Raw genomic sequence first — 57,671 nt, forward strand, 5'->3', positions numbered from 1 at the left:
GTTCTTCCTCCTCTGGTGCATCTATTATTCAAAGCGCCATTTCTGATCGTTTTCTTTTAGCCGTTCTACTTTTGTCGGTTTCCATCCCTTATTACTGACCCAGGACAAATAAACTCGGTACACCTCTGATTCATCCTGACTGGACACAGTGGCAAGCACCTCCTGTTCACCATTCCTGGAAATATACCACATGACAAAAGCATTCACATTTAAATCTGTAGCTGCCACAACCGCTTGACGCATTTCCTTTCTGTCCTGTGAACCTTCGTCATAGTTGATGGTATGGGGCTCGGTCTGTTCAGTACCAACTGGTTCCCAATTACCGGTATAAGCCTCGATAACGTTATCGTCAGAGGACTCCACTTTCCTGGTGGTGACATCATCTTCGGAATCAGCATTTGCTGCAGTGTCTTCTTCGTTCTCTGGAGTGGCGTCCTCCCTATTGTCTTCATTATTCGTCGGCTTGTCCACGCCGCTGCTTTCCGAATCGGTATGATCATCGGATGCCTGCGTATGATCCGCATTATCATTATTTTGTTCCGTTTCATCTTCTGACGATGCAGTCTGACCACCATCTTCAGGGTCCGCTTTGTCCGCCTTATCGTCACCGCCAAAAATAAGGAGAAGCACCAGTGCAATTAACAGCACACTCCCGAGCACAATGAAAATGGATAACGATTTCGTATTCTTTCTTCTCTTGTCATATTTATTGACTCTTGATAAATGATCGTAATCAGACACTGTTGAAACCCTCCTATCTTATCTTCTATTATAGTATCATATTTTTTCAGCAATGTTATATGCCATTAGAAGCAGATTTGCGGAATATAATTTTTTCTTATACGCTGCGGGGAGTGCTTCACCGAAAAAACTTGCAACACGACGAGAACCAAGTATTCTGCCGTAGTGAATTCAAGCACTCATCTATCATTAGAACTGGAGAAAGTGTCACGAAAGAGAATTTTCAGTGTGTCGCAGTTTATATCAATTGCTAAGTAAGGGTTTCATTCTCTAAATAGCAACATCTTTTAGAAAACCGTCTTTTTATAAAGTCACCCATCATGACATTACAAAAAAAGAGAAGCCGGTCAGCCTCTCTTGATCCTGCTATATACTTACGGCCCTGGGTGGCATCCATACGCTATTCGACATTCTCAATGCGCACAAACAGGTCACCGCCGGGGGTTGTCACAGAAACTTCCGCTCCTATTTCCTGACCAAGCAGACTTTTGGCCATTGGAGAATCATTAGATATTTTTCCCTCAAACGGATCAGCTTCAGCGCTGCCGACAATGGTATATGATTCGGTATCGCCGTCAGGCAGTTCTTTAAATGTCACCGTCTTACCAAGCGAAACAAGATCCGGGTTCTGGTTATCATTTTCAATTATAACAGCATTACGGATCATCTGTTCTACTTGGGATATACGCGATTCTACAAAAGCCTGTTCATCTTTGGCAGCATCATATTCCGAGTTCTCAGAAAGGTCTCCGAAACTGCGGGCAACCTTGATTCGCTCCACCACTTCCTGTCTCCGTTCCGTTTTTAATTGGTGCAATTCCTCTTCTAGCTTTTCTTTCCCCTCTTGTGTCATATAAAAACTTTTCTCTGTAGCCATATTCCATACACTCCTTTTATCTTTCAGTAAATGACTTCCTTACCATAATCATGCTAGTTTTTTATCCTAAATTGTGCTCGAAACTACTATGGCAGATTCTGTTTCCATTTTCAATACTTTTCGTTCAATTTGGACAAGATCCGGAATTAAAGACAACAGCTCTTCCTGTTCAACTCGGATCGGATTTACGTTATGTTCGCCTGGTTCCGGGACAGAATTTTTTCCACCTTCGTTGCCATAATATCAATCGCAACATGGTTTTGGCCGCCTTCCGGTATAATAATGTCTGCATAGCGTTTGGTTGGTTCCACAAACTGGAGGTGCATCGGCCGGACTATCGTTTCATATTGATCAATAACCGAATCAAGCGTTCGTCCTCGCTCCTTGATATCCCGCATGAGCCTGCGGATGATGCGGATATCAGAATCTGTATCAACAAAGACTTTAATATCCATCAGATCAACGAGACGCGGATCTTCCAATATCAAAATCCCTTCAAGGATGATGACTTCTTTTGGTTCTACGGTGATAACCTCATTCGACCTGGTATGCATTTTATAGTCGTATACAGGTTTTTGAACCGGCTGATGATTTAAGAGATGATGAACGTGTTCCACCAGCAAATCATTGTCAAATGCCAAAGGGTGATCATAATTCGTATTTAATCGTTCTTCAAATGGCAAATGACTTTGGTCTTTATAATAATAATCCTGTTCAATAACAAGGATTGTTTTGTCCTGAAAGCGCTGGCAGATGGAGCGTGTTACCGTCGTCTTTCCGCTCCCGCTTCCGCCCGCCACGCCGATAACAACTGGTTTTTCAGGCATGAATAGGGACTCCTTTCACTTTATTTTATTACTGATCGCTATTCCATCCCCGATGGGTACAATCGTTGTTGTAAAATCCGGGTGTTTGATAAGCCAGTCGTTATACTCCCGTATCTTGCCGGCAATTTTCTCATATCTGGGGTGCTGTTTATCTGCACCCGCCACGAATCCTTTAAATAATACATTATCCGTCAGTACAAAGCCATCAGTTGACAATAACGGTACCGAAAGCTCAAAAAACTCTTTATATGTCCCCTTGGCGGCATCAATCAATACCATATCAAATGTGTTTCCTGTCATCTTGGGGAGTTCTTCCACCGCATCACCCAGGATGACGTCAATGGTACCCTGTTTCCCTATTTCCTGAATATTCTCCACTGCTTGGCTGTACCGCTGCTCATCCCGCTCGATGGTGATGATCGAGGTATCAGGGCTGGCCTGGGACATGCGCAATGCTGAGTACCCGATAGCACTGCCGATTTCCAGTATCCGCTTCGGTTTTGCCATTCTGATCATTTGCATTACAAAATTCATCCCAAGCGGATCCATAATTGGAACCCGGTCCTTTTTTGCTTCCTGCTCCAGATCCCTCACCCACTCTTCCTCTTGGCTAAGCGAATCCATCAGATAATTTTTCAGCGTCTCATCCATCCTATCAGCCTCATTCTTAAGTAAAATTTCCAGACCGATGAACCGGGTACACGAAACATCCCGGATTTGCCTGGTCGACAGCAGACCATCAGCTGTTCGTCATGTTCAGGCCAAATCAATCAATATATTTTGCTTTTAGCTGTTTGTGTTTCTCTACCGTTTCAGCATAATGAATATTACCTTTATCATCGTGCAGGAAGTATTTATAGTCTGTATCTTCCGGATTGATCGCTGCCTTCAATGAAGATTTGGCAAAGTTGGATATTGGTCCTACCGGAAGCGTGTCCACATGGTACGTATTATAAGGGGATTCCACTTCCAGGTCTTCCAAAAGGACTTTATCTTTATGCTTTCCAAGTGCATAGAGAACAGTCGGATCTGTCTGAAGCGGCATGCCTTCTTCCAACCGGTTATAAAATACCCCGGCGATTTTCTTTCGCTGTTTTTCTGAACTGGCTTCATTCTCCACGATTGAAGCCATCGTCAGCGCCTCATGGACACTCATATCCTGCGAAGCAATTTCGTCCAAAAGTGGTGTGACGACCTCGGCTGTTTTTTCAAGCATCTTCGTAACGACTTTTTCAACGCTTGGCTCCTTGCTGTAAAACTCATAGGTCGCCGCAAATAAATAACCTTCCAGTGGTGTCCTTATTTCCGGGTCCAAAATATCATTGGACAAGATGTCAGGATACGTATTTATAAGTGTTTCCATATATTGCGGATCATTTACTTTATTTAAAAATGCCTCCTTGCTGAAAGGCAGTTCAGCAGCATAAATGGCTGCCATCTCATCTATTGTCTTCCCCTCTGGAATCGTGACACTGTATAGCGGTTCTTCCAGCACTTTCCCGCTCTCCAAAGCTTCCGTCAATTCGTTTATTTCCATGGAAGGTGAAAGAGTATATTCGCCAGCTTGAAATTCGGACTCATTTTTGAACTTTATATAGAAACGAAAAATCGTACTATCCTTAATAAGTCCGTTTTCTTCAAGAATAGCTGCAATTTCGGATGTAGAGGAACCCATAGGAATCTCGACCGTTACTTCTTTGTCGCTATCGGGATCAACAGGCTGCAATGCCGATTTTATGTACAGAAATCCTGATATGCCGCCGATAATAAAAATGAGAACAAGTGAAATAATGATGACGGCAGCAATTCGCCGTACCATCCTGGCATCTTCCCTGCGTGCTGTCAGGTTATCCTTATAATCACCTGACGTTTTCTTTTTGGACATGCGGCTTCCCTCCTTCACCGGGTATATTATACTAAAAATGAGCATGATTCGCTACACAAAATGCGGATGCTCATGTTTTCGGGCCGCATGCAGCCAAAAACAATTGTAGAAACCGGTGTATTGGCATTCTTCCCGGGCAATCCCGGCTTATGAAAGGAAAAAGCTGATATCCCACCAGGATACCAGCCCATGAACCAAATCTGTTACTGGTCATCATCGTCCTCGTCAACCAGGGTGTTGAGCATTTCCTCCACCATTTCCCATTCTTCTTCTGATTCAATCGGGAATAAGGAAATATCATCATCGTCTTTTTCCTGTTCCTCATAGCGAAATGCATACACTTCGACTTCTTCGTTTTCCTGTTGATCAACTGGAACCACCGCAATGTATGAGTGTCCTGTCTTGTCGACATCAAATGTAAATAAGACTTCAAACAGATGCTCTTCGCCGTTCTCGTCCGGTATGATAATCCGTTCCTTTTCTTCCAGTGCCATTCCTACACTCCTTTTTGATTTTCCTGATCGAGATACCCCTGTAAAATCATCACAGCTGCCATTTTATCGATCACTTTTTTTCGTTTTTTTCTGCTCATGTCCGCCTCAAGCAGGACACGTTCCGCAGCAATCGTTGATAATCGTTCATCCCACAGGACTGAGGGAATACCGTGAACCTCTTCTACATGCCTCGCATAAGCCTCACATGCTTTTCCGCGTTCCCCGACTGTCCCATTCATGTTTTTTGGGAATCCAATAACAGCCTTCCCGATTTCGTGTTCGTCTATTATTTCTCGCAGTTCATTGTCTGCTGAGGAAATATCCTGCTCGTCCCATTTAATTGTTTTAATTCCCTGAGCTGTCCAGCCTAAGGCATCACTGACAGCCACTCCAATTGTTTTGGAGCCGACATCCAAACCAAGTGTTTTCATTTAATTCCCTTTCTGGTGCTCCTCGAGGTAAAATTTGACAAGTTCTTCAATGACCTCGTCCCGTTCCACTTTGCGCATCAGACTCCGTGCATCGTTATACCGCGGTATATATGCGGGGTCACCGGATAGTAAATAACCGACAATTTGATTATTCGGATTATAGCCTTTTTCCTTCAGTGCACCGTGAACGGTCAGCAAGATTTCTTTTATGTCCTGCTCATAGGGCTCCTCCGAAAAGTTAAACTTCATCGTTTTATCAATAGAACTCATCGTGACACCTCATTCCATGTTTTGCCTTTGCAAGCTATTTTAACATGTTTGCCAAATATATTATATGTTTTTCACTCAATTAAAAACAGATTGCCTAGTTTCCGGCCTTATTTTCAATATATTCCTTCGCAGCCTGGAGTGCATCGTTTATTTTGTCGGGGTTTTTACCGCCGGCCTGTGCCATATCCGGACGGCCCCCTCCACCACCGCCGCAGCGTTCAGCAGCCTGTTTTACCAAATGCCCTGCATGCAGGCCGCTTTCGGTCAAATCTGCCGTAATTCCGGCAGCAAGCTGAACTTTTTCATTCGCTTCCGCCGCCAATAAAATAACGCCTGAACCTAACTTTTGCTTCAATTCATCCACCATATTGCGAAGCTGGTTCATATCTTTCACATCGACCTTTTGGGCAAGCACAGTGACGTCATTTATCGTTTCTGCTTTTTCGGTTATGGACGATGCCTCCGCATTTGACAATTTTGCATTCAGTGATTCATTGGTTTTCTGCAGATCTTTTATCTCCTGGAACAAGCTTTCCACCCGCTCCGGAACTTTTGTATCATTTGTTTTTAATAGATGTGCAGCAGATTGAAGCACTTCCAGTTTTTCATTGACATACGTATACGCACGTTTGCTGGAAACGGCCTCAATCCTCCGGGAGCCAGCACCGATTCCAGATTCAGAAACGATTTTGAGCATGCCGATTTCGGCAGTATTCCCCACATGACAGCCACCACATAATTCAATACTGTAATCTCCAATTCCGACGACCCTGACAATGTCTCCATATTTTTCACCGAACAGTGCCATTGCTCCCATTTCTTTTGCCTCTTCCAATTTTTTATAGTCAACAGCAACAGGAATGGATGCCCAGATCTTTTCATTGACCAGCTGTTCAATCTGTTCCAGCTCATCCTCGTTAATCGAACTGAAATGGGTGAAATCGAAACGGAGCCGATCAGGTGTAACGAGGGATCCGGCCTGATTCACATGGTCCCCCAGTACATCTTTCAATGCCTGGTGTAAAAGGTGCGTGGCTGTATGATTTTTAACAATGGCTGTGCGGAAGGCCCGTTCAACTGTTGATTTCACAGTATCGCCTGTCCGGATTTCTCCTTCCTTGATGCGTACTTTGTGCACATGCTGACCGTGCGGAGCCTTCTGCACATCTTCCACATAAGCGGATGCATTGTCTGTGTACAGCCAGCCTGTATCAGCGATTTGTCCCCCGCTTTCTGCATAAAACGGCGTCTCTTGTAAAAATACAAGTACTTCATCACCTTCAGCAGCTGTTTCAGTAAAATCATTTCCGTTAATAATGACTTGAACAGTTGTGTCCGTCTCCAGCCTATCATAACCGACAAACGTGCTTTCCACCTCTACATCACGCAGCACGCCATCCTGTACCTGCATGGAATCGACTTGCTGCCGTGCGTTCCTGGCCCGTTCACGCTGTTTTTCCATTTCTTCTTCAAAACCTTGCTCATCAATGGTGAAACCGTGCTCTTTGACGTATTCTTCTGTAAGTTCTTTCGGAAAACCATACGTATCATACAGTCGGAACACTTCAGCACCCGGAAAAACATCACGGCCTGACTGCTGTTCCTTTTTAATAACTTTACCAAGAATTTCCAATCCGTCATTCAGTGTTTCGTGGAATCGCTCTTCTTCTGCCTTCACGACATTACCGATGTTATCGTGGCGTTTCTTAACCTCTGGGTAAAAGTCTTCCATGATGTCACCAACTACCGGTACAAGCCTGTACATGAACGGTTCATCAATTCCGAGCTGTTTTGCAAAACGGACAGCCCGGCGCAGCAGCCTGCGCAAGACATATCCTCTGCCCTCATTAGACGGCAAAGCCTTGTCACTGACAGCAAAGGTTACGGTGCGGATATGATCGGCAATCACTTTAAATGCTGTGTCGTCTTCGATCGATTCGCCATATTTTTTTCCCGAAATAGCTTCGGTTTCCCGGATAAGGGGCATAAATAAATCCGTTTCGAAATTGGTCTGCACATCCTGGATAACAGAAACCATTCGTTCCAGTCCCATTCCGGTATCTATATTTTTCTTTGGAAGTGGTGTATATGTGTCATCCGGATTGTGGTTAAATTGAGAAAACACCAGATTCCAGATTTCCAAATACCGTTCATTTTCTCCGCCAGGATATAGTTCAGGATCAGTTGGATCATTGCCATAGTCCTCACCGCGGTCATAAAAAATTTCCGTATTCGGTCCACTGGGTCCCTCACCGATATCCCAGAAATTTTCCTCCAGGCGGATAATCCTTTCTTTCGGAATCTGAATGTCATGAAGCCATATATCGTAGGCTTCATCATCTTCCGGGTGAACGGTCACAGACAACCGTTCCGGATCAAACCCGATCCAGTCAGCGCTTGTCAAAAACTCCCACGCCCATTCAATGGCCTCCTTTTTGAAATAATCCCCAATGGAGAAATTCCCTAGCATCTCAAAGAACGTATGATGCCTTGCGGTGAATCCGACATTTTCAATATCGTTTGTCCGGATTGATTTTTGAGCATTGACAAGGCGAGGGTTGTCAGGAATCACCCGGCCATCAAAGTATTTTTTTAACGTGGCTACACCACTGTTAATCCAGAGCAATGTCGGATCTTCGCGTGGTACGAGGGATGCACTGGGCTCCACCCGATGGCCTTTTTCCTTGAAAAAATCGAGAAACATTTGCCGTACTTGTGCTGATGTGAGCTGTTCCATTTTCTGACCTCCAAGCCTATTTTATCCAATTTTATAGTTATCTTACAGTACGTGTTCAAAAAGGAGGATAAAAAGGACCGAGAATTTCAAGGCGGCGAAGCTTTGAGTAGCGGAATGTATGCAATTTAATACATGAGCAACGGAAAAGCAAGCCAACGAAGAAATTCGATGCGTCATTTTTACCGGACTTTTTGAACAACCTCTTACACCATTAAAAAAATCCCCTCTCCAAATTTAATGTTAGAGACGAGATTTTTCCGCGGTACCACCCTAATTATGAATGGATTCCCATTCATCACTTCACATGCTAACGGTGTGAAACCGACGGGTATTAGCCGTACTCCAGTTTAGCTTCCATGACTCAACATCCGGGATTTCTCGCAGCCTATGGAAACCCCTCTCTGCGGGATGGAGGCACATGTACTCAGAACCTTCATCCATTTTAACCTATGAACGTTTTAAAAGTTTTTAATTTACACTTGTCGATATTATAGATAACCATGCAATAATTGTCAATTATACTGTCTGAACGACAGAATATGTGGAATAGCCATGTTTAGAACGGCTAGAACCGGGACAGCCAGAATCATCCCGGCCACCCCGCTTAATTGCCCACCCAGCAGCAATGCAAAAATAATGGCGATTGGGTGGATATTAATACTTTTTCCAACAATATACGGTGACAATAAGTTGCCATCGATAACCTGGATGACGAATATGCTAATGGCAACAACAATTGCCAACTTGCCGGATGTGGCTGCGGTAATCGCTATAGCCGGAATTGCACCAAGAATCGGGCCAAAATACGGGATAATATTGGTCAGCCCCATGATGATTGCCAGCAATAGGCCATACGGGATATCCAGTATACGGAAAACAGCAAAGGCCGCCAGACTGACAAACAGACAAACAACCAACTGTCCCCTGATATAATTGCCAAGCCCTTCATCAATCGCGTGACATAGGGCACTTGAGCGCTCATGGTATTTTGCCGGAATCCATTTCTTGACATAGTTTTTAATCGTATCAAAGTCCTTTAAGAAATAGAAAACAAGTACAGGGATAACGGTAATAATGACAATCATATCAACAATCTTCGTAAATCCCCTGACCATGCCGGCAATAAAATCCTCCAAATAGGCCTCGAATTCGGAGATAAGCTCATCCATATTGTCGTGGATATTCTCCGGCAAAAATGACGTGTATTCATAAAGACTGTAAACAAGATTACGGTACATTTCAATTAATTGCGGCAGTTGTTCCCGCAGATCACTTAACTGGTGGATGACAGCCGGGTAGACACGATAGATGAGATAAGCGCCTCCGCCAAAGAAAAGAAGGTAAATCATAAGGATAGCCAAGCTTTTCGGGATATTCCACTGATGCATCTTTTCCACTACAGGATACAAAAGATAGGCAATGAAAGCAGCAATCACAAAAGGGAGCAGCAAATGCCAAAGAAACGAGACAACGGCATCATACACAGGAAACAGCTTTACCAACAGGTAGAAAAACAAAAAGACAAGAATTCCTGCTGCCATCCAAAAAAGAAAATTCAATGGTCTGCTGTCTTTGAACATGTCCTGCACCCCCTCGTACAAGGTAAGGCCAAATGTATAAGAAGCATTACCATTAAATGGTTCGCTCGTCTTCCGTGAACAAGTCATCCAGTGAACTCAATGAACCATCCGCTTCAACCTCATGAATTGCCAATCTGTCATTAAACACGGACAACTCGATAAAACAGTTCCAGCAATAGAATTGCTGTGTGCCAATTTTTCCTATATCCTTTTCATTGCAATTCGGACATACCAGCATAGCAACATACTCCTTTTTATTGCATGTTCAAAAAGGAGGATAAAAAGGACCGAGAATTTCGAGGCGACGTAGTTTCGAGCATAAGGAAAGCTACCCAGAATCCGCATCGCACGCAGGAAAAGCGGTTTTCTTTTCCAAGGAACGGAGTGTATGTATTTAGATACATGAGTAGCAGAGAAACAAGTCAACGAAGAAATTCGATGTGTCATTTTTACCGGACTTTTTGAACCACTTTTTATTTTTCTATGATTGCCCGAATGCATAAAAATATACTAACTGGTTACATAAAATCATAAGGCGTTATCTCTTTTTCTGCTGTATCAGCTTTATCCTTGTGATCCGTATGGTGCAGCTGATCCAAAAGGCGCTCTTTCAATGTTGTATAGCGCTGATTCGAGTCAAGTGTCCGGATTCCGCGCAAAAAAGCTTCCTGATCTCCGCAAATGATCAGTGATTTTTTGCTGCGTGTGATGGCAGTGTACAACAGATTCTTCTTGAGCATCCGCCGATATGCCGGGATGACTGGCATGATAACTATAGGGAATTCGCTTCCTTGAGATTTATGAATGGAAATGCAATAGGCATGCATGATGTTAATGTAGTCTTTCCGTTCATAAACCACTTCTTTTCCCTCAAAGGAAACGACAAGCTGTTCTGTTTTATCAGCATTTTCATTTGCTTTAAAAATGGCGGCAACTTCACCGATGTCCCCATTGTAAATGCTGTCCTCGGGCTGATTAACAAGCTGCAGGACTTTATCCCCCACCCGGAAAACGGCGTCATTTGCTGTCACTTCCCGTTTTGACGGGGATTCCGGGTTTACAAGGTTCTGGAGGTGCTTATTGATGGTATTGATTCCCGCCTGTGATCGGTACATTGGTGCTAGCACCTGCATATCTTTCATATCGATGCCTTTTGATTCGGCCTTATGAAACACTTTAATAATAGCATCCAGCAGCTGTGATTCCCTGCAAGGAATAAAACTGAAGTCCTGATCATTCTGTAAATCTCCTGGCTCACATGCATCCTGTTTGATCAGGTGAGCTAATTCGATTATTTTAGAGCCTTCTTTTTGGCGATATACATCACTAAGGCTGACATAAGGTATCCGGCCGCTTTCAAGCAGATCTGCCAGAACCTGACCCGGACCCACAGATGGCAATTGGTCCTCATCACCGACTAAAAGCACCTGCATATCATCCGGAATTGCTTTGAACAGGCTGTTCGCAAGCCAAATATCCACCATGGAAAACTCATCAACAATCAGATATTTACCAGATAACGGTTCATGTTCATTTTTATCAAAGCCATTCCGTCCATCCCATCCCAAAAGCCGGTGAATGGTGACGGCGGGCAGCCCAGTTGATTCTGTCAGCCTTTTCGCTGCTCGTCCCGTGGGTGCTGCCAGTATAAATGGATAGTCTGCTTCTGAGTCATAGGCGTCGGGATCTGCCTCTATGTTATTGACGGCCGCATACGCGTTGAGAATTCCTTTAATAACGGTTGTTTTTCCGGTTCCAGGCCCCCCTGTTACAACCATTAGCCTTGCACTCAGTGCCTGTTTGATGGATTCAAACTGCTCCTTACCGTAACTGAGGGCTTCCTGTTCTTCAATATCACCAATAACTTTCATAAGCTCTGCAAGTGGAATATCATAGTCCACAAGTTGCGTCATCAGTCGGCTGACATGTGAAGCAAAACCATCCTCTGCATAATACAGCGATGGCAAATAGACATTGCCATCCTTCATGATCAGCTTTTTTTCCTGGTTTAGTCCTTCCAGCCGTTCAGCAACAACTTCTTTTGTCAGGGTTTCCGGTGTTTCATCCGAAACTGACAAAATTTCCATTGCCTGGGTTGTGCATGTCTGAATCGGCAAGTAGACATGACCACTCTGTATGTTCATTTGCAGCACATAGATACAGCCGGCGCCAATCCGGTTCGGATGTGTAAACGAAAGCCCGTTTTGCCGGGCGATTTGATCAGCTGTCTGAAAACCGAAACCATCAATATCATAGACCAGCTGGTACGGGTCATCCTGCAGCACCTCCATTGCTTCCTCTTTATACTGCCGATAGATTTTTTGTGCCAGCTTCAGCCCGATTCCGTATTTAGACAAGTAGACAGCAATATGCTCAAACCCCTGATTTTCCACGACAGTTCTGGACACAAGCTCTGCTTTATCTTTTTTCAGTCCCGGTACTTCTTTCAGTGAATCCGGGTTGTTTAATATCTTTGCGATTGCATTCGTGCCAAGATGGCTGACGATTTTTTCAGCGGTTTTTTTGCCGATTCCATGAAACAGGTCACTGGACAGATAGCTGATAAGCCCGTCTTTGGTATCCGGTATAAATGTTTGATAGGAGTTCACCTTATACTGCAGTCCGAATTTTGCATGCCGCTCAAACGTTCCATAAAATGAATAAACAGCGGATTCCTGCAGTTCCGAAAAGTAGCCTTTGATCACGATTTCTTTCTCCTGATAGTCTTCATTCGTTTCGTGTATCGTGATTTTGGCGATCGTGAAATCCTCCTGCTCATTCCGGAAAATCGTATACAGGAGCTCTCCCTTAATATACCCTTGACCACTATGGGATGGTTTGTCTGTTGTCATTGCAAACAACCTCGCTATCTCACTCACATATCGTCAGCGTTTATGGCATCTGTAATCTGTTTCTTGGCATTAGCTGCCAGAACGTGTTCCGGCTGTATCTCCAGTGCCTTTTCAAAATGGTCCAGCGCACCGGAAAGATCTTCCTCATATAGCGCAATAACCCCAAGATTATAGTAGGCATCACTATGCTTATCATTCATCTCCAACACTTTCTGAAAAACAGGCTTTGCATCTTCTATATGTTCACTTTGGGCAAGCGTCAGCCCGTACTGGAACAGATACTCCAGGTCATCCGGGTGCAATTCAGACGCCCGCATCAGATAAGGCAATGCCAGCTTAAACTGTTCCTGATGGACAAATGTCATCCCAAGCAGAAAATAGGCATCCGCCTCGTCTAGCCCAATGTCAACCGCCTGCCGGAAGTGCTTCTGTGCTTTTTGGTAATCCGATTTTTCATAATACAGGTTCCCCAGTCCGTAATGGGCAGTTGCCGCCTCTTCATCGAGTTCTAGTGCACGTTCATAAAAGCGCGCTGCCCGTTCCGTATCATTCATGTGCATGAGCAGATTGCCGAAATTAATATAACCAACCGGATCGTCCGGGTTTTCCTCTATAATCGAATGAAACAGTTCTGCAGCTTCCTCATACTTCTGTTCTTTCATCCGCTCAATCGCCTGCTGATTTTTATCCATCATTTCATTCCTTTCCATCCGTACATCATCCAACATAGGCCAGCTGCTGGCCATCTTTCAGCACTGTATCAATCGTTCCTCCGCCAAGGCAGACATCTCCGTCATAAAACACAACCGCTTGTCCGGGGGTAATGGCCCGCTGTGCTTCATGAAAGGTAACATGCACGTTCCCATCGTCCATCTGTGTGACAGTGACTGCACTGTCCTTCTGACGGTAACGGAATTTGGCCGTGCAGGTGATAGTCTCTTCCTTTCTATTGATCCAGTTAACATCAGATGCGATTAAACTGTCTGAGTACAGCTTTTCATTGTCAAATCCCTGACCGACATATAATACATTATCTTTCAGATTCTTGCCGACAACGAACCACGGGGCACCTGATCCGCCGATCCCAAGTCCCTGGCGCTGGCCGATGGTATAATACATCAAACCGTCATGTCGGCCTTTTTCAACCCCGTCCAAGGTTCTCATCGTACCGGGTTGTGCAGGTAGATATTCGCTCAGAAATTCCTTAAAATTCCTTTCTCCAATAAAACAGATACCTGTACTGTCTTTTTTAGCAGCAGTAACAAGGCCATGCTCCTCAGCAATGGCACGTACTTCCTTTTTCGTCATATGCCCGAGGGGGAACATGACTTTCTCCAGCACATCCTCTGTCAGCTGGTTCAGGAAATAAGTCTGATCCTTATTGTCATCCACACCGCGAAGCATTTCAACTGTTCCATTATTGTTCCGAACCTGTGCATAATGCCCTGTTGCTAAATAATCCGCTCCAAGTGACATCGCATGTTCCAGAAATGCTTTGAACTTAATTTCCTTGTTACACATGACATCCGGATTTGGCGTCCTTCCCGCTTTATATTCATCAAGGAAATACGTGAACACTTTATCCCAATATTGCTTTTCAAAATTTACGGCGAAATACGGAATGTCCAGCTGGTTACATACACGGACAACATCATCGTAATCCTCTGTTGCTGTACAGACGCCATTCTCATCTGTATCATCCCAGTTTTTCATGAAAATGCCCACAACATCGTACCCCTGTTCTTTTAAAAGTAATGCGGCTACCGATGAATCAACACCACCGCTCATACCGACAACGACACGTGTATCCTGATTGTTTTTCATGTGTTCTGCCTCCTTCCGTTTGCCAGCCGCTTAATGATTTTTGCCACTCTGTCCGCTGCTTCAGATATATTTTCATCTGTATTGAATGAACCGAAACTGAACCGGATGGAGTTGGTTGTCCGTTCATCGCCTTCTCCAAACATCGCAGCCAGGACATGGGATGGCTCAACCGACCCTGCCGTACATGCACTGCCGCTGGAGGCTGCTACACCGTCCAGGTCGAAGTTTGTCAGCAGCGATTCGACATTGGTTCCTGGAAAACTGATGTTGACGATGGAAGCTGCGGACTTTTCCAAGTCACCATTCACAGTGAATTCCACATTATTTCTCGCAAGTTTTTCGATAAATTGTTCTTTGTAACGCGAGTATTCCTGATTTCTTTCCGCTTTATTTTCCATAGCCAGTTCCACAGCCTTTTGAAATCCGACAGCTGCCGGAACATTCTCTGTTCCCGGCCGGCGTTTCCGTTCCTGTTCACCACCAAATTGCATGGCTTCTATAGATACACCATCAGCCACATACAAAAAACCAATCCCTTTTGGCCCATTTATCTTATGAGATGAAACCGTCAGCAAATCAATTCCGGCCTTTTTCACATCGATGTCCAAGAGACTAAATGCTTGTACAGCATCCGTATGAAAACACGCCTGATGATCTTTCAAAAGCTCACCCATTGCTTCAATCGGCTGTATCATGCCTGTTTCGTTATTGACAAACATGACAGATACGACAATGGTTTCATCCGTTAGCGCATCCTTCAATGTATCCAAGGAAACTATTCCATTTTCATCAACAGGCAAATACGTCACATCAAACCCTTGCTCTTCCAAATACTGTGACGCATGCAGACTTGCATGGTGCTCCTGGACAGTTGTTATAACATGATTTCCTTTATGCCTGTTCGCCATGGCTGTCCCGATAATAGCGAGATTGTCGGCTTCTGTTCCGCCGCTCGTAAAAATAATTTCTTTTTCATCAGCATGAATGCTCCGAGCCATCGTCCGTCTGGCCTCATCAAGATACCGACGAGCCGCCCTCCCGTATGCATGGACACTGGATGGGTTGCCAAAGACTTCAGCAAATATGGGAGTCATCGCTTCGGCAACACGTATATCCATTGGGGTTGTTGCTGCATGGTCCATATAAATGCGTTCCATTTTTACAATCCTTTCTAAACTTCCTTTGTAGTGCGTGTTCAAACGAAAAAATTCAATGTGTCGTGTTCACCGGACTTTTTGACAACTTCTTGTATTAAATATAAAACATATAGGCATCCTGATACACATCATTTTCATGCCGGCGCAAATCTTCCAGTGTTGTCGTATCCAACACATCCTTGACAGCGTCTCTGATACGGATCCACAATGCTTGTTTCGCCGGTTCCTCATCTTCCATTCCTTCTACGGGAGAAATCGGGCCTTCAAGGACACGAATAATATCGCCGGCCTTTATGTCACGGGGATCTTTCGCGAGCACATAGCCACCATAGGCTCCCCTAATACTTTTAATCAAGCCGGCATTGCGCAGTGGTGATGCCAGCTGCTCCAAGTAGTGCTCGGATAATTCCTTTTCACGGGCTATTGCCTTCAGTGACAGCGGGCCATCACCATATTTCCTGGCAAGCTCAAGCATGATGGTCAGCCCATATCGTCCTTTTGTTGATATTTTCATTCCTAACACCTCTATCAGACTTAACATAGTCGGTCAGTTGTTCAATACAGCATATTATAGCATGAATCGCCTGTTTCTTGCATTTTATCACAATCAGAATTACGCTTTTACATAGAAACAACCACTATAAGCAAAGGACGATAAAAAATGGAACATAAACCACTCGCATTTCGCATGCGGCCAGAACACATAGACGATATCATCGGCCAGAAGCACCTGGTCAGCGAAGGAAAAATATTGAACCGAATGATCCAGGCTGAACGGCTGGCATCCATGATTTTATACGGGCCACCCGGAACTGGCAAAACCTCCATGGCATATGCTCTGGCAAAAAGTCTGGAAATGCCAGTAAAAATGCTTAATGCTGTCGTTGATAAGAAAAAAGATATGGAAATTGTCGTGGAAGAAGCAAAAATGAGCGGACAAGTAGTGCTGGTACTGGATGAAGTACACAGGCTTGACAAGGCGAAACAGGATTTTCTGCTGCCGCACATCGAGAGCAATCGTGTCACGCTCATCGGCTGTACAACAAGCAACCCTTATCATTCTATTAATCCAGCGATAAGGAGCAGATGCCATTTATTTGAACTTCATCCCCTAACAGAAGAGGATATCAAAACGGCGGTGATCCGAGCCTCTGAAGATGAGCGAAACGGGCTTGGCAGCCGGAAAATTGAATGGACGGACGATGCCTTGGACCACTTTGCGTTTGCGGCCAATGGTGACATGCGTTCGGCATTGAACGGACTGGAACTTGCCGTTTCATCCACACCACCCGACTCAAAAGGCGAAACAGTTATAACGCTGGCAATTGCGGAAGAATGCATGCAGAAAAAAAGCTTCACGCACGATAAAGATGGAGACGCACACTATGATGTACTTTCCGCTTTCCAAAAATCCATCAGAGGAAGTGACGTTGATGCCGCACTTCACTACCTGGGAAGACTGATTGAAGCCGGAGACCTTGACAGCATTGAACGGCGTATGATTGTCTGTGCATATGAAGATATCGGCCTTGCCAATCCGCAAGCAGGCCCCCGTGCCGTGGCTGCCGCTGATGCTGCCCATCGCCTTGGTTTCCCGGAAGCCCGTATTCCACTGGCTGCAACAATCGTGGAACTCTGCCTTTCCCCAAAATCAAATTCGGCGTATAAGGCGCTTGATGGTGCACTGGCAGATATCCGCAGCGGCAAAATCGGTGAAATACCGGCACATTTAAAAGATGCGCACTACCAGGGAGCAAAGGACTTGGGCCGGGGCCTCGATTATAGATACCCGCATAACTATCAAGAAGGATGGGTAAGCCAACAGTATTTGCCAGATACGCTGAAACACAAACAATACTATAAACCAAAAAGTACCGGCAAATTTGAACAGGCTCTGAAGCAGGTACATGACAAGATTCAGGCTGATAAAAATAATAATAGATTATAGAGGTATAAATCCTTTTTCAAACGGTCAGACTAATCAATAACAACGTTAAAATCTATGAATACATGCGCGACCAGAAGAAAAACGTGCAGCTATTCTAAACTATTTGAATAACCTCTTTTAATTGTTACAACAAATCGCAGTCACCGTTATGGAAAAAGGAGTTGAACCAAATTGGCTAAAGTGAGACAAGATGCTTGGTCACATGAGGATGATTTATTACTAGCAGAAACAGTTCTGCGTCACATCAGGGAAGGAAGCACCCAATTAAACGCTTTTGAAGAAGTCGGCGACAAACTGAACCGGACTTCTGCCGCTTGCGGATTTCGCTGGAATGCGGAAGTGAGGAACAAATATACTGATGCAATCGAACTTGCCAAACGTCAGCGGAAAGAAAAAAAGCGTGCGAATGCAACAAAGGCGAAAGAGCCTATTATGCATGTATCACAAACAAATGAACAGTCCAGCGAAGAACTGCTAGGACTTGACGAAACAATCCCGGTCTCTGGCGGAGTAGTACCAGCCTCCAGGGAAACAATGCCTGTCTCTGGCGAAGCAGTACCAGCCTCTGGAGAAACAATGCCTGTCTCCGGCGAAGCAGTACCGGCAGAAAACACCGAAGCTGGGCAAACGATGACAATGGATACAGTCATTCAATTTTTAAAGCAAGTAAAAAAAGACTATCATGCTTCCAATCAATCAAAAGAATCTGCTAAAAAATTGGAAGAAGAAAATAAAATGCTTAGAGAAGAGGTAAGCGGACTGAAAGAACAGCTGTCAGAGTCAAAAAAACAGCTTGAGTCGCTGAAGGAAGACTATCAAGTCTTTATGCAGATCATGGATAGAGCTCGTAAAATGACCGTTTTGGATGATCAGGGTTCGTTTCAGGCTCCATCGTTCCGTATGGATAAAAACGGAAACCTCCAGCAGGTTGCAGATGGATCTGGCAATCAATAGGTGATACTTAACTGGACTTTACCATAAAAAGGAATCGGCACATCGCCGATTCCTTTTTATTTAGATATGTCATTATGTAACCAATCCCAATTGTGCCGTCTGCTCTTGGTTTTGATCCCGCTCGCGGCAGGTGGGTGCCCTGTTCCATGTGTGTTGTACTTCCTATAAAATAGGCTTGCACGCAACACGAAAACCTATGCGGGCTCCCTTTTATAAAAGTGTTCGGTCAAAACGAATGCTTCAGACGAACACATCAGGATTGAAGTGGTTCATGAACCTTTAGTGTATTTATAATTTAACATACACCGTAAGATTTATCAATATCCTCTTTCATGAAATATACATGACAGATGTTACAATCAACTAACATTTCGTCAACCGGCTCATTTTTCTTTCTGGACCTGAATAGACAGCTCATCCAACTGTTCGTTGCTGACGTCGCTGGGTGCGTCGGTCAGCAGATCGGAAGCGGAAGCGGTCTTCGGAAATAGGATTGTATCCCTGAGATTTGTTCTTCCGGCCAACAGCATGACAATACGATCCAGTCCCAATGCAATCCCGCCATGTGGTGGCGCGCCGTATTCCAGTGCCTCAAGCAGGAACCCGAACTGCTCCTCCGCTGCTTCTTGTGAAAAACCGAGCACTTCAAACATTTTATCCTGCTGTTCTTTCTTATAATTACGCAGAGATCCTCCACCAAGTTCATATCCATTCAAAACGAGGTCGTAAGCGTTGGCACGGACATCAGCGGGGTTCGTATCCAGTTTGTCCAAATCTTCCTCTACCGGTTTGGTGAATGGGTGGTGTGCTGCAAAATAACGTTCAAGCTCCTCATCATACTCTAAGAGCGGCCAATCAGTCACCCATAGAAAATGGAACTTGTTCTCATCAATCAGATCAAGCTCTTTCCCAAGCTTCAGCCGCAATGCCCCCAGGCTGTCATATACAACGGATGATTTATCTGCACCGAACAGGAGCAGATCACCGTCTTCAACGTCGGCACGCTGAATGAGACCTTTTTTCTCTTCGTCTGTTAAAAATTTGGCAATCGGTCCGGTTAAATCACCACTATCAGCCTTAAGCCATGCCAGTCCTTTGGCACCATAAATTTTCACAAACTCTGTGAGCTTATCAATAGCTTTGCGCGAGTAGTTTGCTGCCTGCCCTTTCACGTTTAAAAGGGACACTTTTCCACCGGCCTCAAGCGCATCTTTAAATACCTTAAACGAGGAATCTGCCAGGACATCAGACACTTGGATCAATTCCAGCCCAAATCGTGTATCTGGCTTATCAGAACCAAAACGTTCCATCGCCTCGTCATAAGACATTTTCGGGAATGGCTGCGGAATAGTTTCTCCTTTTACCTTTTCCATGACCTGATTCATCATTTTTTCTGTCATATACATTATTTCGTCACCGGACATAAATGACGTTTCAATGTCAATTTGAGTAAATTCCGGCTGTCGGTCAGCCCTTAAATCTTCATCCCGGAAACAGCGTGCAATCTGATAATACTTCTCAAAACCGCTCATCATGATAAGCTGCTTAAACAGTTGCGGCGACTGTGGCAAAGCATAGAATTCCCCATGATGCACACGGCTTGGAACAAGATAGTCTCTTGCCCCTTCTGGTGTACTCTTTGTCAGAATGGGTGTTTCCATTTCAATGAATCCATCATCATTAAGAAATTCTCTGACGGACTGCGTTATCTGATGACGCATTTTGAATGTTTCCTGCAGGCTTTGCCGCCGCAGGTCAATATATCGGTACTTCAGACGCAAATCCTCCGCTACATCTGTTTCTTCCTGAATTAGAAATGGTGGTGTTTTTGCTTTATTCAAAAGAACAGCCTCGGATGCGAGCACTTCAATTTCCCCTGTTTCCATGGCCGGGTTAACCGTGTCCGGATCACGTTCAACCACTCGCCCCCGAACTTCGATGACATACTCACTCCGTACGGTTTCGGCTACCTTCAGTGCTTCCGTCGAATGATCCGGGTTAAATACGATTTGCACCAGACCTGACTTGTCACGCAAATCAATAAAAATCAAACCACCCAGATCCCGGCGCCGCTGCACCCAGCCCTTCAGCATTACTTCCTGCTCCATATTCTTTTCACCGAGTGTACCAGCCAATATTCGTTCACGCATTGCTATTTCCTCCTGACAGCTTATCCTGTAAATAAGCCACTGCTTGTTCCAATGGCACTTCTTCCTGATTGCCTGTTTCCATTTCCTTTACATTGACCAATTGCTTGTCCATTTCATTTTCTCCCAGAATCAGCACGTATTTTGCACGATAGCGATCAGCTGCCTTAAACTGCGCTTTCATCTTCCGCTCCTGGTAATCCCTGTCAATTTGGATACCATTTCTGCGTAAATCATGAATGAGCTTGACAGATGCTTTGTCAGCTTCATCCCCAACCGCGATAAGAAAACAGTCCAAATCATTATCCGCGGGAATGTCGATGTTTTCGGCCTCCAGTGCCATCAGTAGCCGTTCAATTCCCATTCCGAAGCCAATCCCCGGTGTAGCTGGTCCACCTAATTCTTCCGTCAGGCCATTGTACCTTCCACCACCAGCAAGTGTTGTAATAGCACCAAAGCCGTCCGCTTCACTCATAATTTCAAAGGCCGTATGATTGTAATAATCAAGCCCCCGCACCAGATTCGCATCCACTTCAAAATCAATGCCCATTAGTGTCAGATAGCTTTTCACTTTCTCAAAATAACCTTCAGAATATGCATTCAAATGATCAAGAATGGATGGAGCGTTCTCCATTGCCGGATGATCCTTGTCCGTCTTGCAATCCAGAACGCGCAGTGGATTTTGTTCCAGCCGCGTCTGGCAGTCACCGCATAATTCATCCTTGTATGGTGTGAAATGGTCAACCAGGGCCTGCCGGTGACTTTCACGGCTTTCACTGTCACCGAGTGAGTTGATAACAAGTTTCAATGATTTAAGGCCGAGTTCCTTATAACAGGACATGGCCAGATCGATCACTTCCGCGTCTGCTGCCGGGTCTGAGCTTCCCAGCACTTCAACACCAAATTGATTGAGCTGGCGCATTCTTCCCTTTTGTGGCCGTTCATACCGGAACATAGGTGCAAAATAATACAGTTTTACCGGCTGACTAGCGTTGCCATGCATTTTATGTTGTACAAACGAGCGAACGACAGAGGCAGTTCCTTCCGGGCGCAGTGTCAGACTTCTACCCCCACGGTCTTCAAATGTGTACATTTCTTTCTGGACGATATCAGTGGAATCGCCAACTCCCCGCTGGAATACTTCTGTATGTTCAAATAAAGGTGTCCGAATTTCATCGAAATGATATCTATTGCAAATATCTTTCATTTTCGTTTCAACATACTGCCATTTCACAGCTTCTTCCGGCAGTATATCCACCGTCCCTCTTGGTGCTTTCATACTACTCATCCTAAAATACCCCCTTTATCAATTTACCAAGCATATACAAAGGTTCTTTTCTTAAACTTTGTTGGATCTCCAGTGCAACTGATATAAACTGCGACACAGTAAAACTCTCATTAGTAAGGCTTTCTCCTGTTCTAATTACCATCAAGTGCTTAGAGTCGCTACGGCAATATACTCCGCTTTCCATGGGCACGGCCTCAGCCTCCTCGGAAGCAAATACCGCTTCCTCCGGGGTCTTCGGACTCGTGCTGTTCCCATAGGAGTCTGCGTATATTGCCTCCGCAGGCAGTGTATTTCTGTTTATTGACAGGGTGAGGCCCATGAAATCAGTGTTTAAAGGGTTTTCTCTATTAAGACAGAACACAACGTTAAGCTGCGGAAAAATGCGACACTCCAGCGGGAAAGGAACAGTCTGAAGACCCCACAGCGAACGAAAGTGAGCGAGGAGGCTGAAGCGTTCCCCGCGGAAAGGGAGTATTTTTCCGCAGCGACGTACTAGCACTTTGCCCCGATAGAATTGGAGGAAAGCATTCAAAAAGTTACGTCGCAGTTTATGGAAATTGTTCAGCAGTGTTACATTCTCTAAGATGATACAAAAAGCAACAGTCTTTTTAAAAACAACAGCCTACAGAAAAGACTCCCATCCCTAGTAAAAGGGACGGGAGCCTGCCCGCGTTGCCACCCTGGTTGATGTTTCAAAAACATCCGCTCTTCACAGTTAACGCCTGCAAAACGTCTATACCTACTACACCTGTCTTAGTTCGGTATAGAACCTAAGGAATGTCGTTCATCAGGGCATGATGCAAAAATGTTTTCAGCCTATGACATTTTCTCTCTTTCCATATGCGTTCTGATTACTTTTTCCCTCACTGGTTATCGTCATCTATTCATGGAATGATTCTTATGTTAATGTTTCCTGTTTCTGTTGTCAAGTGCGGTTTATTTTTTTCTTCAGCCGCTTCACTTCACCAAGCGTTATGCCAAGCTCTTCGGCAATTTCCATATGATGAAACTGGTCTTCCATCTCCATAAAACGATGAAAATCCGCACCATATATGTCTTTATTAACTGCGGCACTCCATTGTTTGTCCTGAACACGCATCCAATTCCTCCTTTACTGCTTCTAGCTTTGCCATGAAGGAATTGTTTTATGAATGGGCAGGATAAGCTATAACTGAGCACATTCACGGTCGACTTTTGTACCATACACCATTAAAATAGAAACAAAACAAATAACGGATCGGAGGAGATCTCCCTTGTACCATCAGAAAGCAGCAATCATCCTTCTCAGTTCATTATACTTCGCTTTCGCGTCTGCGGCACAAACAGGCGAAGCCATCATCAAGACAGACATTCTGAATGTGCGGTCAGGTCCAGGTCTTGATTTCGAACGGATTGGTAAAGTATATCGTGACGAGGCCCACCCGATTCTTGATGAGCAGGATGACTGGGTGAAAATAAAAACGCCTAATCAATCTGGCTGGATCGCCAATGAGTACATTGTGAAAACCCAGCGACGTGATGAAGAAAAAAAGGCAGCAACAGCACCTGAGCCCGGGGACAAAAACAAGCCGTTAGATGCGAATGCTCTGGATCAAAAAACAATTGTGCTGGATGCGGGACACGGCGGGAGAGACAGTGGTGCGATTGGTGCCAGGGGAACCAATGAAAAGACGTTTACGCGAAAGACCGTCCAGGAGTTGAAACAAACACTCACGTCCATGGGCGCAGAGGTCGTTTTGACAAGGGAGACCGACCGTTTTGTCTCGCTGGCAGCCAGGGCTTCTCTATCCAATCTCTCTCGGGCCGATGCTTTTGTGAGCATTCACTATAACAGTTTTCCACAAAAGCCAGGTGTGGCCGGTGTTGGAACATACTATCAAGACAATCATGATAAAGCGCTCGCCCTTTCTGTACAGAAAGGAATTACCCGCGCAACCGAAGCGAATGACCGCGGGATTAGTGAAGCGGACTATCAGGTGACCAGGCAAAGTGCCATTTCGGCCATCCTCGTTGAAGCAGGGTTTATTTCCAATGCTGAAAAAGAGCAGCTTATCCGGACAGACGCGTATCAAAAAAAGCTTGCCACCGGAATTGCAACTGGATTGAATGCGTACTTCATGAACCAATAACAAAACGGGAGACGCTTACGGCAGCGCTCCCGCTATCTGTCTTTGCTGTCGAGTATAATGGTTACAGGGCCAGCATTGGTCAGCTGCACATGCATCATTTCTCCAAATTCACCTGTTTCCACATTGATGCCCTGCTGCCTTACACGTTCATTGAAATAATCGTATAAGGCTTCAGCCTGTTCCGGTTTCGCCGCTTTTAAATAATTTGGCCTTCTTCCCTTTCTCGTATCAGCATAAAGAGTAAACTGGGAAATAGACAAGACTTGCCCGCCGACATCCTTTAATGAATCGTTCATTTTGCCATTATTATCCTCAAACACGCGCAAATGAATCAGTTTGTCGGCCAGATAGTCCGCATCCTCTTCCGTATCATCATGCGTGACCCCTAACAAGACCACCATGCCTTGTTCTATGGCACCGGTCTCCGTTCCATTCACGGTCACATTCGCATCCAGTGCACGCTGAATCACTGCTTTCATTTCTTCATTGCCCCTTCTAAAACTATTGAATCGTCCGAGTGACCGAATAAACATCTTTAATCTGTTTAATCCGCCCGACAATCCGTTTTAAATGACCTGTATTATGAATAAGAATTGTAATTTGAATGACGGCCATTCTGTTCCGGTCTGATCGGCCATTAACATGCGTAATATTTGTTTTTGTTTCATTGACTGCCTGCAGCACTTCATTCAATAATCCTCGGCGGTCATATCCAGTTATTTCCAGATCCACATGATATTGTTTTTTATCCGTATGACTGTCTTCCCATTCGACGTGCAGGTATCGCTGCTGCGCCTCTTCTGTCTGAACATTCGGACAATCTGCCCGATGAACGGACACACCCCTGCCTTTTGTAATATAACCGACAATTGGATCACCTGGAACCGGATTACAACATTTCGACAGGCGTACTAACAGGTTATCTACACCCTCTACTTTGACACCCGAATCGCGTTTTTGCATTCTCTTCGGTGGCGTATCATTTTTCACTTCTTCCAGTGTGTCTTCCAAGTGTTGCTTTTTCAGCTTTGTTTTCCGGGTTTTTTCCGTCAGACGGGTTGCTATCAATGCGGCTGTTATTCCCTGATACCCGACCGCAGCATACATATCCTCTTCATTGGTGAAATTGAACTTCTCAAAAACACGTTTTAGATTATCCTGAATAAGCACTTCCTTTGGCTCAATACCAAGGGCACGAATTTCTTTTTCAACGGCTTCTTTGCCCTTACTGATATTTTCCTCGCGGCGCTGCTTTTTAAAGAATTGCTTAATTTTGCTTTTTGCCTGGGATGTCTGGGTAATCGACAGCCAGTCCTGCGATGGACCGTACGAATGTTTGGAAGTCATCACCTCCACAATATCCCCGTTTTTCAGTTTGTAATCAAGCGGCTCCATTTTTCCATTCACTTTGGACCCGATTGTTTTGTTCCCCACTTCCGTATGAATCCGGTAGGCGAAATCAAGTGGAACGGATCCTGATGGCAGTTCAATGACATCACCTTTTGGCGTGAAAACATACACCATATCCGAAAACAAATCAACTTTCAAGGTTTCCATGAACTCTTCCGCATCGTGCGTCTCACTTTGCCAGTCCAAAATTTCCCTGAACCACGTCAGTTTTTCCTCAAACGATTTATTGTCTTTACTGGAGCGCTTGCCCTCTTTATAGGCCCAGTGTGCAGCAATACCATATTCTGCGATTTCATGCATTTCTTTTGTCCGGATCTGCACTTCAAGCGGATCCCCTTTTGGACCAATGACTGTCGTGTGCAAAGACTGATACAGATTCGGTTTCGGCATCGCAATATAATCTTTAAATCTGCCGGGCATCGGTTTCCAGCATGTATGGATGATCCCAAGCACGGCGTAACAATCTTTAATGCTGTTGACGATAATACGCACTGCCAGCAAATCATAAATTTCATTGAACTGCTTACTCTGTTTGGCCATTTTACGATAAATACTGTACAAATGCTTTGGCCTTCCCGAAATATCTGCCTCAATGTCCACGTCGCTTAGCTGATTCTTCACTTCATCGATAACTTCCTCAATATATGTTTCCCGCTGGTTGCGCTTCTGCCGCATTAGCTGGACAATGCGGTAATATTGCTGCGGATTCAAATAGCGCAGTGCTGTGTCTTCCAGCTCCCATTTTATCGTCGAAATCCCGAGCCGATGGGCCAGTGGGGCAAAAATCTCCAGCGTTTCATTTGATATCCGACGCTGCTTATCCGGCGGCAAATGTTTTAATGTACGCATATTATGAAGCCGGTCGGCAAGTTTGATCAGAATCACCCGGATATCCCTGGCCATGGCGACAAACATTTTCCGATGATTTTCCGCCTGGATTGCTTCTTTTGATTTGTATTTAATTTTGCCAAGCTTGGTAACACCATCGACAAGCATGGCCACTTCATTGTCAAACGCAGCTTCCAGATCTTCCAGTGTCACTTGTGTATCTTCAACAACATCATGCAGAAAGCCGCCTGCAATTGTCACCGGGTCCATACCAAGGTCGACCAGTATTCCAGCGACTTGGATTGGGTGTACGATATAAGGCTCACCGGATTTACGGAACTGATCTCTATGTGCATCCCTGGCGAACGCATATGCACGCTGGAGAAAATCAGTATCTTCTTTTGTAAGATAATGGCGGGCCTTGTCAATCACTTCTTCACTTGTCATTATTCCTTCTTTTGCCATATAGAATCACCTGAATTCAGCCGGACAAAGATTTTCTCCCGGTTTCAGCATCAGTGCGTTTCCGCTCCACACGGCAATGCTTTTATTCGGGGAATGCCACGTCTCTTTTCTAATAGTATTAAAAAAATATAGGGAAATGTAAAGAAAAACACTTTCCCTTTCCATTTATTTTTCTCGTATTGGTAAGCGGAAATTACTTCCTCTATAACAAGAATAGGCCTGACGATGGTTCAGCCAGACCTTTTATATTCAAGATTAGAAGCTTGTGAGTGTCAGGACGTCATAGCCTTCCAGATTGTCTGATCCGTTCAAATAGGACAGTTCCACCAGAAATGCACAGCCGACAACAATGCCACCCAATGCTTCCACTAGTTGGATTGTCGCCTCAATCGTACCGCCCGTGGCAAGCAAGTCATCTGTAATCAGTACGCGCTGCCCGGGTTTAATTGCATCTTTGTGGATGGTAAGAACATTCTTGCCATACTCGAGACCATAATCAACTTTAATCACTTCCCGCGGAAGCTTGCCTTCTTTACGTACGGGAGCGAAGCCAACTTCCAGGGCATAAGAAACCGGACATCCAATAATGAATCCCCTTGCTTCCGGTCCGACAACAAGATCGATGTCTTTCTCATCTGCAAATGCTACTATTTCATCAACAGCTGCTTTGAAAGCTTTTCCGTTATCCATTAATGGTGTTATATCTTTGAACTGTATACCCTCTTTCGGCCAGTCCTCGACTATTTTTATATAATTTTTATAATCCATCAATCATTTCCTCCTCGGGCTCTAGCCTGCGTTCCAAACAAGTAGCAAACCACGTTTTCAATTCATTATATGCTGAATAATAAAGTGTTTTTTCGATATCAGTTCTGTTCAGCCGTTCCTGATACAGGCCTGACTCACTAAGATCCTTCTGTGAAGGTTTTTTGTTCAGCTGCATAACATTATTCTCTATTTTAACAAAATCCAGCTCAAAAAACACATTCGACATAAACAGAATTCTATCCTTTGTCCAGTCTTTCGCGTCCATAATCATCGGTAAGTCTTTCTGTAAATGGATTGTTTTTTGCCTGGCCAGAATCCCGTACAACCATTTGAAGTCTTCTCTTGATGGAAAAGCCTTCATAAACGCACTTTCCTGCAGGTAAAAACATGCATGAATCGTATCTGGATGAAGTTCTTTCACCAGGCTCTCCAGTATCGTTAAACTTGGTGGCATATCATACAAGTATAAGGTGTGAATACCTTTTAAACTGCTAATGTCTGTATCATATGTAACGCATACGACGTTATCCGGCATGTCATTTTCATCCGGAAGCTGTTGAAATACTGCAACATGTCCAGTTTCATGGCGCACATACGGCGTGATGTCTAACATTCTTGTTCCACGATGGTCAAATAGCTGCCATTCATCAATCCGCATGTCCTGGATAACAATCTGAACTTTTCTGAACCCATTCCACTCATTAATATTCAGCTCTCCGGCCACCGATACTGGTGTTTGCGGTGATAGCTGGTGATAAAGGCCGCCGAAACCAAATCCGATGCCATCCAGTTTTTGACCATTTTTTTGGAATTGCAATTTCAGATGATTTTTACCACTGCCAATTTGGCGCATACCCGTTGGTACGTCTTTCAAGTGGAACAACGGTTTCGGATTAGCCATACCAAATGGTGCCAACTGATTAATTTCTGCCACGAGTTCTTCATTTATTTCCGGAATCGTAATTGTTTTCGAAATAGCAATCTCCTGAGTGAAGTCTTCTTTTGAGAGTTGCTGGAAGATTAGGCTGTCCAGTTCTTGTTTCAATGTCTCTACATTTTCTAGCGGCAGTGTCATACCTGCTGCCTGGGCATGCCCACCAAATTGTGTAAAAACATTCCTTATCTTCATACAGTTCGAAAATAAATCAAACGCTGGAATACTTCGGGCAGACCCTTTTGCTTCACCTCTCTCGGGAAAAACAGACAGAACAATTGCCGGACGGTCATATTTCCGGACAAGGTTTGACGCCACGATGCCCAGAACACCTTCATTCCAGCCTTCTTTGGCGACAACAATGACACCCTGGTGATCTACCGGATTTGCCATATCCTCGGCTTCTTTCACAATTTCACTGACAATCTTCTTCCGTTCCCGATTAATGGATTCCACTTCCTGAGCCATGTCAGCTGCTTCATCACCATTTTCAGCAAGCAAAAGCTGAACAGCTAAAGAAGCATCTTGTAATCTGCCCACTGCGTTTAGTCTGGGACCTATCGAAAAACCAATATCCTCTTCACTGACATGCCCCTGTAAGCCGCAGACATTCTTTAGGGCCACTAATCCGGGCCTGGCTGTATTGGCCAATCGCTGTAATCCGTAATGGGCAATGACCCGGTTTTCACCAGTCAGCGGTACCAGGTCAGCGATGGTTCCAATTGCCGCCAGATCCAGAAATTGCTTCGGAAAGGAGCCGAGCAGTCCTTCGGCGAACTTCAGTGCCACTCCTGCCCCGGCAAGTTCTTTAAACGGGTAGTCAGATGAACATTTGGGATGAACGATTGCATAAGCGTCCGGCAGCTCGTCCTGCACTTCATGGTGATCGGTAATAATCAAATCCAAACCGAGCTGTTTTGCGACCTCTGCTTCATGCACAGAGGCAATACCTGTGTCTACCGTTATAATAAGCCGAAAACCATTGTCGTAAGCGGCATGGAAAGCTTCCTCATTCGGTCCGTACCCCTCCGTGAAACGGTTCGGTATATAATAATCACAATCAGCCCCAAGCTGCTGAAGTGTTTCCATCATAATGGACGTCGAACTGACACCATCTGCATCGTAATCACCATATACAAGAATCTTTTCCCCGTCCTCGATTCCTTTTTGTACACGGTTCGTTGCCTTCTCCATATCTGATAACCACTTTACACTATATAATTGCTCTAAATCAGGCGTTAAAAATTTCTCAGCATCTTCAGTTGACGTGATGCCCCGCTGCATTAATAATTCGCTGATGAGCGGTGAGAATTTGCCAGTAGCCAAACTTGCAGGCTCTGTTGGTGTTTCCGGAAACTTCCATTTCATCTTGCTCTGTAACATGTACTCACCCCTGACTAATCTAGTATACAAGAGATTGGGACAGGGAGCAATTACGTTTCCTATTGTATTATTTTTCAAATGAATTGACATCTGCTTCGGCTTCCGATTCGTTCTCAAGCCCATGTTCCTTGAGCGCATCCTTCATTCGATCCCGCTCTGTCTGCAATTGTTTCAATTCCCGTTGCAGCCGGACTATTTTCACAAGTCCCGAAGAAGCTGTAATAATTCCGCCCATCAATACAGAGAACAATATCACGAGTATGAGTGGTGCTTCTCCCGTTCCGAAAAGATAATTGACTTCAACAGGACCGACGTTGCTCACAGCAAAGACGGAGACAATAATGACAAAAATAATGGCAAGAATGACGTACGTTTGCCCTCGCACACATAAACCTCCTTTAAACGAAATGCCTGTCAGAATAAATTACCCTATTTTTTCTATCTTTAACCACAAAGAAACCCCCGAAAGAATTATTTCGGGGGTCCTGGTTATCTTGCCCTTATTACACTTGCGGGCCTTCTGTACGTTTCTTTTTGGCAAAGACAACCGGCTTGTTTTTGATATTTCTGCTGCGCCAGACCAGCCAGAGCTGTGATGCGAGGAACAAAGAAGAATACGTTCCTGCGAGCAGTCCGACGGCAAGTGCAATCGCAAAACCGGTAATTGACTGTGCACCGAGAAACAGAAAAGCAAGTACGGCAATCATCGTTGTAACAGTTGTATTCACACTTCTCGTCATCGTCTGCACAAGACTTCTGTTGACAATTTTAGCAAGTTCTCCAAACGATTTGACCCGTTTCTTTAAGCGCAAATTCTCCCGTATCCTGTCAAACGTGACAATCGTATCATTAATGGAATACCCAATAATGGTCAGGATGGCTGCCACAATGGTCACATCAAATTCAATCTGGGTCAGGCTGAAAATAGCCAGTATGAAAAACGCATCGTGAACAAGCGCGATAATTGATGTAATGGCAAAAAACATTTCAAACCTTAGTGTCACATATAGAACAATGCCGACGGATGCAATTGCAACAGCATATAGCGCATTTTTCACCAGTTCTTCTCCAACAATCGGTGAAACAACACTCACGCTCGTATCCGCATTGAAGTTTTCTTTGAAATACGCTTGCACATCTGCAATCCTCTCTTCATCAATCACCTGGTCATACCGGAGAACGGCACCCTCATGATTATTGCCAGTCAGGACAACCGATTTGGCTTGCAAATTAAGTTCCTCCAAGCCATTTTTAATTTCTTCCGTGTCAAGACTCTCATCTGCTGCAAGCTGAATACGCGATCCACTGGTGAAATCAATTCCCGGATTCAACTGGAAGATACCCAGTGACACTGCACCAAGAACAACCATAACCGCTGATGCGATAAAGAATTTTCGCCGGTGCTGCACAACATTGGGGTTCCTGCCAAATGCTTTCGGCTCCCTCTCCGCTGTATCAGCGATATCCTTCATGTCCTTTTTCTTCACACCGAACCAGCCCGGACGGTTTCGCAAAAATTTGCTTCTGACCCACAGCCCCATCAACAAACGGGTTCCATAGACCGCTGTCAGGAAACTTATAACGATACTGAGGATTAGCATCGTCGCAAACCCTTTGACCGAACTGGTGCCAAAAATGAACAGGACAGCTGCTGCCAGCATCGTTGTGATATTTGCGTCCACAATGGCTCTAAGCGAGTTTTTGGAGCCCGCTTTAAATGACGCGAATATGGATTTGCCTTCCCGGAGCTCTTCTTTAATCCGCTCGAAAGTAATAATGTTGGCATCCACCGCCATACCGACACCAAGAATGAGTGCTGCAATTCCCTGCAATGTCAGTACACCATTCATAAGATTAAAGACGAGTAGAATCAGATAGATGTACACACTCAGATTAATGGCGGCAATGACACCAGGAAAACGATAGACAGCCATAATGAATAAAAAGATAAGGCTGATCCCAATAATCCCGGCGAACACGGTTTTATCCAGTGCCTGTTCACCAAACTGTGCCCCCACCGTATTGGAATACAGTTCTGTCATGTTGACCGGAAGTGAACCAGCATTAATGATATCAGCAAGGCGCTGTGCCGATTCCACGGTGAAATTCCCTTCAATCATCACGTCAGTCGTATTCAGCGTTTCTTTAACACCCGCTGCTGAAACATATTTGGAATCTTCTTTCTGTACTTCTTCTTTGAACGAATTTCCTTCCTGGTAATCCATCCAAATGACAAGCAAATCTTTACGCTGCGGGAATGGAACGCCTGGTTCATATTTCGCCGAAAGCTTACTTGTGATGTCACGGAATTCCGATGCATCTTTCAGCTTCAAGGTAACAATCGGTTCATTTGTCTGGGGATGGAAATCCTGCTGGGCCGCTCCTTCAACCAGGTTGCTTCCATCCATCAGTTTCTCATCATCCACATTCCTGAACGTGACCCTTGCAGAAGTGGATAAAATCTCCCGGGCCTCTTCTGGATTTTTAATGCCGGCAAGCTGCACGCGAATTCGATCGTCGCCTTCAATATCAATATTCGCCTCACTGATGCCAAGGCGGTTCACGCGGTCGTTCAGTATCTGGACCGTCGACTCCAGCAAAGCCCTGTCCGTTTCCTGCCCTTCTTCAACCGGCTCTACTTCATACAAAATCTCAAAGCCGCCCTGAAGATCAAGGCCTAAGTTAATATCCTTCGTAATGCCTGTTACCGTTGTTCCGATTGTTCCTGCGAACAATAAGACAATCAGAAAAAAGGCAACAATTCTGCCTCTGTTTTTCATCCAATGGTAGCCTCCTTAGAACCGCTTAAACAAAACAATTCCATATGTATGTATTCCTAGTCCGCTTCGCCCGCACTGTTATCCGTAAGCGCAGCAATCGAAGCCATTAAATTATCATCCTGATGGGCATTAATTGTCAAATAACTCATATAAACATTTGACGAAAGCTGGAATATATCCTGAACTATTTCAAACAGCCGCTTGGATGGATCACCTTTCCAAACTTTTTCATTCAGGCAACTCCACACATCTTCCCTTGTGGTTTTATCATATCCCATAAGCCGGAATTCACTGGCTTTACTTTCTAAAGCAGGCAGAACTTTCTGTTTCCATTCGTGAACTGTTCTGAGTGTTTCCACGAACATTCCCTCCCCTTTAAGAGGTTGTTCAAAAAGTCCGGTAAAAATGACACATTGAAATTCTTCGTTGGCTTGTTTCTCCGCTCCTTGGGAAAGAAGACCACTTTCCTGCGTGCAATGCAGCTCAGGGTAGCTTTCCTTATGCTCGAAACTACGCCGCCTCGAATTTCTCGGTCCTTTTTATCCTCCTTTTTGAACACGCCCTTTAATGGCTTTCTCTCGTAATAGAATGATGCTTGTCATGCTTGGCCTATTCAGATGCATATACATTATTGTATCTGAAATTTTATTTTTTGAGAAGGTAGGTTGGCCATATTGAGCAAACAAACATTTTTGCAGGGGACATTAATCCTTATAGCGGCAGGTATGGTAACCAGACTCTTAGGCTTTATCAACCGACTCGTAGTGGCCAGGGTAATGGGCGAAGAAGGGGTTGGCCTTTATATGATGGCGTTGCCTACATTATTCCTTGTCATCACCCTGACACAGCTGGGACTCCCTGTAGCCATCTCCAAACGGGTATCGGAAGCAGAGGCTAAGCATGACCGTGCCAAAGTAAAGCGAATCCTTGTTGTATCACTACTTATCACAGGCATTGCAAGCATTGTTTTCACGGTCGGCATGGTTCTTGCAGCACCATTCATTGCCTCAACGCTGCTCACAGATGAAAGAACGATGTATCCGTTAATCGCCATAAGTCCGATTGTGCCAATCACTGCCGTAACTTCGGTTCTTCGGGGGTATTTCCAGGGCCGGCAAAACATGAAACCGCAAAGTTATGCGCTTGTGATTGAACAAGCAGTTCGAATCACATTTGTTGCTTTTTTTGTCAATCTGCTTTTGCCATATGGGGTGGAATTTGCCGCTGCCGGGGCCATGTTCAGTGTGATTCTCGGTGAGCTTGCATCATTACTATTTCTTGTCTGGTTATTCAAACGGAATAAAGTTGTCCAAATCAGACACCGTTTCTTCCAATATCTATGGTCGAGCAAGGAAACCGTTAAGGAGCTTTTTTCCATATCCCTGCCAAGTACAGGAAGCAGGCTGATTGGGAATATATCACATTTCCTTGAACCTATTCTTGTCGCCCAAAGTCTGGCACTTGCGGGCATTTCCAGTTCACTGGCAACCAAACAATATGGGGAACTCACTGGTTATGTTTTACCATTGCTGTTCCTGCCTACTTTCATAACAAATTCGTTATCCATTGCCCTTGTGCCATCGATATCTGAAGCAGACGCACACAAAAACAACAGCCTTATCCATTATCGGATTCATCAGGCTATTCGGATTTCATTCGCTTCCGGGGGGTTGGCAACTGTTGTACTTACATTATTTGCCGAACCAATACTGACATTCATGTACGGTACAGCTAACGCAAGCAACTTCCTGGTGCTGATGGCTCCCTTCTTTCTTTTGCTTTATATTCAGTCTCCACTACAGGCAGCATTACAGGCAATGGACTTGGCCAAGCCGGCCATGTGGAACAGTCTGATCGGAGCAGCAATCAAACTGACCGTACTCTTTTTACTTGCTTCAAACCCAACATTCGGAATAAATGGTGTTGCAATCGCGATGTCTGTCGGTGTCATTCTTGTAACGCTCTTACACCTGGCAAGCCTTTATAAGGAAATAAGGTTCATGATACCTTGGAAAGATCTTTTGAAAATGGGGGTGCTGATCGCAGCAACATGGGGGAGCGGTCACTATTTAAAAAATACCTTCACAGGCCTTGAAACGAATTTGTTTTATTTTATCCTGATTGTCGCCCTGCTGTCTTGTGTTTATCTCCTATTCCTATTTATTTTACGGTTCATAACTAAAGATGAGCTAAGGCAGATACCGCTCTTACAAAAATGGATAAATTAGAAAGGCTGTTTTCTAAAGTAACGGGTTCAGTTCCGGGAGAGAAAAAAATGCTAATATCAAGGTAAAAAAACACACTAACTGATATTCTTTTACCGTAAATTAACAATATAAATAACAAGCAAAAACGCTCAGAATATATCTGAGCGTTATTAAATCGTTATAATTTATTTTTCTTTTTCTACAATCGCGCCCGTTCCGCGCCCATTTTGGAACAGACACTTTAATTAGTTATTAACGTTTTTAAATCTTTGTGTTTATAGTTTATTACCTCAACAGATGGATTTGAATTATTTTGTGTAAAATCTCCTGTGGTAAAATCAATGCTAAAAGTTATTGTTGTTTTAGCAGAACCATAAAAAAATGTTCGTCTTACTAAGGTTTTATCATCGATCTTTAATTCTATTAATTCTTCATCTTCCCTTCTGTATTACTGGAAAGATAATTAAATACACCAACTAAAAACGTCAAAGCTATTCCAATTAACATTACAGTTTCTTTTGACATTAAATGCCCCCATCCGAAAGTTTCGATACAAACACAATAAGTTACTTCACTATCTGGCCCTATTCAGAAGGATACAGTTATTCGATTAGCACGTCCTTTAATTGAATATCTTTTCTCAAGTAGTTTATACAATTTCGCTAAACTGAGAGCTGCGTTGTATGAGAGCTAAAAAACAATGAATTTTTTTGTTTGAAAACCATTTTCTGTGTTACAATAAACATAGAAAAAGGTATAAGACATAAACTAATAAAAGACCGAAGATACGGCAATATCTCCGGTCAGCAATTAATCGCTCCCCTTCAAGAGGGGTCAGCGCGAGTAAGAAATAGACCTCACCCGTTCGCTAAAACTCAGGGAGGTCTATTTCTTATGGTCTATAATCGTTACAACGAGTGTTGCAAAAGCGATCATTAGAACCATTGTCTCAAAAATAGACAAGGCAACACCCCCTTCCGTTATAGCGTATCGCAAGACACTACAACCGACAGGGTGCGCCGACCTCCCTTGAGGAAAACGCGATTATTGCATATTTCCATTATATCACTTGCCTAAGAAGTTTAAAGAAGCTTTTTAATTTTCCTTTAACAAGCTATTCGACTAATAAAATCTTATTTCCTTTGTGCTCATTCTTGGCGATTTTGTGCAATATGAAAGTATTCCTTACTAGAGAATAGAGCCCGTTTGCGGCATAAACTAGAATCATAAGAGTTTTGACATATTATATTCATCAACGAATTCGCTATCAATAAATAAGGAGTGTCTTTTTGTTCCTTCAATTTCAAAACCCACTTTTTTATATAACGATATGGCTGCCTTATTGCGAGTGACCACAGTTAATTCCAAACGATGTATATTATGGTTAAACGCCCATTGCTCCAACTTTTTAAATAACATTGCGCCTATTCCTTTTCCCCTATATTCCCCTAAAATTCCCATAACAATATAGGCTGAATGTTTATTTCTCTTTGCATTTCCGCCAACAGCCATCAAGAACCCAACCAATTCTTTGTTATCATTTTCAGCAACAAGTATGGTGGAATTTCCTTTTTGTTCAATACTCTCAATCATCTTCAGTTGTTGTTCGACTTGAACGTTTCTTTCCCCAGCTTCCCAAAGCATATATTCAGATTCTGCCTCGATCTGTGGAGTAAGGTTGGCAAACCTTTCTGCATCCGATGTCTTTATCTCCCTAATTATCAATACGTTTCCTCCTAAACAATATGGCCCGTTTGTCGTATAAAGTTTAAAACCTCTTCTTTCATACAAACATTCACATACATATAAACATTTTAACATCCCAAAACTTCTAGAAGAACCAGAAACGATTTGGGATCGTCATTCCAAATAACAATGAAATCAACATTCTAATCGATTCACTTTTTAGCGAGTCAATCAGAAGTAGTACATAAATTTATGTACGTTTGATAAAAATGTTGTTAATTACATTGCCAATTCAGGTATTAAAACACTATAAACGTTGGTATATCAACGAAAAAAGGAGTAATAACGTAACGCTATGTTATTTGCACTCCTAATTATTATTTTATCTAATGTTTTCTCTCCTATAACTGAACCCGTTATTCACTAAAGAGAATTTTCACTGTGTTGCAGTTTATATCAACTGCACTGAAAAAACAACAACGTTTGCGAAAAGAGCCATTAAAAAACATAACGCTGAAATTATCAGCGTTATGTTTTTTTCGCAGTTGAGAAAGCGTAAATACCTTGTTACTGCACAAGTGCAACTAAGGCTTTCGCCATTAAGCAATAAGCCAAGTTGGTTATGCCATATATGGAATTAAATAGCGGATATACAGGTAAATTGTTGCAATAATAAGGGACAGTAAGACAAATGGCACGCCATACAGCATGAAACGCAGAAATGATAGCTTCTCCCCTTCTCCTTCGGCAAGTCCTGCAACAACCACATTAGCAGAAGCACCTATCAGTGTCGCATTCCCACCCATACAAGCTCCAAGGGCCAGTGACCACCAAATGGGATCCAAATATACCATGCCATAGCTTTCAAATTCTTCAATAACTGGAATCATTGCCGCAACAAATGGAATGTTGTCCACAATTCCGGAAAACAACCCGGAGATCCACAAGATCAGAATCGCTGCAGTGACATAATCCCCTTCTGTCCAGAGTACGATTCCCCTAGCCAATTCATCAATGATGCCCACTTCCTGTAGACCGCCAACCAATGCAAATAGACCAATAAAGAAAAACAATGTCACCCATTCCACTTGTGAAAAAACTTTTTCCGTGGACACCTCCCTTTCCGTCAACAACAGCAGAAGAATGGCACCAGTTAATGCAACCACTGTCAGATCGATATGAAGAAAGGCATGAAGAATAAAGCCGGTCAAAGTCATCGCAAGAACAGTGATAGACTTATATAGCATTGGGCTATGGACAAGATAGGCTGATGCATCCATCTCCATCAGCTTTTCCCTGTTTGAAACACTGGTGAAGAGCCTCTTCCTGAATAGCGGGAGCAATATTGCGAGCATGATGATAAACATGATCACGGCAATCGGAGCCAAATGGATGATAAAAGATAAAAACGTTAGATGATCAACGGCCTGTCCAATCATAATATTCGGCGGATCACCAATAAGGGTTGCGGTACCACCCAGGTTAGAACTGAAAATGACTGCCAGCAAGTACGGAAATGCGGGAAGCTGGAGCTGTTTGGTGATTTTCAGAACAATGGGCACCAATATAAGGACCGTCGTCACATTATCAAGCAATGCTGATCCTAAAGCGGTCAGGACACACACTCCTGCCATCAGCGGAACTGGCGCCCCCCTCACCTGCTGGGCAAAGCGAATCGCAATAAATGAAAATAAACCGGTTCTTTCCGTAATGGATATAAGTACCATCATGGAAAACAATAACGCAATGGTGTTCCAGTCAATGTAGTGAAGGAACACATCATTCACACGATAAATACCTGTCAATAACAGCAGCATTCCACCGGCGAGTGCGACAATGGCACGGTTCACCTTTTCCGTCATAATAAATACATAACTAACGGCGAAGATTACTGCTGCTAAGATAACATCCATACGCCATCCTCTTTCTTAGTAAAAGATTGTCCTTCTACAACTGTATGCAGCAAAAACAAAAAATATTTTCAGTCTTTTTCACTGTTTGTCCGAATAGGATAACAGTACAAGGACTACCTGTGGAAAGGAGGAACGAATAGCATGCATAGGCAACAATTTACTGCACTGCTGTATGGATGGATCGCAGTTCTTGGACTGATGTTAGTGACAAGCATCATTCTTGCTTTTCTGCTTCAATTTACAACAATGGATGAAACGCTATTATCATGGATTACACTCGCGGCCGGACTGATTATTTTATTTACTGGAGGCTTGATAGCCGGAGTCAAAAGCAAAGAAAAAGGCTGGATTATCGGTTCCGTCACAGGGATCGGATTCACCCTGTTTACATTTTTGGTGCAATATCTCGGCTATCAGCAAGGATTTTCTGCGGAACAATCATTCAATCATATAGGTTTTATCCTTGCCGCCCTGGCCGGGGGAATTATCGGCGTCAACATGGTCAAAGGAGAAAAAGCATGAACAAACAAAAAGAAGCCGGTCCGAGTTGGACTGACTTCTTTTTTTATTCCCTTTATGTACCCATTCATAAAGTGTTATTGTGCCTTGTCTTTTACTTCCCGGATCGCTGAGCGGTCAAACGTAAGCTTAGGGCCGTTTGCTTCCTGAAGAACGACGGTATCTTCATCAATTGCATGAATAGCACCATGCAGACCGCCAATCGTCACGACTTCATCTCCCTTTTGCAAATCCGCCTGCATTTGTTTCACTTGCTTCTGCCGCTTTTGCTGTGGGCGGATAAGCAGGAAATAAAAAATGACAAACATTAAAATAATTGGCAGTAACGATGCCAGTGTCCCCATAAACTGTTCCCTCCTTTATTAAAAATTCTTTGCATCCTTCTCATTGAAACCATATTGTTCAAAGAATGCCTCTTTAAAATCACCAAGCCGATCCTCAGCGATAGCTGTTCGTACTTGTTGCATTAATTTTAACAGAAAATGAAGGTTATGGTAAGTAGTAAGCCTGAATCCGAATGTTTCATTGCATTTTACCAAATGGCGAATGTAGGCCCTTGTATAATTCCTGCAAGTATAACAGTCGCAATTTTCATCAAGCGGACTGAAATCCCGGGCATACTTGGCATTCCGGACAACCAGCCTGCCATTAGATGTCATACATGTGCCATTGCGCGCAATTCTCGTCGGCAGCACACAGTCAAACATGTCAATGCCACGGATAGCCCCGTCAATCAGGGAATCCGGTGATCCAACTCCCATTAAATAGCGCGGTTTATGAAAAGGCATCAACGGTGTCGTGGACTCCAGCATCCGGTTCATGACATCTTTCGGTTCCCCGACGGAGAGTCCGCCAACCGCATACCCTGGAAAATCAAGTGAAACCAGATCATGAGCACTTTGTTTCCGTAAGTCTTCATACTCCCCACCCTGGATAATGCCGAATAAACCTTGTTCATCCGGACGCGCATGCGCCTGTAAACAGCGTTCGGCCCATCGTGATGTCCGTTCCACAGAAGCTTTCATATAGTCATGGGAAGCCGGGTATGGCGGACATTCATCAAACGCCATCATGATGTCGGATCCAAGTGCATTTTGAATGTTCATAGCCTTTTCCGGTGACAGGAACAATTTTTCCCCGCTAAGGTGATTACGGAAATGAACACCTTCTTCCTTGATATCACGCATATCACTAAGGCTGAAGACCTGGAAACCGCCTGAATCCGTCAATATGGCACCATCCCAGTTCATAAACTGATGCAGGCCACCAGCTTCACGGATAATGTCTTCACCCGGCCGCAGCCATAAATGGTATGTATTGGATAAAATAATGCCTGCATTCATCTCCTGTAATTCTTCCGGACTCATTGTTTTCACTGTTGCCAATGTCCCGACAGGCATGAACGCCGGTGTATCAAAAGAGCCATGCGGGGTATGCACCCGTCCAAGCCGAGCCCCCGTCTGGCTACATGTTTTTATATGTTCATACGTAATAGCAGTCATCATATTCGTTCCTTTGTTATAGGTTATTTACGCCCTTGTTATTAGAAAAACTTGGCTTTCACCAAGTCATTATAGTGAAAGTCTTAGTTTTACTTATAAGGTCGTCCATAATTTATACTTCTTGACGTTATAAAATTAGCATCGCGTCGCCAAAACTGAAAAACCGGTAGCGTTCATGAACAGCTTCTTGATAAGCATTCAAAATCCGCTCTCTGCCAGCGAAAGCACTCACCATCATAATCAATGTCGATTTCGGCAAATGAAAATTGGTGATCAGCCCGTCGATGGCCTGGAAGGTGTACGGCGGATAAATGAAAATATCTGTCCATCCGCTTGATTGGCTGAACTGACCGTTATTGTCCCGGGCGATCGTTTCCAGTGTTCTTGTTGACGTTGTCCCAACCGCAACAATCCGGCCATTATGTGCTTTCACATCAGCGAGCGTGTCTGCAGTTTCCTGTGACATGTGGTAAAACTCTGCATGCATCGTATGATCATCGATCGTATCTTCACTTACCGGTCTGAACGTACCAAGACCGACATGCAATGTGATAAACGCGATTGTTACACCCATTGCCCTGATTTCGTCCAATAACGTGTTGGTAAAATGCAAGCCTGCCGTCGGAGCTGCAGCTGAGCCTTCTTCTTTTGCATAGACTGTCTGATAGCGTTCTTTCTCGGGCAATTGCTCTTTTATATAGGGCGGTAGCGGCATTTCTCCAAGCTCATCCAGTATTTCATATAATATTCCGTCATAGTCCAACTGCAAAATACGACCGCCATGATCCTTTATTTCCGTACATGTTGCACGTATCTTTCCTTCACCGAACAGCAAGACAGTTCCGGCTTTAATTTTCTTAGCTGGTTTGGCCAGTACTTCCCACGTGTCGCCTTCCTGCTGATGCAGCAGAAGCACCTCAACTTTAGCTCCTGTATCTTCTTTTATCCCATACAGCCTGGCAGGAAGTACACGCGTATCATTCAGGACAAGACAATCGCCTTTCTGCAGATAGTCTTTGATATTTGTAAACTGTTTATGCTCCACTTCGTCTTTGTCCCTGTCAAGTACGAGCAGACGGGAAGCATCCCGGTTTTTCAGTGGTGTCTGGGCGATAAGTTCTTCTGGTAAATGAAAATCAAAATCTTCTGTATTCATGATGCTCTCCTTACTGATTTAAGTGCATGTTCAAAAAGGAGGATAAAAAGGACCGGCAGGCTAAGTTCGCGACGTCCTGCGCGGGCGCCTGCACTAGCACGTCCTGTGCGTCGAAATTTCGAGGCGGCGTAGCTTTGAGCAACGGAGTGTATGCATTTAAATACATGAGTAGCGGAAAAGCAAGCCAACGAAGAAATTCGATGTGTCATTTTAACCGGACTTTTTGAACAACCTCTTTAACGAAATTTCCCCACTATAAACATAATAAAGGACAAAATAACACTAACGACAATGGATGTCACAATTGGAAAATGGAAAGTGAAATTATCTTTCTTAATGGTGATGTCTCCCGGCAGTTTACCAAAAAGCGACCAGATAAGACCAATTGCCACAAAGATGATCCCAATGACGATAAACATTTTTCCCATTAATCGTCTTCCTTCCTGATTCCAAGATGCTGGTATGCTTTCGGGGTTACGAGCCGTCCCCGCGGTGTGCGCTGGATAAAGCCAGTTTGCAGTAAATACGGTTCATATACATCCTCGATTGTCTGCGGCTCTTCACCTATCGTTGCAGCAATGGTATCCAGTCCGACCGGTCCACCCTGAAACCCATCAATCATCCCGGTCAGGAGCTTATGGTCGATATGGTCAAGGCCCTGCTCGTCAACCTGAAGCATGTCCAATGCATGATCGGTCGTTCCAAGACTGATTTGCTGTTCCCCTTTCACCTGGGAAATATCACGGATTCGTTTCAGCAGCCTGTTAGCAATACGCGGTGTTCCACGTGACCGCCGGGCAATTTCTATAGAAGCTTCGTGCGTAATTGTTGTTTCAAAAATATCAGCTGTCCGCTCCACGATTTCACATAACTCATCAGGTTCATAGAAATCCAGCCGGCTCAGCACCCCGAACCGATCCCTTAGCGGAGCCGAGAGCAAACCAGCCCTTGTCGTTGCGCCAACCAGCGTAAATGGCGGCAAATCAATCCGCACTGACCTGGCACTTGGTCCCGTTCCAATAACAATATCAAGAAAGAAATCCTCCATTGCAGGATACAGGATCTCTTCAACTGACCTTGGTAATCGATGGATTTCATCAATAAACAAGACATCACCCGGCTCCAATGACGACAAAATAGCAGCCAGATCACCCGAGCGCTCGATTGCCGGACCTGAAGTGGAGCGGAACTGTACGCCCATTTCGTTGGCTATAATGGATGCCAATGTCGTTTTCCCAAGCCCTGGAGGCCCATATAAAAGCACGTGGTCCAGCGCTTCCTCCCGCATTTTAGCCGCTTGAATAAAGATCCCTAAATTGTCTTTCACCTTTTGCTGTCCAATATACTGTTGTAAATTTGCGGGACGGAGACTGAGTTCAACAGAGGCATCCTCGTTTTGCAGTTCACCTGTGACCATCCGTTCTTCCATCATTATCCCACCTTATCACTGTTCCACTAATAATGCCAGTGCTTTACGCACCAGTTCATCCGTGCTGCCGCTCTTTTCTTTCCGAAGATCTGATGCAACCGCCCTGATCTCCTTATCTGTATAACCGAGGGATTTCAACACTTCTTGTGTCTCTTGGATTGCTTCCGGTGCAGCTTGCTCTGTCTCCATTGTTTCTGCAGTACTGTCTGCAGCGGGGGCCACAGCAGGCAATTTCCCTTTCAAATCAAGAATCATTTGTCTGGCTGTTTTTTTGCCAATCCCGGGCAGACTGGTCAAAAACGAATCATCCTCCCGTTCAATAGCATTGACGAGCCCGCCTGCATCTGCACCTCCAAGAATAGCAAGTGCTCCTTTTGGACCAATTCCCGAGACGGTGATCAGCTTGGTAAACAATAATTTCTCATCATCATTCTGGAAACCGTATAGTATTTGTGTATCTTCACGGACATAATGGTATGTACTAATTGTCACTTGTTGGTTAATGGATGCCTGGAATGCAAATGGATTCGTGCAGACAATCTCATAACCAATCCCCTGGACGTCCACAATGACTGTTTCTTGCTGAACGCTGGTTAATTTTCCTTTTATATATGCTATCATGCAACCTTCTCCTTTTAACTCCCTTTCCCTATTCTAACATAAGAAAGAAAGAAACTTCCATTCCCTTAGCTGACGGGAATAGAAGTTTTTATGGAATACGACCTCATGCTGTTGTCTCCATATTATGGTAAATATCTTGTGTGTCCTCGCTATCTTCCAGCATATCAATCAACTGAAGCATCTTTTCCGCATCTTCTTCCTTAGGTTTCGCATATGTCTGCGGAAACATCGTCACTTCCGCTTCGGCCAGATCATATTGCTGTTCCCTTAAATAATCACGCACATGCTGGAAATGTTCCGGCTCTGTATAAATTTCAAAGGCACCTTCCACGGTTGCAATATCTTCTGCACCCGCTTCAATAGCTTCTAGCGTGATGTCATCTTCATCAATGGCGCCATCTTCATTTTCGATCACAATATACCCTTTTCGGTCAAACATGAATGAGACGCTTCCATTTTCCCCCAGGTTGCCACCATTCTTCTTGAACGCATGCCGGACTTCTGCCGCCGTACGATTCTTATTGTCCGTCAGAACATGAACAATGACAGCAACGCCACCCGGGCCATATCCTTCGTATGCAAACTCCTCGTAGTTGACACCATCCAGGCCGCCTGTTGCCTTCTTGATGGCACGGTCTATATTATCATTCGGCATATTGTCTGCCTTTGCTTTATCAACCGCAAGCCTTAGCGAGGGATTCATTTCAGGATCACCACCACCCTCTTTGGCAGCGGTATAGATATCCTTCGCATGGCGCATGAAAATTTTCCCTTTTTTAGCATCCTGTGCATTCTTTCTGCGTTGTATATTATGCCATTTGGAATGACCAGCCATTGGACATTCTCCTCTCTCCTGGAATTTCCCTTTTATACTATACCAAAGATGGTCCGATGCATAAAGAAATTCCTTACAACTGCCTCGATTCAAAAGTGCCGTTCATTCGAAATCTTCCTCTTTCCTGTCTCGGTTGAAAAACTCTCTTAAAAATTCTTCCATATCCCCATTCAGTTGATCTGGTCGTGCATCTTTATTTCGCATGCGGTCCCAAAAGATATCATCTGTATATACATAAACTTCCTTCACCTGAACCATTTCCTGCACTTCCCGTTCCACACGTTCCCGCATGTCTGGTGGTGCAGAATCATTAATGATGATGCCGACAACCACTCTGTCATCTGCCATGGCAACTTGTGCCTGTTTAATGTGGCGTTTCTTTTTCAGATGATCGGCGATAGACATCGATACCTCATTTGTAAAAGAATCACTTCTTGCATTCTCATCACCGTCGTTCAATTCCTTTTGTTCGCTCTGCGGATAGCCGCCGCGTTCACCAATATTTTTATTTTCGACTCCCTGCCGGTCTTTCCGTTCTTTTTCTGTTTCATAATTAATTGGTTGTGTATTCCCGTTTTCCTGACTGCTTTCCTGATCATTATCATTAGCGGCACAGCCAAACAGGAACAAAGATACGACTGGTATTGCCATCCATCTCATTATACGCATAAAAAAACCTCCCTTATTCTTATGTTGGGTAAAAGAGGTTTTTTTACAACAGTAAATTTCAGGAAGTCATTGCTGGCGATGGAACTGCTTTGCTGTATTCCGTTTATGTGCTGTCCGGCTGTGCATTTGCTGAATCAATTCTTTATCTTTTTCGGGAATTTCTACCCCTTTCAGATACGCATCAATTTTAGCATAAGTAGTCCCCATTTCGGCTTCGTCTGTCTGTCCTTCCCATAAATCGGCACTTGGCTGTTTATCCAGGATTTCTTTCGGCACACCTAAGTACTCGCCCATTTCCTTTACCTCATGCTTCAAAAAGTCAACCAATGGTAATATATCAACACCGCCGTCTCCATATTTGGTGAAATAACCCGTATACCACTCAGCGGCATTGTCAGTTCCCGTCACCAAGTAACCATAATGAGAAGCGATTGTATATAGTGTACTCATTCTCAGGCGAGCACGGAGATTAGCATCAGCCATCTGATCACGCTTTGACTGGAAAGCATCTTGTTCCTGCAATTTTTCCCTGATTTGACCATACATTGTCTGGTGAGTATTGGTAAGATCAATCTTCAGCTGGCTGATACCACTTGTTTCAATCACTTTATCCGCATGTTCCATGTCTTCCAGGTTACTATTTAGCGGCATGATAACAGCTAAGGAATCATCGGGGAAAGCTCGTTGAATCAGGTGAGCAACAACAGCGGAATCCAATCCGCCGCTGACACCTGTAACCAGTCCGCTGACACCCGCTTCACGGACGCTCTCCCGCAGCCAATGTACAATTTCATCTGTTACTTTTTCCACAATCATCACCCTGTCCTGTTTGGTTAATACTGTATTGATCGTATCATTCTTTGTACATTTTTTAAAAAGGTTTGGCGTTTTATCCAGTCCTTTTCCATACTTTCCAAATAATCGGGGATCGGTCTTGGTTTATGACTGGATAGGTAGTGAAGCCACTCCCTTATCACGTCACTCGGGACAGAAATAGCGCACAGCCATAGCCTAATATGCTCTTCTTTTACCATGTCATAGGAAAGCAGCCTGTTGAGGTCCCAGTCCAGATACGGCAGAAATCGCTGCCCCAGCTGTATATAGTCATGTAAATGTGGTGCACATGAAAGCAAATCAAAGTCAATCATATAAACCTTTTCTGACTGACGGATAAAATTATGGGACGCAACATCCCCGTGAATCCATACACCATTTTGTTTCGCTATCCGCTCCAGCCTATTCCAAAAAGAGAAAGAAGACAAATAATGCAAATAATTTCTGGCAGTCTTCGTTATAGATTTATACATGGAATGATAACCATGTTTCCAAAACAAATGACCTGTTTGCTCAAATAGCTGCAAACGCTTGTGCCACCGAATATAGAACATTGTCGTGTGTACTTCATGCTGAATCTGGACACCTTGCGTATCACTATGAAATGATTGGAGCGCATGTAAAGCTGCTTTTCGATCCGCATCCTTCTTATAATGTAACTTTTTCCCGGCGATATACGGTGAGATAGTCCAATAGTAACCATCTACATAAAGAAACGGTTTTTGATTAGGAAAACGCTGAAACGGCACAACTACAGGTGATGATTGCCTATCAAAAAAATCCCATTGCTGCAGGACCCGATCCCTGTTTGTGTGCCGCTTCAATATAAAAGTTTCTCCCTCCGCCGTTCTCATATAATGGACATGGTTACGAATCCGTTCCAGGTAAATGGGGTTTCCCATTCCTTTCCTGGACAAAAAAGAAGAGAGATGATTCATCATCTCTTCTTCTTGATTTCCATTATTCATGCGTGTTTTCATCCTCATCGTCATGGGTATCGTACTGGTATTCTCTATAGCCTGGTGGCATCGGCTGTGGAAAATGATGATCCTGGATGCATGGATGGCAGAGCTGCGGCTTTGGCTGATGTAAGACATATCCCAGTCCCGAGTGTGCTGGCGGGCAATCCTGCCCATATGGGTGATAGGCAGCATGGTTATACACTGGTTTTTCCGGCATTTCCGACTCCATCATCGTGTGATGCGGTTTGTGCTGATGCATGTGTTGACCATACATTGGGTGATGTGGCATTGGCTGTGGCATTGGTTGTGGCATTGGCTGTGGATGTTGCGGCATTGGCTGCTGCATCGGTGTGTACATAGGATGGTGGTACATTGGTTTCGTCTCACCGCACCCACAATCCGGTTTACCTCCGCTGTATGGTTCCGGTTTGGCTGCAGGAGGATAAGGAAATTGCTGATAATGTGTTGGCTGTTGCGGTTGTTGTGGCTGTGGCGGCATTTGTGGCATTGGCTTAGAAGGATAAGGCATGTGTTTTTCTTTTTCCGGCTCCTTTTCTGGCGCTTGGTAGGTTGGTACTTGTGGAAGATTGATTGTTGTATAGTGATTCATTTCCTGCTCCATTACAGGCATTTGCATTTGCATATTCGGCTGCATTGGCATTTTTGGCTGAACTGGTTTAGGCTGTTTTACGTCATCTTCCTTCACGACAGGCTTCGGTTTCGGGGATGTATCTTTATATGGTTTCTCTGCGGGCTGTTTCTGTATTTCTTTCTTGGCTGTATCTTGTGTTTTAACTGGCTTCGAGGAACCCGGTATTTTAATCTTCATGCCTGGCATAATCATATCTGGAGTTGACAGCTGCGGGTTCATTTCCTTTACCTGTTCAAAATCTGCACCATACTGTTTTGCTATTTCCCATAAGGTGTCCCCTTTTTGGACAATGTGAATTTTCAATCTGTTCATACTCCTTTCGCTGCAATTTCTAACTAGGCTAATCACACGTTACCAGCATATGCAGCTAAACTGCAAAAGTTGAACCAGAAGCTACAAAAAAAGAAGGGGCCAAGTCTTAACAACCGCTACAGCAAATGTTCCGCTTTCCGGGGGCGGCTGATGAGCCTCCTCGTGCTGGGTGCTCGTCGTGTTGCAAAATAAATTCAGTGGTGCAGCACTCCTCGTAACTCGCAGCATATTCGGTGGATGTATCGCTCGTCACTGCGGGGTCTCACCTAAGGCCTTTGCTCCCCCAGGAGTCTCCATGTTTTTCTTTCGCTTGTTCAGGTGTAAGTCCATTATATTAAAGAAAAAAATCCAAACTGATTTGACATTTATTAGGAAAATGTTTAATCATTGTTCGGATTTTTTGTTGCTTCTATACTTTTGTCCCAGGCTCTAATTCCCGCATTTTTCCATTGCTACCGGCTATACTTTTTTAGGTGTTATAATTCCATGAGATAAACAGGATATGTACCGAGAATGGTCACGTTACACCCGAGCGCTTCCAATTCCGCTTTTACACCGGGGAACAATACGTCATCGTATGGTTCATTTACATCCACAATAAAGAAATAATTGCCAAGTCCTGTTTTCATCGGACGAGATTCAATTTTAGAAAGGTTCATTTTTCGCCAGGCAAAGGCAGCCAGAACCTGATACAATGCCCCAGCGTAGTCACTTGGCAGGGTGATCAGCAGGCTTGTCTTTTCGGTCTGCACCTCGTGTTTTATGCGAATCTGTTCCTTATCACTGGCAAGTACGGCGAACCTTGTATGGTTATTCGGGTAATCATGAATGTTTTCGTGATGGATAGTCAATCCATATTCACTGGCCGCAAGTGTATTACCAATAGCTGCAATATCCCCTCCGCTGTCACTGACCATTTCAGCTGCCTTGCCGGTCGACGATGTGAAATGCAGATTAGCATCCGGCATATGTGTGTGCAGGAATTGATGACATTGCGCTATAGCATGGCTATGTGAATAAACGTCACTAACCGATGACAATTCCCCGGAAAAATCAGATGCAACAAGCAAATGCTGCTGAATCGGAACAACAATTTCCGCCACTATTGGCAGCCGAACCTGGTGGACCAGATAATCAACCGTCAGTTGCACCGTCCCTTCGATTGCATTTTCAAGTGGTACAACGCCAATGTCAATTTGACGGTCACTGACAGCATCAATACACTCCGGAATCGTGTCGAAACTCTGCTTATTTTCCCCATTGAAAGCAGTGTCGACCGCCAGCTTTGTAAATGTCCCACGCGGACCTAAATAGCCTATTTTAACCATATGGTAATCCCCCTTTGCGTCCATCCAATTATTTACTTAAGTGTGTTCAAAAAGAACGAAGGAATTCGATGTATCATTTTTACCGGACTTTTTGAAGAACCTCTTAATCCATGAATTCAAATTCTGTATCCAAGAGACGGATGGTATCCCCATCTTCAGCACCACGTTTGCGCAGCGCATCATCTACTCCCATTTGGCGCAGCTGCCGGGAAAAGCGCTGTACAGCCTCATCTTTCGTGAAATCAGTCATTTTAAATAATTTTTCGATTCGCGGACCGGATAATACAAATGCCCCATCCGGGTCCCTCGTAATGGTGAATGGTGCCTCTTCCTTCTGATGGCGGTATACGACCTGCTCACCTGCATCCTCTTCCGGCTCTGCAGCAGGTGCCGGTGCCTGTTCAAGTGTATCCGCAATAGCATACAACACTTCCTGCAATCCCTCTTTCGTAACGGAAGAGATAGGGTATACCGGATAATCGTCATCCAGTTTTTCCTTGAATGCCTGAAGGTTCTCCTCCGCACCAGGCATATCCATCTTATTGGCAGCTATGATCTGCGGGCGTTCCATCAATTTGGAATCATACTCTTCCAGTTCCTGATTGATTTTCACTAAATCCTCATAAGGGTCGCGTTGTTCTGTTCCAGCCATATCAACTACATGCAAGATAACCCTTGTCCGCTCAATATGACGCAGAAACTGATGGCCCAGTCCAACACCCTCATGTGCACCTTCAATCAGCCCGGGCAAATCAGCAATAACAAAGCTGCGCTGATCCTCCGTTTCCACCACTCCGAGATTCGGTGCCAAAGTTGTAAAATGATAGTCAGCAATTTTAGGTTTCGCTGCACTGATAACGGATAGGAGTGTTGACTTACCAACACTTGGAAATCCAACCAGCCCGACATCCGCAATCACTTTTAATTCTACTTTAATTGTCCGTTCCTGACCGGGTTCACCATTTTCGGAGAGTTCAGGGGCAGGATTTCTTGGTGTTGCAAAGCGTGTATTGCCGCGTCCGCCCCGGCCACCTTTAACAATAACTGCCTCTTGCTCATGATGCGTCAGGTCGGCAATCACTTCTCCGGTCTCCTCATCCTTTACCGTTGTACCCGGTGGGACTTCAACAACAAGCGGATCAGCATTTTTCCCATGTTTATTTTTGCTCATGCCATTTTCGCCGCGTTTCGCTTTGAAATGACGGTTATAACGAAAGTCCATCAATGTGTTAAGACCTTCATCCACTTTAAAAATGACATCACCGCCATTACCGCCATCACCACCGGCGGGGCCACCTTTTGGCACATATATCTCTCGTCTGTATGCTGCGAGTCCATTTCCTCCGTCACCCGCTTTCACATAGACACTAACCTGATCTACAAACATCTTTTCACCTCATTTACACGGGATATCAATGGTGCATACGATATCATTCCCGTGTTCCAATACCGTTACCATCTTTCCGGCATTATTTATTTTTTCGTTCAGCGCCGGCAAATCCGGGAACTTTCCATTCATACGAAGTTCCAATTGTATCATGTCTGCACTTCTGTCGTGAACATGCAAATGTATGTCGTATAACTCCATTGTATCAGTCATATGGTCTGTTATTGCCATTACTTTTTTACAATATTCCACTAGTAATGAATCCACATGCTGTAAATCTCTGTCGTGCGTATGTATGGAATAGGCTGAACGAAAATTTGGATATAATGTATCCAATTGAAGCACATATAATGCAAATGATGGAGCATTTAAGTTTACCAGTTTGCTTTCTTCCTGTAAATGCTTCGTATAGTCCAGCAGTTTTGTACGTGCTTTGTCGGTTTTTTCCATGCTTAAATAACCGTCAACAATCTGCAGCTGATTCAATAAATCATGCCGGTAATGTCGGAGCAGCTGTATAACATCCCGTTCCTCCATAGTTCTCCCCCTTTACGAAGGTCGCAGCAAAAAGGCGTCCATCCGTACATCAATAATATGAAAATTATAGCAAATAACCATAAAAATATCATATAAAAACCCCAGCCAATACTGACTGGAGTTCTGTTCATTTTGCCTATTAAGCTTATGCTTCTTTGGCTACCGGGTAGACACTCACTTTTTTACGGTCACGGCCAATACGTTCATATTTAATAACACCGTCAGTTTTGGCAAACAGTGTGTCATCTCCGCCGCGTCCCACGTTCATTCCCGGGTAAATCTTCGTACCGCGCTGGCGAAAGATAATGGATCCACCAGTTGCGAACTGACCATCGGCAATTTTTGCACCAAGGCGTTTCGATTCTGAGTCACGACCGTTTCTCGTACTTCCTGTACCTTTTTTCTGGGAGAAAAACTGTAAATCCAGACGTAGCATAATACTGCACCCCCTTCTTAATCCTGTATCGTAATATAGTCACTGTATTCTTTTTCGATGGTTTTCAGTGAAATGAGCATCCCTTCGAACAAGATTTGGACTTTTTCCATCGTTGTCTCTGTCATTCCATCCGGAACAGTTACACGAAGAAATCCGCCTTCCCCACCCTGTTCAATTGACAAGTCAGCTCCACTCATTTCTAAAACCGCGTTAACAGAACCAAACGTTACCGCAGAGACTCCGGCACACACCAGATCATAGCCATATGGTCCGCTTTCGGCATGTCCGCTAATGGTAAACTGTTTAATTCCATTGTAATAACGGGTTATATTGGCATGAATCATATCAATACCTTCTACGCATCGATTTTGTCAATGACAACTTTAGTATATGGCTGACGATGCCCTTGTTTGCGGTGATAGTTTTTCTTCGGCTTGTACTTGAAAACGTCAATCTTCTTTTGACGTCCATGCTTTTCAACTTTCGCTGTAACCGAAGCACCATCAACGTATGGAGCACCGACTTTCACGTCATCTCCACCGATGAAAAGGACTTTATCAAATGTAACAGATTCTGAGGCATCTGCTTCCATTTTTTCAACGTAAATTTCTTGTCCTTCTGTAACTTTCACTTGTTTTCCGCCTGTTTCAATAATTGCGTACATACTTGCACCTCCCTAATGACCAAGACTCGCCATCGCAGGCATCCTTTGTAAAAGGTTGTTCAAAAAGTCCGGTAAAAAGGACACTTCGAATTTCTTCGTTGGCTTGCTTTTCCGTTGCTCATGTATTAAATTGCATACATTCCGCTACTCGGGAGCTGCGCCGCCTCGAACTTCTTGGTCCATTCTATCCTCCTTTTTGAACACGCACTTATGTGAACAAAAAAGGATTTATCAGCCTGTTCCGAGCGGTTGTAGCATTGGTGCTACGATGAATAACGTATTGATAATATCATGACATGTATGACCCTGTCAACAAATGCCGACAAATCATTATGATACATGGCGGACAATTTCCCCAATTGGTTTTTGATAGTAACGTTCGTGGAAATAACTGTGCAAACAATCCATTTCGTCCATGGCCTGACGATTGTTTCCAGGGAAGGTAACATAAATGGTATGTTTCCTGTCCCGCCTGAAATGATTGAACACATCCATCAAAAAACTGTGACAGGAAACTTCAATCGAATGGACACGCTTGATGCTTGCTTCACCCTGATATCTTCGCAGCAGGAACCGAATAAACACATAATATCGTTCTTTCCAGCTCTTTCTGTTTTCCATTGTCAAAAACGAAAACAGTACAAAAGCGCTCAGTGTAAACGGCACAGCCAGCAGAAGCAACAGGATAAGCAGCACATTCAAACATAATGAAAACAAAAGTATCGAGTGATATGCTCTGCGATAGGGGAAAAGCCCTGAAAAAATAAGAAAGAGCAATTTGCCGCCGTCCAAGGGCCATATCGGCAGTAAATTAAACAGCAGAATCACCGTATTATAAAAAAAAGCCATCTCCACCATTGATGACGGAGCAAACTGATTCCCGGACAAAAAGAGGAGCAGCATGTAGATAAATAAATGCTGCAATGGGCCTGCAATAGTGACAAGTATTTCCTCATGAAGCGGTCTTGTACCATGTTCATCTGTATCCATCACTCCGCCAAACACCCAGAGTATAATTCCACGGATGCGCCACCTGAAGGCACTAGCCATCATAAAATGGCCTAACTCATGAATAAGGACAATCCCCAGTATAATCATTAACTCAATGAACGTGCCTGTCAGGAAGGAAATAATAATAAATACCAGCAGTACAGGGTGTATATGGATTGGCGGCAAAAATCTACGGAGCGTCATCAACTTTAATCACCTGTACAGGATCAATGTACGCATCATTTTGTTCAATAGCAAAATAAACATTTTTATTGTCACTGCCGGGTTTGAACGTGCCAAGTGACTGCCCATCATCAATAAACTGATAAAGATGAACATCGATGGAACTTAACTTCCCATAAATGGTTTTACTGTTATCGGCATGCTGTACAATGACTTTCTTGCCCATCTCCCTATCATTCCCAGCGAAAACAACAACGCCTCCCTGTAAAGCAGAGACATTCGTTTCCCCTTCCGGCGACAGCATGACTCCTGTCCCATTTGCTTGGAATGTTTCCGAAACACTCCCACTGACAGGGAATGCGAGTGCCTCCTCCGCACCGCCATCCTGACTGTCCGATGACGACAACGCCATTGGAGCACCAAACGTTTCCTGATACCACTGATTAACACGGGCAAATGGAAATTCTTCCGTTAAAGCATTTTCCGTCCACTGTTTCGGCTCGGACAGCAGCGAAGTATCCGATTCAAATAGCAGAGCTGCAGCAAAAAAAAGTACTGCCGACAGCATACCCTTCAGTACAAATCCGGAAACGTGACGGCTTTTGTTCTTTGGTGCCGACGGTGAACTGTCCGTAAAAACGGGAAAGTAGCCATGCTTTTCCTCCTCCTGTGGAAGAGAGGAGGTAAGTACCTGGCTGGATGTTCGTTCATCTGATGTTACTCCTCGGAGTTTCTTTCTGCGATTAATTGATTTTCTTACCTTATTAACCCCTTTACTCATTCTTCTCACAACCTTGTCTCACATTTGTACAAGTGTATGAGACAAGCCGCACAGTTATGATATTTTAGGATGGAAATCACAACACCGTGAAGCACCATAAAAAAACCGGCTTTTTACTATTATAGCAATTAACGCATAAACAATAACTATTGTCACTTCAATAAAAGGATTACGATTCTATATGCTATTTTGTTCTAAGAAAAAGCTCTTTTCGCACAATTTGTTGCTATTTCTATAAACTGCGACGTAACTTTGTATGAGTGTTAGACCGCCGCTGCGGCAATACACTTCGCTTTCACCACTCCGGGTACAAGTGTGACATCTGCTCATGCTTCCTTTGGTCGCATTCGCAGTGTCTTCTTTGCCGTGGGCGGCTGATGAGCCTCCTCGTGCTCGTCACGTTACAAGCTTACTCGGCGAAGCATACGCTTCTCGCAGGTCGCAGATTACCCAATGAAGTCTTGCTTTGTGCTTTGCACTGCGGGGTCTCATCTAGGCCTCTGCTCCCACAGTACAAGGAATGATATGGCAGCGATGCATCGCACGAAGAAAATTGTTTTTTATTTTCGAGGAGTCTCCGTGTATTTCCCCCGCTGGTTTAAAGATATTCCACTTCAAATTATTATTAATGCTATTATGATGATTAATTGGAACGGAAGGCAGTCAAGACCAAAACAGCACTCAAAAGCGGTCGAAGGACTCGAGAGCCCGTCTCGAGACCAAAACAGCACTCAAAAGCAGTCGAAAAGGACTCGAGAGCCCATCTCGAGACCAAAACAACACTCAAAAGCGGTCGAAAAGGTCTTGAGAGCTCGTCTCGAGACCAAAACTGCACTCAAAAGCGGTCGAAAAGGTCTTGAGAGCCCGTCTCGAGACCAAAACGGCACTTGAAAGCGGTCGAGATGGTCTTGAGATCCCGTCTCGAGACCAAAACTGCACTCAAAAGCAGTCGAAAAGGTCTTGAGAGCCCATCCCGAGCATGAGGAGGCTCATAAGCCGATCTGGGCAAAGAAGACACTGCGAATGCGCCCAAAGGAAGCTTGAGCAGATGTCGCACTTGTACCCGGAATGATGAAAGCGTCCACCTGAAGTGGAAATTAAAGACAACAAACTTATTGTTCGTATTTTTAAGGCAGATATCGAATTATGAAATTCGCTTAGCCTAAGAAAACAATAAAACACCTAAAAATAGAGTGCTAAAACCATTGCGATTTAGCACTCTATCTGCATTGTTATATACGGTTTTCCCTACAAATATGACCGGATATGTATCAATCAGGTCCGCATACCAAAAAATTTCTTTACTTTTTGAAACATTCCCTTCTCGTCTTCTAGGGACTGTAATGGAACTGTTTCCCCCAAGATACGCCGGGCAATATTCCTGTACGCGATAGATGCTTTCGAATTCCCCTGAAGCGCTACAGGCTCCCCACTGTTTGATGCCTTAATCACCTCATCATCATCAATAACAATACCGACAAGATCAATGGATAGAATTTGGATAATATCATCAATATCCAGCATATCCCCGTTTTTCATCATATGATTCCGAATACGATTGATTACTAGTTTTGGGGGATCAATCGTTTCATTCTCCAGCAAGCCAACAATGCGATCTGCATCCCTGACACTTGATTTTTCCGGTGTTGTGATAACAATTGCCTTATCGGCACCCGCCACAGCGTTTTGGAACCCTTGCTCAATGCCTGCAGGACAATCAATAATAATATAATCATATTCTTGTTTCAATTCACTGATAATGGTCTCCATTCCATCCATCGTGACGGCTGCTTTATCACTCGTTTGAGCGGCAGGTAAAAGAGACAGGTAATCAAACCGTTTATCCTTGATTAATGCTTGTTTGAGTTTGCAGCGTTGTTCAATAACATCAACAATATCATAAATAATCCGATTTTCGAGCCCCATGATAACATCAAGATTTCGCAGGCCTATATCTGTATCGATCAGGCAGACTTTTTTCTCCATCAGAGCCAGGGCAGTACCAATGTTTGCAGTTGTCGTGGTTTTACCTACCCCTCCTTTACCGGAAGTGATTACAATTGCTTCACCCATTAAGCATTCTCCTTTCAAACCCGCTTATATCCTTCCGTTTACGCGAAAGAATCTGCAGCCGGTCAATCACGATTTTATCCTGTTCCTCATCAATAAGTCCGCACTCCATATAGACGCCTTCCGAATCATAATCGGGAGCCCGACTGATATAGTCAGCAATACGGAGCTGGTTCGGCTTCATGTAAGATGCAGCAATCACCGCATCACGGTCACCATTTGCACCAGCGTGCGCGATTCCAAGCAGATTGCCCATAACAAAAACATTCCCTGTTGTGATTACTTTTCCGCCAGGATTCACGTCCCCAACCAGTAATAAATCACCGACATATTCCAGCACCTGACCGGATCTCACTATTCGATTGACCACCTTCATTTCACTTTCTTCTTTCCAAGTTAAAGCTTCATCCCGGTGAACGACATTAGAATCAAATGAATGGATGGAGAAACAGTTTTTAGCACCTATTAACTCATTCAGCTGTTTCTTCTGCCGGTCATTCAAATAGCGGTCTCCCAATTTGACCGTCACAGGGACTACAGGTTCATCCTTTTTTGGCCTGTATTCAGAGAGCTTGTCACTAAGCTCTTCTAAAACATCCTCAAACGAACCGTGATCGTCAATAAATAATGTTAAACCATCTTTTGTACCTTTAATTGTAATCATCTGTTTCGAATCAAGCACGTTGCGTTCACCTCAATAATTCACCTTGACATTACGCACTAAAAGGGGTTGTTCAAAAAGTGCGGTAAAAAATGACACTTCGAATTTCTTCGTTGGCTTGCTTTTCCGTTCCTCATGTATTAAAAGCATACATTCCGCTACTCAAAGCTGCACCGCCTCGAACTTCTTGGTCCTTTTTATCCTCCTTTTTGAACTCCCACTAAAAGTATCCAGAGCCTCCGGAGAACCGTTCCTCTTTCCATTTAACAAACCGGCTGGCCAGGAGCGGGTATAGCAGAAGAAGAAATAATCCATTTGCAAGAGCTGTTGGAAGCATCCGGAATATCAAATAATCGCTCCACACCACTTCTGATATGCCGGCAACAGAAAATATAATATTGATAAACACATCAGTAAGTGCCACACCTGTAATGCTGAGTAGCATAGCGGCAAAAAAATTAGCATGCAATACTTTGGCCAACCCATGGATCAGGTAGACAACCAGAGCATAGCTGAACATATAAACACCCAGTACCCCTGTATAGACAACATCAATCAAAAAGCCGAAAATAAACCCATGAATGACGGATGCGTAGGTGTCTTCCCTGTCAAAGAAAATAATCTTTAG

Annotated in this window: 56 protein-coding genes, 1 other RNA gene and 1 other annotated feature (1 of these 58 only partly in view); of the genes, 5 read left to right on the forward strand and 52 right to left on the reverse strand. The window is 44.1% G+C overall.

Annotation, left to right across the window (positions count from 1 at the left end):
- Window positions 1-24 precede the first annotated feature (24 nt).
- The 16 genes from ACFSUO_RS00670 to cymR form a co-directional block, all read right to left on the reverse strand.
- Window positions 25-741 (reverse strand): YrrS family protein, encoded by a 717-nt coding sequence (locus ACFSUO_RS00670; RefSeq protein ID WP_382390033.1) that lies wholly within the window; start codon window positions 739-741, stop codon window positions 25-27.
- A gap of 400 nt (window positions 742-1,141) precedes the next feature.
- Window positions 1,142-1,618, reverse strand: coding sequence for a transcription elongation factor GreA (gene greA, locus ACFSUO_RS00675; RefSeq protein ID WP_382390035.1), 477 nt, complete (start codon window positions 1,616-1,618; stop codon window positions 1,142-1,144).
- 185 nt (window positions 1,619-1,803) lie between these two features.
- Window positions 1,804-2,445: a uridine kinase gene (udk, locus tag ACFSUO_RS00680; RefSeq protein WP_382390037.1), complete on the reverse strand. Its 642-nt coding sequence runs from the start codon at window positions 2,443-2,445 to the stop codon at window positions 1,804-1,806.
- 15 nt (window positions 2,446-2,460) lie between these two features.
- Window positions 2,461-3,096: an O-methyltransferase gene (locus ACFSUO_RS00685; protein WP_382390039.1), complete on the reverse strand. Its 636-nt coding sequence runs from the start codon at window positions 3,094-3,096 to the stop codon at window positions 2,461-2,463.
- A gap of 115 nt (window positions 3,097-3,211) precedes the next feature.
- The gene (mltG, locus tag ACFSUO_RS00690) at window positions 3,212-4,330 is read right to left on the reverse strand and encodes an endolytic transglycosylase MltG (protein WP_382390041.1); all 1,119 of its coding nucleotides are present in this window, start codon (window positions 4,328-4,330) and stop codon (window positions 3,212-3,214) included.
- Between the two features lie 203 nt (window positions 4,331-4,533).
- A complete protein-coding gene (locus ACFSUO_RS00695) occupies window positions 4,534-4,824 on the reverse strand; it encodes a DUF1292 domain-containing protein (RefSeq protein WP_382390043.1) in 291 nt (96 codons plus the stop codon).
- A 2-nt stretch (window positions 4,825-4,826) separates the two neighbouring features.
- Window positions 4,827-5,255 (reverse strand): Holliday junction resolvase RuvX, encoded by a 429-nt coding sequence (ruvX, locus tag ACFSUO_RS00700; RefSeq protein WP_382390045.1) that lies wholly within the window; start codon window positions 5,253-5,255, stop codon window positions 4,827-4,829.
- Window positions 5,256-5,525, reverse strand: a complete 270-nt coding sequence (locus ACFSUO_RS00705; protein WP_382390047.1) for an IreB family regulatory phosphoprotein — start codon at window positions 5,523-5,525, stop codon at window positions 5,256-5,258. It abuts the gene before it with no gap.
- Between the two features lie 94 nt (window positions 5,526-5,619).
- Window positions 5,620-8,262, reverse strand: a complete 2,643-nt coding sequence (gene alaS / locus ACFSUO_RS00710; RefSeq protein ID WP_382390049.1) for an alanine--tRNA ligase — start codon at window positions 8,260-8,262, stop codon at window positions 5,620-5,622.
- Between the two features lie 512 nt (window positions 8,263-8,774).
- The gene (locus ACFSUO_RS00715) at window positions 8,775-9,842 is read right to left on the reverse strand and encodes an AI-2E family transporter (protein ID WP_382390051.1); all 1,068 of its coding nucleotides are present in this window, start codon (window positions 9,840-9,842) and stop codon (window positions 8,775-8,777) included.
- A 52-nt stretch (window positions 9,843-9,894) separates the two neighbouring features.
- Complete coding sequence (locus ACFSUO_RS00720) at window positions 9,895-10,080, reverse strand: hypothetical protein (RefSeq protein WP_382390053.1); 186 nt, start codon at window positions 10,078-10,080, stop codon at window positions 9,895-9,897.
- A 280-nt stretch (window positions 10,081-10,360) separates the two neighbouring features.
- Window positions 10,361-12,694 carry an SF1B family DNA helicase RecD2 gene (gene recD2 / locus ACFSUO_RS00725; protein ID WP_382390055.1) on the reverse strand — a complete coding sequence of 778 codons (2,334 nt, stop codon included), beginning with the start codon at window positions 12,692-12,694 and terminating at the stop codon, window positions 10,361-10,363.
- A 23-nt stretch (window positions 12,695-12,717) separates the two neighbouring features.
- A complete protein-coding gene (locus ACFSUO_RS00730; RefSeq protein WP_382390212.1) occupies window positions 12,718-13,386 on the reverse strand; it encodes a tetratricopeptide repeat protein in 669 nt (222 codons plus the stop codon).
- A 25-nt stretch (window positions 13,387-13,411) separates the two neighbouring features.
- Window positions 13,412-14,518, reverse strand: a complete 1,107-nt coding sequence (gene mnmA, locus ACFSUO_RS00735; RefSeq protein ID WP_382390057.1) for a tRNA 2-thiouridine(34) synthase MnmA — start codon at window positions 14,516-14,518, stop codon at window positions 13,412-13,414.
- A complete protein-coding gene (locus ACFSUO_RS00740) occupies window positions 14,515-15,675 on the reverse strand; it encodes a cysteine desulfurase family protein (RefSeq protein ID WP_382390059.1) in 1,161 nt (386 codons plus the stop codon). The genes mnmA and ACFSUO_RS00740 overlap by 4 nt, the downstream gene beginning before the upstream one ends.
- A 94-nt stretch (window positions 15,676-15,769) precedes the next feature.
- Complete coding sequence (cymR, locus tag ACFSUO_RS00745) at window positions 15,770-16,189, reverse strand: cysteine metabolism transcriptional regulator CymR (RefSeq protein WP_382390061.1); 420 nt, start codon at window positions 16,187-16,189, stop codon at window positions 15,770-15,772.
- A gap of 147 nt (window positions 16,190-16,336) precedes the next feature.
- Between cymR and ACFSUO_RS00750 the strand changes: the two genes are divergently transcribed.
- Both ACFSUO_RS00750 and ACFSUO_RS00755 read left to right on the forward strand, forming a co-directional pair.
- Window positions 16,337-17,623: a replication-associated recombination protein A gene (locus ACFSUO_RS00750; protein ID WP_382390063.1), complete on the forward strand. Its 1,287-nt coding sequence runs from the start codon at window positions 16,337-16,339 to the stop codon at window positions 17,621-17,623.
- Window positions 17,624-17,794: 171 nt separating this feature from the next.
- Entirely contained in the window at window positions 17,795-18,577 is a 783-nt protein-coding gene (locus tag ACFSUO_RS00755; RefSeq protein WP_382390065.1) for an RsfA family transcriptional regulator, read from the forward strand.
- Between the two features lie 79 nt (window positions 18,578-18,656).
- On the opposite strand, the gene ssrS is transcribed toward ACFSUO_RS00755, so the two are convergent.
- The 4 genes from ssrS to ACFSUO_RS00775 form a co-directional block, all read right to left on the reverse strand.
- Window positions 18,657-18,840: non-coding RNA, 6S RNA (gene ssrS, locus ACFSUO_RS00760), on the reverse strand.
- A gap of 120 nt (window positions 18,841-18,960) precedes the next feature.
- Window positions 18,961-20,727 carry an aspartate--tRNA ligase gene (gene aspS, locus ACFSUO_RS00765; RefSeq protein WP_382390067.1) on the reverse strand — a complete coding sequence of 589 codons (1,767 nt, stop codon included), beginning with the start codon at window positions 20,725-20,727 and terminating at the stop codon, window positions 18,961-18,963.
- Window positions 20,720-22,003 carry a histidine--tRNA ligase gene (hisS, locus tag ACFSUO_RS00770; protein ID WP_382390214.1) on the reverse strand — a complete coding sequence of 428 codons (1,284 nt, stop codon included), beginning with the start codon at window positions 22,001-22,003 and terminating at the stop codon, window positions 20,720-20,722. Before hisS ends, aspS begins: the two co-directional genes overlap by 8 nt.
- Window positions 22,004-22,660: 657 nt before the next feature.
- Window positions 22,661-22,888, reverse strand: a binding site (T-box leader).
- 49 nt (window positions 22,889-22,937) lie between these two features.
- Window positions 22,938-23,111 carry a hypothetical protein gene (locus tag ACFSUO_RS00775; RefSeq protein WP_382390069.1) on the reverse strand — a complete coding sequence of 58 codons (174 nt, stop codon included), beginning with the start codon at window positions 23,109-23,111 and terminating at the stop codon, window positions 22,938-22,940.
- Window positions 23,112-23,265: 154 nt separating this feature from the next.
- On the opposite strand from ACFSUO_RS00775, the gene ACFSUO_RS00780 reads away from it, so the two are divergent.
- A complete protein-coding gene (locus tag ACFSUO_RS00780; RefSeq protein ID WP_382390071.1) occupies window positions 23,266-24,141 on the forward strand; it encodes an N-acetylmuramoyl-L-alanine amidase in 876 nt (291 codons plus the stop codon).
- A gap of 32 nt (window positions 24,142-24,173) precedes the next feature.
- On the opposite strand, the gene dtd is transcribed toward ACFSUO_RS00780, so the two are convergent.
- The 7 genes from dtd to ACFSUO_RS00815 form a co-directional block, all read right to left on the reverse strand.
- The gene (gene dtd, locus ACFSUO_RS00785) at window positions 24,174-24,620 is read right to left on the reverse strand and encodes a D-aminoacyl-tRNA deacylase (protein ID WP_382390073.1); all 447 of its coding nucleotides are present in this window, start codon (window positions 24,618-24,620) and stop codon (window positions 24,174-24,176) included.
- 22 nt (window positions 24,621-24,642) lie between these two features.
- Window positions 24,643-26,844, reverse strand: a complete 2,202-nt coding sequence (locus ACFSUO_RS00790) for a RelA/SpoT family protein (protein WP_382390075.1) — start codon at window positions 26,842-26,844, stop codon at window positions 24,643-24,645.
- A 255-nt stretch (window positions 26,845-27,099) separates the two neighbouring features.
- Window positions 27,100-27,612, reverse strand: coding sequence for an adenine phosphoribosyltransferase (locus ACFSUO_RS00795; RefSeq protein ID WP_382390077.1), 513 nt, complete (start codon window positions 27,610-27,612; stop codon window positions 27,100-27,102).
- A complete protein-coding gene (recJ, locus tag ACFSUO_RS00800) occupies window positions 27,602-29,929 on the reverse strand; it encodes a single-stranded-DNA-specific exonuclease RecJ (protein ID WP_382390079.1) in 2,328 nt (775 codons plus the stop codon). The genes ACFSUO_RS00795 and recJ overlap by 11 nt, the downstream gene beginning before the upstream one ends.
- A gap of 67 nt (window positions 29,930-29,996) precedes the next feature.
- The gene (locus tag ACFSUO_RS00805; protein ID WP_382390081.1) at window positions 29,997-30,314 is read right to left on the reverse strand and encodes a LapA family protein; all 318 of its coding nucleotides are present in this window, start codon (window positions 30,312-30,314) and stop codon (window positions 29,997-29,999) included.
- 118 nt (window positions 30,315-30,432) lie between these two features.
- The gene (gene secDF, locus ACFSUO_RS00810; RefSeq protein WP_382390083.1) at window positions 30,433-32,709 is read right to left on the reverse strand and encodes a protein translocase subunit SecDF; all 2,277 of its coding nucleotides are present in this window, start codon (window positions 32,707-32,709) and stop codon (window positions 30,433-30,435) included.
- A gap of 56 nt (window positions 32,710-32,765) precedes the next feature.
- Window positions 32,766-33,068, reverse strand: coding sequence for a post-transcriptional regulator (locus ACFSUO_RS00815; protein WP_382390085.1), 303 nt, complete (start codon window positions 33,066-33,068; stop codon window positions 32,766-32,768).
- A gap of 315 nt (window positions 33,069-33,383) precedes the next feature.
- On the opposite strand from ACFSUO_RS00815, the gene spoVB reads away from it, so the two are divergent.
- Window positions 33,384-34,937, forward strand: a complete 1,554-nt coding sequence (gene spoVB / locus ACFSUO_RS00820) for a stage V sporulation protein B (RefSeq protein ID WP_382390087.1) — start codon at window positions 33,384-33,386, stop codon at window positions 34,935-34,937.
- Between the two features lie 864 nt (window positions 34,938-35,801).
- Here spoVB and ACFSUO_RS00825 read toward each other — a convergent pair.
- The 3 genes from ACFSUO_RS00825 to ACFSUO_RS00835 form a co-directional block, all read right to left on the reverse strand.
- Window positions 35,802-35,912, reverse strand: a complete 111-nt coding sequence (locus tag ACFSUO_RS00825; RefSeq protein ID WP_382390089.1) for a putative holin-like toxin — start codon at window positions 35,910-35,912, stop codon at window positions 35,802-35,804.
- 228 nt (window positions 35,913-36,140) lie between these two features.
- Window positions 36,141-36,641, reverse strand: coding sequence for a GNAT family N-acetyltransferase (locus ACFSUO_RS00830; RefSeq protein ID WP_382390091.1), 501 nt, complete (start codon window positions 36,639-36,641; stop codon window positions 36,141-36,143).
- Window positions 36,642-37,222: 581 nt separating this feature from the next.
- Window positions 37,223-38,515, reverse strand: coding sequence for an ArsB/NhaD family transporter (locus ACFSUO_RS00835; RefSeq protein ID WP_382390093.1), 1,293 nt, complete (start codon window positions 38,513-38,515; stop codon window positions 37,223-37,225).
- A gap of 141 nt (window positions 38,516-38,656) precedes the next feature.
- Between ACFSUO_RS00835 and ACFSUO_RS00840 the strand changes: the two genes are divergently transcribed.
- Window positions 38,657-39,037 (forward strand): TIGR04086 family membrane protein, encoded by a 381-nt coding sequence (locus ACFSUO_RS00840; RefSeq protein WP_382390095.1) that lies wholly within the window; start codon window positions 38,657-38,659, stop codon window positions 39,035-39,037.
- Window positions 39,038-39,111: 74 nt separating this feature from the next.
- Here the strand turns inward: ACFSUO_RS00840 and yajC are convergent, their stop codons facing one another.
- The 22 genes from yajC to mreD form a co-directional block, all read right to left on the reverse strand.
- A complete protein-coding gene (gene yajC, locus ACFSUO_RS00845; protein ID WP_382390097.1) occupies window positions 39,112-39,378 on the reverse strand; it encodes a preprotein translocase subunit YajC in 267 nt (88 codons plus the stop codon).
- 18 nt (window positions 39,379-39,396) lie between these two features.
- Window positions 39,397-40,536, reverse strand: coding sequence for a tRNA guanosine(34) transglycosylase Tgt (gene tgt, locus ACFSUO_RS00850; protein WP_382390099.1), 1,140 nt, complete (start codon window positions 40,534-40,536; stop codon window positions 39,397-39,399).
- A 127-nt stretch (window positions 40,537-40,663) separates the two neighbouring features.
- Complete coding sequence (queA, locus tag ACFSUO_RS00855; protein ID WP_382390102.1) at window positions 40,664-41,692, reverse strand: tRNA preQ1(34) S-adenosylmethionine ribosyltransferase-isomerase QueA; 1,029 nt, start codon at window positions 41,690-41,692, stop codon at window positions 40,664-40,666.
- A gap of 236 nt (window positions 41,693-41,928) precedes the next feature.
- Window positions 41,929-42,120: a DUF2905 domain-containing protein gene (locus ACFSUO_RS00860; RefSeq protein ID WP_382390104.1), complete on the reverse strand. Its 192-nt coding sequence runs from the start codon at window positions 42,118-42,120 to the stop codon at window positions 41,929-41,931.
- The gene (gene ruvB / locus ACFSUO_RS00865; protein WP_382390106.1) at window positions 42,120-43,121 is read right to left on the reverse strand and encodes a Holliday junction branch migration DNA helicase RuvB; all 1,002 of its coding nucleotides are present in this window, start codon (window positions 43,119-43,121) and stop codon (window positions 42,120-42,122) included. The genes ACFSUO_RS00860 and ruvB overlap by 1 nt, the downstream gene beginning before the upstream one ends.
- A 15-nt stretch (window positions 43,122-43,136) precedes the next feature.
- Window positions 43,137-43,742, reverse strand: coding sequence for a Holliday junction branch migration protein RuvA (ruvA, locus tag ACFSUO_RS00870; protein WP_382390108.1), 606 nt, complete (start codon window positions 43,740-43,742; stop codon window positions 43,137-43,139).
- Window positions 43,743-43,845: 103 nt separating this feature from the next.
- On the reverse strand, window positions 43,846-44,577 hold the full coding sequence (locus ACFSUO_RS00875) for a YebC/PmpR family DNA-binding transcriptional regulator (protein WP_382390110.1): 732 nt from the start codon (window positions 44,575-44,577) through the stop codon (window positions 43,846-43,848).
- A gap of 102 nt (window positions 44,578-44,679) precedes the next feature.
- Entirely contained in the window at window positions 44,680-45,246 is a 567-nt protein-coding gene (locus ACFSUO_RS00880) for a YhcN/YlaJ family sporulation lipoprotein (protein ID WP_382390112.1), read from the reverse strand.
- 66 nt (window positions 45,247-45,312) lie between these two features.
- Window positions 45,313-46,056 (reverse strand): NAD(+) synthase, encoded by a 744-nt coding sequence (nadE, locus tag ACFSUO_RS00885; RefSeq protein ID WP_382390114.1) that lies wholly within the window; start codon window positions 46,054-46,056, stop codon window positions 45,313-45,315.
- Window positions 46,057-46,079: 23 nt separating this feature from the next.
- Complete coding sequence (locus ACFSUO_RS00890; RefSeq protein WP_382390116.1) at window positions 46,080-47,048, reverse strand: phosphotransferase; 969 nt, start codon at window positions 47,046-47,048, stop codon at window positions 46,080-46,082.
- Complete coding sequence (safA, locus tag ACFSUO_RS00895; protein ID WP_382390118.1) at window positions 47,041-47,997, reverse strand: SafA/ExsA family spore coat assembly protein; 957 nt, start codon at window positions 47,995-47,997, stop codon at window positions 47,041-47,043. The genes ACFSUO_RS00890 and safA overlap by 8 nt, the downstream gene beginning before the upstream one ends.
- A gap of 485 nt (window positions 47,998-48,482) precedes the next feature.
- Window positions 48,483-49,334, reverse strand: a complete 852-nt coding sequence (gene pheA / locus ACFSUO_RS00900) for a prephenate dehydratase (protein WP_382390120.1) — start codon at window positions 49,332-49,334, stop codon at window positions 48,483-48,485.
- Between the two features lie 103 nt (window positions 49,335-49,437).
- The gene (obgE, locus tag ACFSUO_RS00905; protein WP_382390122.1) at window positions 49,438-50,721 is read right to left on the reverse strand and encodes a GTPase ObgE; all 1,284 of its coding nucleotides are present in this window, start codon (window positions 50,719-50,721) and stop codon (window positions 49,438-49,440) included.
- A 9-nt stretch (window positions 50,722-50,730) separates the two neighbouring features.
- Window positions 50,731-51,258, reverse strand: a complete 528-nt coding sequence (locus ACFSUO_RS00910; RefSeq protein ID WP_382390124.1) for a Spo0B domain-containing protein — start codon at window positions 51,256-51,258, stop codon at window positions 50,731-50,733.
- A gap of 145 nt (window positions 51,259-51,403) precedes the next feature.
- Window positions 51,404-51,694: a 50S ribosomal protein L27 gene (rpmA, locus tag ACFSUO_RS00915; protein ID WP_382390126.1), complete on the reverse strand. Its 291-nt coding sequence runs from the start codon at window positions 51,692-51,694 to the stop codon at window positions 51,404-51,406.
- Between the two features lie 17 nt (window positions 51,695-51,711).
- Window positions 51,712-52,038 carry a ribosomal-processing cysteine protease Prp gene (locus tag ACFSUO_RS00920; protein WP_382390128.1) on the reverse strand — a complete coding sequence of 109 codons (327 nt, stop codon included), beginning with the start codon at window positions 52,036-52,038 and terminating at the stop codon, window positions 51,712-51,714.
- Window positions 52,039-52,049: 11 nt separating this feature from the next.
- Window positions 52,050-52,358: a 50S ribosomal protein L21 gene (gene rplU / locus ACFSUO_RS00925; protein WP_382390130.1), complete on the reverse strand. Its 309-nt coding sequence runs from the start codon at window positions 52,356-52,358 to the stop codon at window positions 52,050-52,052.
- A gap of 330 nt (window positions 52,359-52,688) precedes the next feature.
- The gene (locus tag ACFSUO_RS00930) at window positions 52,689-53,552 is read right to left on the reverse strand and encodes a site-2 protease family protein (RefSeq protein ID WP_382390132.1); all 864 of its coding nucleotides are present in this window, start codon (window positions 53,550-53,552) and stop codon (window positions 52,689-52,691) included.
- A complete protein-coding gene (locus ACFSUO_RS00935; RefSeq protein WP_382390134.1) occupies window positions 53,539-54,312 on the reverse strand; it encodes a peptidoglycan DD-metalloendopeptidase family protein in 774 nt (257 codons plus the stop codon). The genes ACFSUO_RS00930 and ACFSUO_RS00935 overlap by 14 nt, the downstream gene beginning before the upstream one ends.
- Before the next feature lie 1,275 nt (window positions 54,313-55,587).
- The gene (gene minD, locus ACFSUO_RS00940) at window positions 55,588-56,385 is read right to left on the reverse strand and encodes a septum site-determining protein MinD (protein WP_382390136.1); all 798 of its coding nucleotides are present in this window, start codon (window positions 56,383-56,385) and stop codon (window positions 55,588-55,590) included.
- Window positions 56,378-57,064 carry a septum site-determining protein MinC gene (gene minC / locus ACFSUO_RS00945; RefSeq protein ID WP_382390138.1) on the reverse strand — a complete coding sequence of 229 codons (687 nt, stop codon included), beginning with the start codon at window positions 57,062-57,064 and terminating at the stop codon, window positions 56,378-56,380. Before minC ends, minD begins: the two co-directional genes overlap by 8 nt.
- A 199-nt stretch (window positions 57,065-57,263) precedes the next feature.
- Window positions 57,264-57,671, reverse strand: partial view of a rod shape-determining protein MreD gene (mreD, locus tag ACFSUO_RS00950; protein ID WP_382390140.1) — the 3' portion only. 135 nt of this gene lie beyond the right edge of the window; the window shows 408 of its 543 coding nt (coding positions 136-543); its start codon lies off the right edge, out of view; the stop codon is at window positions 57,264-57,266.

It is taken from the genome of Lentibacillus juripiscarius (assembly GCF_042685205.1).
In the GTDB taxonomy this organism is placed as follows: domain Bacteria; phylum Bacillota; class Bacilli; order Bacillales; family Amphibacillaceae; genus Lentibacillus; species Lentibacillus juripiscarius.

What these genes read in the sequence shown, in the direction of transcription:
- ACFSUO_RS00910 (WP_382390124.1), bottom strand. Translation starts at nt 51,258, where the DNA reads ATGGAGGAACGGGATGTTATACAGCTGCTCCGACATTACCGGCATGAT.
- obgE (WP_382390122.1), bottom strand. Translation starts at nt 50,721, where the DNA reads ATGTTTGTAGATCAGGTTAGTGTCTATGTGAAAGCGGGTGACGGAGGA.
- alaS (WP_382390049.1), bottom strand. Translation starts at nt 8,262, where the DNA reads ATGGAACAGCTCACATCAGCACAAGTACGGCAAATGTTTCTCGATTTT.
- ACFSUO_RS00890 (WP_382390116.1), bottom strand. Translation starts at nt 47,048, where the DNA reads ATGAATAATGGAAATCAAGAAGAAGAGATGATGAATCATCTCTCTTCT.
- tgt (WP_382390099.1), bottom strand. Translation starts at nt 40,536, where the DNA reads ATGACTGCTATTACGTATGAACATATAAAAACATGTAGCCAGACGGGG.
- ruvA (WP_382390108.1), bottom strand. Translation starts at nt 43,742, where the DNA reads ATGATAGCATATATAAAAGGAAAATTAACCAGCGTTCAGCAAGAAACA.
- cymR (WP_382390061.1), bottom strand. Translation starts at nt 16,189, where the DNA reads ATGAAAATATCAACAAAAGGACGATATGGGCTGACCATCATGCTTGAG.
- ACFSUO_RS00860 (WP_382390104.1), bottom strand. Translation starts at nt 42,120, where the DNA reads ATGGGAAAAATGTTTATCGTCATTGGGATCATCTTTGTGGCAATTGGT.
- recD2 (WP_382390055.1), bottom strand. Translation starts at nt 12,694, where the DNA reads ATGACAACAGACAAACCATCCCATAGTGGTCAAGGGTATATTAAGGGA.
- hisS (WP_382390214.1), bottom strand. Translation starts at nt 22,003, where the DNA reads ATGAAAGCACCAAGAGGGACGGTGGATATACTGCCGGAAGAAGCTGTG.
- ACFSUO_RS00875 (WP_382390110.1), bottom strand. Translation starts at nt 44,577, where the DNA reads ATGGCTGGTCATTCCAAATGGCATAATATACAACGCAGAAAGAATGCA.
- yajC (WP_382390097.1), bottom strand. Translation starts at nt 39,378, where the DNA reads ATGGGGACACTGGCATCGTTACTGCCAATTATTTTAATGTTTGTCATT.
- ACFSUO_RS00930 (WP_382390132.1), bottom strand. Translation starts at nt 53,552, where the DNA reads ATGACGCTCCGTAGATTTTTGCCGCCAATCCATATACACCCTGTACTG.
- queA (WP_382390102.1), bottom strand. Translation starts at nt 41,692, where the DNA reads ATGAATACAGAAGATTTTGATTTTCATTTACCAGAAGAACTTATCGCC.
- rplU (WP_382390130.1), bottom strand. Translation starts at nt 52,358, where the DNA reads ATGTACGCAATTATTGAAACAGGCGGAAAACAAGTGAAAGTTACAGAA.
- ACFSUO_RS00935 (WP_382390134.1), bottom strand. Translation starts at nt 54,312, where the DNA reads ATGAGTAAAGGGGTTAATAAGGTAAGAAAATCAATTAATCGCAGAAAG.
- rpmA (WP_382390126.1), bottom strand. Translation starts at nt 51,694, where the DNA reads ATGCTACGTCTGGATTTACAGTTTTTCTCCCAGAAAAAAGGTACAGGA.
- mltG (WP_382390041.1), bottom strand. Translation starts at nt 4,330, where the DNA reads ATGTCCAAAAAGAAAACGTCAGGTGATTATAAGGATAACCTGACAGCA.
- ACFSUO_RS00685 (WP_382390039.1), bottom strand. Translation starts at nt 3,096, where the DNA reads ATGGATGAGACGCTGAAAAATTATCTGATGGATTCGCTTAGCCAAGAG.
- ruvB (WP_382390106.1), bottom strand. Translation starts at nt 43,121, where the DNA reads ATGGAAGAACGGATGGTCACAGGTGAACTGCAAAACGAGGATGCCTCT.
- ACFSUO_RS00720 (WP_382390053.1), bottom strand. Translation starts at nt 10,080, where the DNA reads ATGCTGGTATGTCCGAATTGCAATGAAAAGGATATAGGAAAAATTGGC.
- ACFSUO_RS00880 (WP_382390112.1), bottom strand. Translation starts at nt 45,246, where the DNA reads ATGCGTATAATGAGATGGATGGCAATACCAGTCGTATCTTTGTTCCTG.
- ACFSUO_RS00705 (WP_382390047.1), bottom strand. Translation starts at nt 5,525, where the DNA reads ATGAGTTCTATTGATAAAACGATGAAGTTTAACTTTTCGGAGGAGCCC.
- minD (WP_382390136.1), bottom strand. Translation starts at nt 56,385, where the DNA reads ATGGGTGAAGCAATTGTAATCACTTCCGGTAAAGGAGGGGTAGGTAAA.
- ACFSUO_RS00715 (WP_382390051.1), bottom strand. Translation starts at nt 9,842, where the DNA reads ATGTTCAAAGACAGCAGACCATTGAATTTTCTTTTTTGGATGGCAGCA.
- ACFSUO_RS00840 (WP_382390095.1), top strand. Translation starts at nt 38,657, where the DNA reads ATGCATAGGCAACAATTTACTGCACTGCTGTATGGATGGATCGCAGTT.
- ACFSUO_RS00750 (WP_382390063.1), top strand. Translation starts at nt 16,337, where the DNA reads ATGGAACATAAACCACTCGCATTTCGCATGCGGCCAGAACACATAGAC.
- recJ (WP_382390079.1), bottom strand. Translation starts at nt 29,929, where the DNA reads ATGTTACAGAGCAAGATGAAATGGAAGTTTCCGGAAACACCAACAGAG.
- secDF (WP_382390083.1), bottom strand. Translation starts at nt 32,709, where the DNA reads ATGAAAAACAGAGGCAGAATTGTTGCCTTTTTTCTGATTGTCTTATTG.
- ACFSUO_RS00740 (WP_382390059.1), bottom strand. Translation starts at nt 15,675, where the DNA reads ATGGAACGCATTTATATGGACCATGCAGCAACAACCCCAATGGATATA.
- ACFSUO_RS00775 (WP_382390069.1), bottom strand. Translation starts at nt 23,111, where the DNA reads ATGCGTGTTCAGGACAAACAATGGAGTGCCGCAGTTAATAAAGACATA.
- ACFSUO_RS00730 (WP_382390212.1), bottom strand. Translation starts at nt 13,386, where the DNA reads ATGGATAAAAATCAGCAGGCGATTGAGCGGATGAAAGAACAGAAGTAT.
- ruvX (WP_382390045.1), bottom strand. Translation starts at nt 5,255, where the DNA reads ATGAAAACACTTGGTTTGGATGTCGGCTCCAAAACAATTGGAGTGGCT.
- pheA (WP_382390120.1), bottom strand. Translation starts at nt 49,334, where the DNA reads ATGGTTAAAATAGGCTATTTAGGTCCGCGTGGGACATTTACAAAGCTG.
- ACFSUO_RS00695 (WP_382390043.1), bottom strand. Translation starts at nt 4,824, where the DNA reads ATGGCACTGGAAGAAAAGGAACGGATTATCATACCGGACGAGAACGGC.
- ACFSUO_RS00920 (WP_382390128.1), bottom strand. Translation starts at nt 52,038, where the DNA reads ATGATTCATGCCAATATAACCCGTTATTACAATGGAATTAAACAGTTT.
- dtd (WP_382390073.1), bottom strand. Translation starts at nt 24,620, where the DNA reads ATGAAAGCAGTGATTCAGCGTGCACTGGATGCGAATGTGACCGTGAAT.
- ACFSUO_RS00790 (WP_382390075.1), bottom strand. Translation starts at nt 26,844, where the DNA reads ATGGCAAAAGAAGGAATAATGACAAGTGAAGAAGTGATTGACAAGGCC.
- ACFSUO_RS00835 (WP_382390093.1), bottom strand. Translation starts at nt 38,515, where the DNA reads ATGGATGTTATCTTAGCAGCAGTAATCTTCGCCGTTAGTTATGTATTT.
- udk (WP_382390037.1), bottom strand. Translation starts at nt 2,445, where the DNA reads ATGCCTGAAAAACCAGTTGTTATCGGCGTGGCGGGCGGAAGCGGGAGC.
- greA (WP_382390035.1), bottom strand. Translation starts at nt 1,618, where the DNA reads ATGGCTACAGAGAAAAGTTTTTATATGACACAAGAGGGGAAAGAAAAG.
- aspS (WP_382390067.1), bottom strand. Translation starts at nt 20,727, where the DNA reads ATGCGTGAACGAATATTGGCTGGTACACTCGGTGAAAAGAATATGGAG.
- ACFSUO_RS00795 (WP_382390077.1), bottom strand. Translation starts at nt 27,612, where the DNA reads ATGGATTATAAAAATTATATAAAAATAGTCGAGGACTGGCCGAAAGAG.
- mnmA (WP_382390057.1), bottom strand. Translation starts at nt 14,518, where the DNA reads ATGAAAAACAATCAGGATACACGTGTCGTTGTCGGTATGAGCGGTGGT.